Origin of the sequence: Streptomyces sp. enrichment culture (assembly GCF_964272855.1) — a bacterium.
Taxonomy (GTDB): Bacteria; Actinomycetota; Actinomycetes; order Streptomycetales; family Streptomycetaceae; genus Streptomyces.
Genome location: NZ_OZ186847.1, coordinates 3,260,041 through 3,316,664, shown reverse-complemented (window position 1 = coordinate 3,316,664; position 56,624 = coordinate 3,260,041). Strand labels below are relative to the sequence as shown.

Annotated in this window: 50 protein-coding genes (2 of these 50 only partly in view); 26 read left to right on the top strand and 24 right to left on the bottom strand. The window is 70.8% G+C overall.

Annotated features, from left to right (window positions below; all coding sequences use genetic code 11):
• Window positions 1–583, bottom strand: partial view of a hypothetical protein gene (locus tag ACSU6L_RS13975; RefSeq protein ID WP_437056843.1) — the 5' portion only. The gene continues 32 nt to the left of window position 1, outside the view; the window shows 583 of its 615 coding nt (coding positions 1–583); it begins with the start codon at window positions 581–583; its stop codon lies off the left edge, out of view.
• Between the two features lie 233 nt (window positions 584–816).
• On the opposite strand from ACSU6L_RS13975, the gene ACSU6L_RS13970 reads away from it, so the two are divergent.
• From ACSU6L_RS13970 to hutH, 3 genes are all read left to right on the top strand, one after another.
• Window positions 817–1,617 carry an enoyl-CoA hydratase/isomerase family protein gene (locus ACSU6L_RS13970; protein ID WP_437064883.1) on the top strand — a complete coding sequence of 267 codons (801 nt, stop codon included), beginning with the start codon at window positions 817–819 and terminating at the stop codon, window positions 1,615–1,617.
• A 125-nt stretch (window positions 1,618–1,742) separates the two neighbouring features.
• Complete coding sequence (locus ACSU6L_RS13965; protein WP_437056841.1) at window positions 1,743–2,885, top strand: diguanylate cyclase domain-containing protein; 1,143 nt, start codon at window positions 1,743–1,745, stop codon at window positions 2,883–2,885.
• Between the two features lie 96 nt (window positions 2,886–2,981).
• On the top strand, window positions 2,982–4,520 hold the full coding sequence (hutH, locus tag ACSU6L_RS13960) for a histidine ammonia-lyase (RefSeq protein WP_437064882.1): 1,539 nt from the start codon (window positions 2,982–2,984) through the stop codon (window positions 4,518–4,520).
• Between the two features lie 92 nt (window positions 4,521–4,612).
• On the opposite strand, the gene ACSU6L_RS13955 is transcribed toward hutH, so the two are convergent.
• On the bottom strand, window positions 4,613–5,404 hold the full coding sequence (locus ACSU6L_RS13955) for a hypothetical protein (protein ID WP_437056839.1): 792 nt from the start codon (window positions 5,402–5,404) through the stop codon (window positions 4,613–4,615).
• Between the two features lie 55 nt (window positions 5,405–5,459).
• Window positions 5,460–5,756, bottom strand: a complete 297-nt coding sequence (locus ACSU6L_RS13950; RefSeq protein ID WP_073940342.1) for a hypothetical protein — start codon at window positions 5,754–5,756, stop codon at window positions 5,460–5,462.
• A gap of 109 nt (window positions 5,757–5,865) precedes the next feature.
• Between ACSU6L_RS13950 and ACSU6L_RS13945 the strand changes: the two genes are divergently transcribed.
• The 5 genes from ACSU6L_RS13945 to ACSU6L_RS13925 all read left to right on the top strand — a co-directional run bounded on the left by ACSU6L_RS13945 (window position 5,866) and on the right by ACSU6L_RS13925 (window position 13,585).
• Window positions 5,866–6,246, top strand: coding sequence for a hypothetical protein (locus ACSU6L_RS13945; RefSeq protein WP_437056837.1), 381 nt, complete (start codon window positions 5,866–5,868; stop codon window positions 6,244–6,246).
• 208 nt (window positions 6,247–6,454) lie between these two features.
• Window positions 6,455–7,711 carry an Ig-like domain-containing protein gene (locus ACSU6L_RS13940; protein WP_437056835.1) on the top strand — a complete coding sequence of 419 codons (1,257 nt, stop codon included), beginning with the start codon at window positions 6,455–6,457 and terminating at the stop codon, window positions 7,709–7,711.
• Window positions 7,712–7,854: 143 nt separating this feature from the next.
• Complete coding sequence (locus tag ACSU6L_RS13935) at window positions 7,855–9,336, top strand: ABC transporter permease (protein ID WP_437056833.1); 1,482 nt, start codon at window positions 7,855–7,857, stop codon at window positions 9,334–9,336.
• A 44-nt stretch (window positions 9,337–9,380) separates the two neighbouring features.
• Window positions 9,381–10,061, top strand: coding sequence for an ABC transporter ATP-binding protein (locus ACSU6L_RS13930; RefSeq protein ID WP_437056831.1), 681 nt, complete (start codon window positions 9,381–9,383; stop codon window positions 10,059–10,061).
• A gap of 221 nt (window positions 10,062–10,282) precedes the next feature.
• Entirely contained in the window at window positions 10,283–13,585 is a 3,303-nt protein-coding gene (locus tag ACSU6L_RS13925) for a S8 family peptidase (protein WP_437056829.1), read from the top strand.
• Window positions 13,586–13,631: 46 nt separating this feature from the next.
• On the opposite strand, the gene ACSU6L_RS13920 is transcribed toward ACSU6L_RS13925, so the two are convergent.
• Entirely contained in the window at window positions 13,632–14,546 is a 915-nt protein-coding gene (locus tag ACSU6L_RS13920) for a helix-turn-helix domain-containing protein (protein WP_437056827.1), read from the bottom strand.
• Window positions 14,547–14,717: 171 nt separating this feature from the next.
• Between ACSU6L_RS13920 and ACSU6L_RS13915 the strand changes: the two genes are divergently transcribed.
• Window positions 14,718–15,758, top strand: coding sequence for an NAD(P)-dependent alcohol dehydrogenase (locus tag ACSU6L_RS13915; RefSeq protein ID WP_437056825.1), 1,041 nt, complete (start codon window positions 14,718–14,720; stop codon window positions 15,756–15,758).
• Window positions 15,759–15,827: 69 nt separating this feature from the next.
• Here ACSU6L_RS13915 and ACSU6L_RS13910 read toward each other — a convergent pair whose 3' ends face one another.
• A complete protein-coding gene (locus tag ACSU6L_RS13910; protein ID WP_437056823.1) occupies window positions 15,828–16,244 on the bottom strand; it encodes a DUF1707 SHOCT-like domain-containing protein in 417 nt (138 codons plus the stop codon).
• Between the two features lie 86 nt (window positions 16,245–16,330).
• On the opposite strand from ACSU6L_RS13910, the gene ACSU6L_RS13905 reads away from it, so the two are divergent.
• Window positions 16,331–16,915: a TetR/AcrR family transcriptional regulator gene (locus ACSU6L_RS13905; RefSeq protein WP_437056821.1), complete on the top strand. Its 585-nt coding sequence runs from the start codon at window positions 16,331–16,333 to the stop codon at window positions 16,913–16,915.
• Here ACSU6L_RS13905 and ACSU6L_RS13900 read toward each other — a convergent pair.
• The 5 genes from ACSU6L_RS13900 to ACSU6L_RS13880 form a co-directional block, all read right to left on the bottom strand.
• On the bottom strand, window positions 16,863–17,516 hold the full coding sequence (locus ACSU6L_RS13900; RefSeq protein ID WP_437056819.1) for a DUF3885 domain-containing protein: 654 nt from the start codon (window positions 17,514–17,516) through the stop codon (window positions 16,863–16,865). The genes ACSU6L_RS13905 and ACSU6L_RS13900 overlap by 53 nt on opposite strands.
• A complete protein-coding gene (gene msrA / locus ACSU6L_RS13895) occupies window positions 17,513–18,178 on the bottom strand; it encodes a peptide-methionine (S)-S-oxide reductase MsrA (RefSeq protein ID WP_437056817.1) in 666 nt (221 codons plus the stop codon). The genes ACSU6L_RS13900 and msrA overlap by 4 nt, the downstream gene beginning before the upstream one ends.
• 50 nt (window positions 18,179–18,228) lie before the next feature.
• The gene (locus ACSU6L_RS13890) at window positions 18,229–19,332 is read right to left on the bottom strand and encodes a hypothetical protein (RefSeq protein ID WP_437056815.1); all 1,104 of its coding nucleotides are present in this window, start codon (window positions 19,330–19,332) and stop codon (window positions 18,229–18,231) included.
• Between the two features lie 40 nt (window positions 19,333–19,372).
• On the bottom strand, window positions 19,373–20,971 hold the full coding sequence (locus ACSU6L_RS13885; RefSeq protein WP_437056814.1) for a M48 family metallopeptidase: 1,599 nt from the start codon (window positions 20,969–20,971) through the stop codon (window positions 19,373–19,375).
• 148 nt (window positions 20,972–21,119) lie between these two features.
• Window positions 21,120–22,238 carry a hypothetical protein gene (locus ACSU6L_RS13880; protein WP_365507133.1) on the bottom strand — a complete coding sequence of 373 codons (1,119 nt, stop codon included), beginning with the start codon at window positions 22,236–22,238 and terminating at the stop codon, window positions 21,120–21,122.
• 107 nt (window positions 22,239–22,345) lie between these two features.
• On the opposite strand from ACSU6L_RS13880, the gene ACSU6L_RS13875 reads away from it, so the two are divergent.
• Window positions 22,346–23,500: a cystathionine gamma-synthase gene (locus tag ACSU6L_RS13875; protein WP_437056811.1), complete on the top strand. Its 1,155-nt coding sequence runs from the start codon at window positions 22,346–22,348 to the stop codon at window positions 23,498–23,500.
• 10 nt (window positions 23,501–23,510) lie between these two features.
• Here the strand turns inward: ACSU6L_RS13875 and ACSU6L_RS13870 are convergent, their stop codons facing one another.
• The 3 genes from ACSU6L_RS13870 to ACSU6L_RS13860 all read right to left on the bottom strand — a co-directional run bounded on the left by ACSU6L_RS13870 (window position 23,511) and on the right by ACSU6L_RS13860 (window position 24,936).
• A complete protein-coding gene (locus ACSU6L_RS13870) occupies window positions 23,511–23,759 on the bottom strand; it encodes a hypothetical protein (protein WP_437056810.1) in 249 nt (82 codons plus the stop codon).
• A 10-nt stretch (window positions 23,760–23,769) separates the two neighbouring features.
• On the bottom strand, window positions 23,770–24,276 hold the full coding sequence (locus tag ACSU6L_RS13865) for a sigma factor-like helix-turn-helix DNA-binding protein (protein WP_437056808.1): 507 nt from the start codon (window positions 24,274–24,276) through the stop codon (window positions 23,770–23,772).
• 153 nt (window positions 24,277–24,429) lie between these two features.
• Window positions 24,430–24,936 (bottom strand): MarR family winged helix-turn-helix transcriptional regulator, encoded by a 507-nt coding sequence (locus ACSU6L_RS13860; protein WP_198948484.1) that lies wholly within the window; start codon window positions 24,934–24,936, stop codon window positions 24,430–24,432.
• A gap of 161 nt (window positions 24,937–25,097) precedes the next feature.
• Here ACSU6L_RS13860 and ilvA point away from each other — a divergent pair, with 161 nt between their 5' ends.
• Window positions 25,098–26,327, top strand: coding sequence for a threonine ammonia-lyase (gene ilvA / locus ACSU6L_RS13855; RefSeq protein ID WP_437056807.1), 1,230 nt, complete (start codon window positions 25,098–25,100; stop codon window positions 26,325–26,327).
• A gap of 95 nt (window positions 26,328–26,422) precedes the next feature.
• On the opposite strand, the gene greA is transcribed toward ilvA, so the two are convergent.
• Together greA and ACSU6L_RS13845 are read right to left on the bottom strand one after the other, a co-directional pair.
• Entirely contained in the window at window positions 26,423–26,920 is a 498-nt protein-coding gene (greA, locus tag ACSU6L_RS13850) for a transcription elongation factor GreA (RefSeq protein WP_437056805.1), read from the bottom strand.
• A gap of 170 nt (window positions 26,921–27,090) precedes the next feature.
• On the bottom strand, window positions 27,091–27,489 hold the full coding sequence (locus tag ACSU6L_RS13845; protein ID WP_437056803.1) for a DUF4307 domain-containing protein: 399 nt from the start codon (window positions 27,487–27,489) through the stop codon (window positions 27,091–27,093).
• Window positions 27,490–27,714: 225 nt separating this feature from the next.
• On the opposite strand from ACSU6L_RS13845, the gene mca reads away from it, so the two are divergent.
• Entirely contained in the window at window positions 27,715–28,575 is an 861-nt protein-coding gene (gene mca / locus ACSU6L_RS13840) for a mycothiol conjugate amidase Mca (protein ID WP_437064880.1), read from the top strand.
• The gene (locus ACSU6L_RS13835; protein ID WP_073940324.1) at window positions 28,568–28,816 is read left to right on the top strand and encodes a hypothetical protein; all 249 of its coding nucleotides are present in this window, start codon (window positions 28,568–28,570) and stop codon (window positions 28,814–28,816) included. Before mca ends, ACSU6L_RS13835 begins: the two co-directional genes overlap by 8 nt.
• A 36-nt stretch (window positions 28,817–28,852) precedes the next feature.
• Here ACSU6L_RS13835 and ACSU6L_RS13830 read toward each other — a convergent pair whose 3' ends face one another.
• Complete coding sequence (locus ACSU6L_RS13830; RefSeq protein ID WP_437056801.1) at window positions 28,853–32,053, bottom strand: tetratricopeptide repeat protein; 3,201 nt, start codon at window positions 32,051–32,053, stop codon at window positions 28,853–28,855.
• A 147-nt stretch (window positions 32,054–32,200) separates the two neighbouring features.
• Here ACSU6L_RS13830 and ACSU6L_RS13825 point away from each other — a divergent pair, with 147 nt between their 5' ends.
• The 5 genes from ACSU6L_RS13825 to ACSU6L_RS13805 all read left to right on the top strand — a co-directional run bounded on the left by ACSU6L_RS13825 (window position 32,201) and on the right by ACSU6L_RS13805 (window position 41,093).
• Window positions 32,201–34,240: a thioredoxin domain-containing protein gene (locus tag ACSU6L_RS13825; RefSeq protein WP_437056799.1), complete on the top strand. Its 2,040-nt coding sequence runs from the start codon at window positions 32,201–32,203 to the stop codon at window positions 34,238–34,240.
• Window positions 34,241–34,417: 177 nt separating this feature from the next.
• On the top strand, window positions 34,418–35,680 hold the full coding sequence (locus ACSU6L_RS13820) for a glycosyltransferase (RefSeq protein WP_073940321.1): 1,263 nt from the start codon (window positions 34,418–34,420) through the stop codon (window positions 35,678–35,680).
• Window positions 35,677–37,323 (top strand): ArnT family glycosyltransferase, encoded by a 1,647-nt coding sequence (locus ACSU6L_RS13815; protein WP_437056797.1) that lies wholly within the window; start codon window positions 35,677–35,679, stop codon window positions 37,321–37,323. The genes ACSU6L_RS13820 and ACSU6L_RS13815 overlap by 4 nt, the downstream gene beginning before the upstream one ends.
• Window positions 37,320–38,495 (top strand): glycosyltransferase, encoded by a 1,176-nt coding sequence (locus ACSU6L_RS13810; protein WP_073940319.1) that lies wholly within the window; start codon window positions 37,320–37,322, stop codon window positions 38,493–38,495. Before ACSU6L_RS13815 ends, ACSU6L_RS13810 begins: the two co-directional genes overlap by 4 nt.
• Before the next feature lie 195 nt (window positions 38,496–38,690).
• Window positions 38,691–41,093 (top strand): galactose oxidase-like domain-containing protein, encoded by a 2,403-nt coding sequence (locus ACSU6L_RS13805; RefSeq protein ID WP_437056794.1) that lies wholly within the window; start codon window positions 38,691–38,693, stop codon window positions 41,091–41,093.
• Window positions 41,094–41,105: 12 nt separating this feature from the next.
• Here the strand turns inward: ACSU6L_RS13805 and ACSU6L_RS13800 are convergent, their stop codons facing one another.
• From ACSU6L_RS13800 to trhA, 3 genes are read right to left on the bottom strand one after another with little or no spacing between them, the layout of a single operon-like run.
• The gene (locus tag ACSU6L_RS13800; protein WP_437056792.1) at window positions 41,106–41,837 is read right to left on the bottom strand and encodes a Mut7-C RNAse domain-containing protein; all 732 of its coding nucleotides are present in this window, start codon (window positions 41,835–41,837) and stop codon (window positions 41,106–41,108) included.
• A gap of 4 nt (window positions 41,838–41,841) precedes the next feature.
• Window positions 41,842–42,462 carry a TetR/AcrR family transcriptional regulator gene (locus tag ACSU6L_RS13795; RefSeq protein WP_437056790.1) on the bottom strand — a complete coding sequence of 207 codons (621 nt, stop codon included), beginning with the start codon at window positions 42,460–42,462 and terminating at the stop codon, window positions 41,842–41,844.
• Window positions 42,463–42,477: 15 nt separating this feature from the next.
• Window positions 42,478–43,203 carry a PAQR family membrane homeostasis protein TrhA gene (trhA, locus tag ACSU6L_RS13790; protein ID WP_437056788.1) on the bottom strand — a complete coding sequence of 242 codons (726 nt, stop codon included), beginning with the start codon at window positions 43,201–43,203 and terminating at the stop codon, window positions 42,478–42,480.
• Between the two features lie 305 nt (window positions 43,204–43,508).
• Between trhA and ACSU6L_RS13785 the strand changes: the two genes are divergently transcribed.
• From ACSU6L_RS13785 to rfbC, 3 genes are all read left to right on the top strand, one after another.
• Window positions 43,509–45,335 carry a phosphoenolpyruvate carboxykinase (GTP) gene (locus ACSU6L_RS13785; protein ID WP_437056786.1) on the top strand — a complete coding sequence of 609 codons (1,827 nt, stop codon included), beginning with the start codon at window positions 43,509–43,511 and terminating at the stop codon, window positions 45,333–45,335.
• 270 nt (window positions 45,336–45,605) lie between these two features.
• The gene (gene rfbA / locus ACSU6L_RS13780; protein WP_437056784.1) at window positions 45,606–46,535 is read left to right on the top strand and encodes a glucose-1-phosphate thymidylyltransferase RfbA; all 930 of its coding nucleotides are present in this window, start codon (window positions 45,606–45,608) and stop codon (window positions 46,533–46,535) included.
• 261 nt (window positions 46,536–46,796) lie between these two features.
• Complete coding sequence (gene rfbC / locus ACSU6L_RS13775; RefSeq protein WP_437056782.1) at window positions 46,797–47,396, top strand: dTDP-4-dehydrorhamnose 3,5-epimerase; 600 nt, start codon at window positions 46,797–46,799, stop codon at window positions 47,394–47,396.
• Between the two features lie 243 nt (window positions 47,397–47,639).
• On the opposite strand, the gene ACSU6L_RS13770 is transcribed toward rfbC, so the two are convergent.
• Window positions 47,640–48,635, bottom strand: coding sequence for a hypothetical protein (locus tag ACSU6L_RS13770; RefSeq protein WP_437056780.1), 996 nt, complete (start codon window positions 48,633–48,635; stop codon window positions 47,640–47,642).
• 151 nt (window positions 48,636–48,786) lie between these two features.
• On the opposite strand from ACSU6L_RS13770, the gene rfbB reads away from it, so the two are divergent.
• Together rfbB and rfbD are read left to right on the top strand one after the other, a co-directional pair.
• Complete coding sequence (rfbB, locus tag ACSU6L_RS13765) at window positions 48,787–49,761, top strand: dTDP-glucose 4,6-dehydratase (protein ID WP_437056778.1); 975 nt, start codon at window positions 48,787–48,789, stop codon at window positions 49,759–49,761.
• Window positions 49,758–50,675: a dTDP-4-dehydrorhamnose reductase gene (rfbD, locus tag ACSU6L_RS13760; RefSeq protein WP_437056776.1), complete on the top strand. Its 918-nt coding sequence runs from the start codon at window positions 49,758–49,760 to the stop codon at window positions 50,673–50,675. The genes rfbB and rfbD overlap by 4 nt, the downstream gene beginning before the upstream one ends.
• Window positions 50,676–50,810: 135 nt before the next feature.
• Here the strand turns inward: rfbD and ACSU6L_RS13755 are convergent, their stop codons facing one another.
• Window positions 50,811–52,085, bottom strand: a complete 1,275-nt coding sequence (locus ACSU6L_RS13755; protein WP_437056774.1) for a glycosyltransferase — start codon at window positions 52,083–52,085, stop codon at window positions 50,811–50,813.
• Window positions 52,082–52,666: a tetratricopeptide repeat protein gene (locus ACSU6L_RS13750; protein ID WP_437056772.1), complete on the bottom strand. Its 585-nt coding sequence runs from the start codon at window positions 52,664–52,666 to the stop codon at window positions 52,082–52,084. Before ACSU6L_RS13750 ends, ACSU6L_RS13755 begins: the two co-directional genes overlap by 4 nt.
• Before the next feature lie 765 nt (window positions 52,667–53,431).
• Between ACSU6L_RS13750 and ACSU6L_RS13745 the strand changes: the two genes are divergently transcribed.
• The gene (locus ACSU6L_RS13745; protein ID WP_437056770.1) at window positions 53,432–54,547 is read left to right on the top strand and encodes a tetratricopeptide repeat-containing glycosyltransferase; all 1,116 of its coding nucleotides are present in this window, start codon (window positions 53,432–53,434) and stop codon (window positions 54,545–54,547) included.
• A gap of 94 nt (window positions 54,548–54,641) precedes the next feature.
• Here ACSU6L_RS13745 and ACSU6L_RS13740 read toward each other — a convergent pair whose 3' ends face one another.
• On the bottom strand, window positions 54,642–55,055 hold the full coding sequence (locus tag ACSU6L_RS13740; RefSeq protein ID WP_437056768.1) for a hypothetical protein: 414 nt from the start codon (window positions 55,053–55,055) through the stop codon (window positions 54,642–54,644).
• Between the two features lie 90 nt (window positions 55,056–55,145).
• Window positions 55,146–56,357: a pyridoxal phosphate-dependent aminotransferase gene (locus ACSU6L_RS13735; protein WP_437056766.1), complete on the bottom strand. Its 1,212-nt coding sequence runs from the start codon at window positions 56,355–56,357 to the stop codon at window positions 55,146–55,148.
• A gap of 167 nt (window positions 56,358–56,524) precedes the next feature.
• Here ACSU6L_RS13735 and ACSU6L_RS13730 point away from each other — a divergent pair, with 167 nt between their 5' ends.
• On the top strand, window positions 56,525–56,624 hold the beginning of the coding sequence (locus ACSU6L_RS13730; RefSeq protein ID WP_437056764.1) for a hypothetical protein. The gene runs 494 nt beyond the window's last position; 100 of the gene's 594 nt are visible here — the first part of the coding sequence; the start codon lies at window positions 56,525–56,527; its stop codon lies beyond the right edge, outside the window.

The window sequence follows — 56,624 nt, the reverse complement described above, 5'->3', positions numbered from 1 at the left end:
GGTCGATGACCGGTACGCACAGCTCCGGATCGTCCGGGCGATGCGGCGCCGGGGCGCCGGTGGTCGGGGCGGGCTCGGGAGTCGGCTTCGGCTTCGACGGGGTGGTGCCGGGAGGTGCCTGGGGCGCGGCCGTGACCTCGGACGACGGGGCCGCGGGCGGATTCGGCGCGTGCGGGACGGCCGTGGTGCGGGGGACGCCGATGCCGGTGTTCGTGGGGGAGCCGGTCGCGGTCGGGACGGGCAGGCCCGCGGACGCCGCCCTCGGTGCCGTCCCCACGCCGCCGAGTGCGGACGGCGCGGACGGGCTGCGTTCCGGTGCGGCGGCGAAGGTCGCGGCCGTGTCGGCCGCCCGTTCCCGGCCGCCGTCGGCCGTGGCCCGGTCCGGGCTCGGGCCGGGCCGGGCGGCGCCGAGGCCGCCGACGGCACCGGGCTCCGGAGCAGGCCGTACGAGACTCAGCAGCCCGGCGGCCACCACGAGGCCGGCTGCGGCGAGCAGCAGCTTGCGGGAGCGAGGGCGGCGGTGCCGGCCACGGGCCGGGCGGCTCGTGGTGCCGGTCGTGTCGGTCTGCGTTCCGCTCGTCATGCGATCGATCCCTCCCCGATGCGTGCGCCCCCGGTGCGCCGTGGCGGTGCACGCTATGCGCTCCCGCGGGTGGGTGACCGGGAGTCGGGCGGGATGTCACTCGAACGGGGTGCCGGACGCGGACCCGGCGGCCGGGGGCCCGTTCGCTCTTTCCCCGGCGGGGCACGGCTGCGATGATCGGGGCACTGTTGTTAACCCGCGTTAACCGGAGGGGTGTCGTGAGCGAGGCCGTTGTGAGCGAGGAGCGGTTCGGGGAGTTCGTGCTGGTCCGGCGGCACGAGGACGGGCATGTCGCGGAGCTGGCGCTCGACCGGCCCAAGGCGATGAACGCGGTGTCCAGCGAGATGGCGCGCTCCCTCGCCGGCGCCTGTGCCGCGCTCGGCGCCGACCGGGACGTCCGCGTGGTCGTGCTGACGTCGACGCACGAACGGGCGTTCTGCGTCGGCGCGGACCTGAAGGAGCGGAACTCCTTCACCGACGCGGAACTGGTCCGGCAGCGCCCGGTCGCGCGCGCGGCGTACACCGGCGTGCTGGAACTGCCGATGCCGACGGTCGCGGCGGTCCACGGCTTCGCCCTCGGCGGTGGCTTCGAGCTGGCGCTGTCCTGCGACGTGATCGTGGCGGACCGTACGGCGGTGGTGGGGCTCCCGGAGGTGTCCGTGGGGGTGATCCCCGGCGGTGGCGGGACCCAGCTGCTGCCGCGCCGGGTGGGCGCGGCCCGCGCCGCCGAGCTGATCTTCACGGCGCGCCGGGTGGACGCGCCCGAGGCCCGGGAGCTGGGGCTGGTCGACGTCCTGGTGGACGAGGGCCAGGACCGCGCGGAGGCCCTGTCGCTGGCCTCCCGGATGGCCGCCAACTCCCCGGTGGGTCTGCGTGCCGCCAAGCGCGCCCTGCGTCTCGGCCACGGCCTGGACCTGCGGGCCGGCCTGGAGGTCGAGGACGCGGCCTGGCGCTCGGTGGCGTTCTCGCGCGACCGCGCGGAGGGTGTGGCGGCGTTCAACGAGAAGCGGGCGCCGCGCTGGCCGGGGGAGTGAGACCCCGTCCGGTGCCGGGGGGAGTGAGCGGGAACCCGTCCTGCCGGGCCCGGCGCGGCCGTGGTGATCACTCCAAGCGGTGCATCAACGTCCCACATCCCCCGAAAGCTCCCTAGCCTGGAGCAATGGGTGAGGACAACCGGCTCGCGGACGTCGTCGCGCTCGCGCAGGGCATGGCCGCGGCGCGCACTCCGCGCGAGTCGTGGCGGGCCGCGGCGGTGGGGGCGTGCCGGGCGCTGGGCGGGAGTTTCGCCGCGCTGTCGGTGTGGGAGCGGGAGCTGGGGCGGCTGCGGGTGCTGGTGAACGTCGGTGAGCGGGCGCCGGACGAGGTGGAGTTCCCGGAGGACGAGACCTATCCGGTGCACCAGTTCGCCGAGATCACCGAGTTCCTGCACGAGCAGTGGGCGGCCGGCGGCGAACCGGACGCCTGGGTGGAGACCGCCGACGGGCCGACCGAGGGGCGCGCCGGCTTCGTGCACCAGCGCGTCTCGGCCCTGCGCCGCCGCGGCCGGGGGTCCTGTGTGGTCGCGCCGATCGTGCTGCACGGCCGGGCCTGGGGCGAGCTGTACGTGGCCCGCCCGGCCGGTACGCCGGTGTTCGACCGGGGCGACGCCGACTTCGCGACCGTCCTGGCCGCCGTGGTGGCCGCGGGCATCGCGCAGACCGAGCGGCTGGAGGAGGCCCGCCGGCTGGCCTTCACTGACTCGCTGACCGGCCTCGCCAACCGCCGCGCGGTCGACATGCGGCTGGACGAGGCGGTGGAGCGGCATCGCGAGGAGGGCGTGGTCGTCAGCCTGGTGGTCTGCGACCTCAACGGGCTCAAGCGCGTCAACGACACCCTCGGCCACGCCGTCGGCGACCGGCTGCTGGAACGGTTCGGGTCGGTGCTGTCCCTGTGCGGCGCGATGCTGCCGGGGACCCTGGCCGCCCGGCTCGGCGGGGACGAGTTCTGTCTGCTCGCGGTCGGGCCGCCCGCCGAGGACGTGGTGAAGGTGGCCGGCGAACTGTGCCGCCGGGCGGCCGAGCTGGACCTGGGGGAGGGCGTCGCCTGCGGGGTCGCCTCCACCGAGGAGCCGATCGGCGCGGTCCGCTCCGCCCGGCGGCTGTTCCGGCTCGCCGACGCCGCCCAGTACCGCGCCAAGGCCGTCCGCGCGGCCAGACCGGTGGTCGCGGGCCGGGAGGGCCCGGACGATCCCGTCGTACGCCTGGCCGACGCGCCGTCCCCCGAGACGTCCCGCGAGCGCCGCCGCTTCCGGGGGCGGCCCTGAGGGTCCCGGTGCGACCGTGTGCGTGTGGGTAAGGGGTGAACCCCGCACCCACTGGTGACATTTTCGAATTCACTGCGTACGCTCCTGAATATGGATATGCACACTGTGGTGGTGGGGACGTCCGGCGTCACCGCGTCCGACGTCCTCGCCGTGGCCCGCCGCGGCGCCCGTGTCGAGCTCTCCGACGAGGCGGTGGCCGCCCTCACCGCGGCCCGGGAGATCGTGGACGCGCTGGCGGCCAAGCCGGACCCCGTCTACGGCGTCTCCACCGGCTTCGGCGCCCTCGCGACCCGGCACATCGGCCAGGAGCTGCGCACCCAGCTCCAGCGCAACATCGTCCGCTCGCACGCCGCCGGCATGGGCCCGCGCGTCGAGCGGGAGGTCGTACGGGCCCTGATGTTCCTGCGGCTGAAGACCGTCTGCTCCGGACACACCGGCGTGCGGCCCGAGGTCGCGCAGACCATGGCGGACGTCCTCAACGCCGGCATCACCCCGGTCGTGCACGAGTACGGCTCCCTCGGCTGCTCCGGCGACCTCGCCCCGCTCTCCCACTGCGCCCTGACGCTGATGGGCGAGGGCGACGCCGAAGGCCCGGACGGCACCGTCCGCCCCGCCGGGGAGCTGCTCGCCGAGCACGGCATCGCCCCCGTCGAGCTGCGCGAGAAGGAAGGCCTCGCCCTCCTCAACGGCACCGACGGCATGCTCGGCATGCTCATCATGGCCCTCGCCGACCTCGACACCCTCTACAAGTCCGCCGACGTCACCGCCGCCCTGAGCCTCGAGGCCCTGCTCGGCACCGACAAGGTCCTCGCCCCCGAACTGCACGCCATCCGGCCCCACCCCGGCCAGGGCGACAGCGCCGCCAACATGCTCGCCGTGCTGAACGGTTCCGGCCTGACCGGCCATCACCAGGACGACGCGCCCCGCGTCCAGGACGCCTACTCGGTGCGCTGCGCCCCGCAGGTCGCCGGCGCCGGCCGCGACACCATGGCGCACGCCCGCCTGGTCGCCGAGCGCGAACTGGCGTCGGCCGTCGACAACCCCGTCGTGCTGCCCGACGGCCGGGTGGAGTCCAACGGCAACTTCCACGGCGCCCCGGTCGCCTACGTCCTGGACTTCCTCGCCATCGCCGCCGCCGACCTCGCCTCCATCGCCGAGCGCCGCACCGACCGGCTGCTGGACAAGAACCGCAGCCACGGCCTGCCGCCGTTCCTCGCCGACGACGCGGGCGTGGACAGCGGCCTGATGATCGCTCAGTACACGCAGGCCGCCCTGGTCAGCGAACTGAAGCGGCTGGCCGTACCGGCGTCCGCGGACTCCATCCCGTCCTCCGCGATGCAGGAGGACCACGTCTCCATGGGCTGGTCGGCGGCCCGCAAGCTGCGCACGGCCGTGGACAACCTCACCCGGGTCGTCGCCGTCGAGCTGTACGCCGCCACCCGTGCCGTCCAGCTGCGCGAGGGCCTGACCCCGGCCCCGGCGACCCGCGCCGTCCTGGACGCGGTCCGCGCGGCCGGCGTCGAGGGCCCCGGTCCCGACCGCTTCCTCGCCCCCGACCTCGCGGCGGCCGACGCGTTCGTGCGCGACGGGCGGCTGGTCGCGGCGGTGGAGACGGTCACCGGACCGCTCCGCTAGGGGGCGAGACGCTCCCTAGGGACCGGCCGTACGGACGCCGAAGGGCCCCGCCCGCTCTGCGGACGGGGCCCTTCGGCAGTGCCTGGCGGTGCTTACTTGAGCTTGCCGGCCTGGAACTTCACCAGCTCCGCCGGAACGGCGTACTTGTCGCCGGTCATGAGCGCACCGAGGTTGAGCGTGTAGTACGTCGCGATGGTGCTGCCGTGCCGCACGACCTCGGCGTGGACGTCGCCCGTCGAGCCGTCCTCCATGTCGCCGGTCACCACGAACGCCACGGACTCGTCGCCGGTGCCCGAGGACTTCTCCTCGGTCACCTTGGTGACCTTCTGGTCCTCGCCCTGCGACGTGCCGGAGAAGCCGCCCGCGCAGTTCTCGACCGCGTCGGCGACCGACTTCATCGTCTGCTCGGCGCCGTCACCGTCGTAGGAGGACAGGCCGACGACCGTGTAGTCGACGTTCATCGCGTCGGCCATCATGTCCTCGGCGTCACCCTCGGCCAGGTCCTCCAGGGACTTGGACGCGGTGTCCGTCGGGCTCTTCTCCTCGACGGCGCCGGTGTTCGTCTCCGCCGCGGCGTCGCCCGGGGCCAGACCGCTCATGACGTAGGTCAGCGGCAGGCACTTCTCGTCCGTCTTGACGTCGTCCTTGGTCATCACCGCGGACTTGTCGAGCGGCTCGACCTTGTACCCGTCGACCTCGCCGTCGGCGATGATCAGCTTCTTCAGCTCCGCCGCGCTGAGCGCCTTGGCGGCAGGGGCCTTCTCGTCCGAACCGAGGCTCTTGTCCCCGCTCGACTCGCTCTCCGAGCAGCCCGTGACAAGGGCGAGCGACAGCACGCTCACAACAGCTGTGGCGCCCAGTCGCGCACCCGATGATCTCTTCATGAGCGGACTATGAAGGGCCAGTCAAGAACACGTCAAGCCAGATTATCTTCCGGGCTTACAGCCCAAGACGCTCCCTGCGCACCGAATACACCACGAACCCGGCGCCCAGCGTCAGACAGAACGTGCCGCCGACGACGTACGGGGTGCTGTCGAAGCTGCCGGTGTCGGCGAGCCGGGGCCCGCTCTCGGACGTGGTCAGCGAGGCCGCCCTGGCCTGCGTCGTCCGCGTGGCCGCGGGCTGCTCTCTGGCCGAGTCGTCCGAGGTCGCGTTCGCGGACGGGACGAACCACAGGGCGCCCAGCAGGGTGCCCGCGGCGGTGGCGGTCAGCAACGGACGGCGAGCGGATGACACGGAATATCGATCCCCTTGTGGCGCTGGCGAATTGGCCGTGTGGGGCGATGTTAGTGAAAGTCGCGGGTCACGGGAAAGTCACGGGAGCACCTGGCCGTACGCTCCGGGCATGAGCACTCCAGAGACATCACGTTTTGTCCGGCTTCGAGTAGAGCTCGTCCTCGAAGTGATGGACGAGGACGCGGTCACCAAGGCCGCGTTGCGCAAGGTCGCCGGCGAATCGGATATGCCGGCCGGTGAACGGGTACATGCCGAGAGCGCTGTGACGGAGGACACCGCGGAGGCCCTGGCCTACCTCGTCGACCCGTTCGACCTGGTCGGCGAGGTGCCGGGGATCGAGCTCCAGCAGGCCTCCTGGAGCAGCGAACAGGTCGACTACGACCCGGATTCGCCGGAGTGGGACCTCGACGAGGACGATGACGACGAGGACGAGGCATACGACGAGGACGACGAGGACGACGAGGACGAGGGCGCGGCGTCGGGCGGCTGAGCGCGCGGGGAAAAAAATGTGACCCCGGGGGGCAACCGCCACCCGGGGTTCGCTCGTCTCAAGGGGCGCACTGACCGACACCGGCGCCGGCCTGTCCGGCCGCGACGTGGTGTGCCCCACACATACGGCGAATGTGGAACGGGACGAACCGGTCGTAGCGTTGAACCCACTTAACGGGGACTCTCGGGGTTATGGGGAATCGGTAACGATGGAGAAGCGTGTGATGACGAACAGTAGGCGGCTCAGGGGCCTGAGGGCCGCGACCGCACTGCTCGGCAGTGTGCTGGTGCTCTCGGCCTGCTCCGGCGGCGAGGCGTCCGGCGAGGACAACGACAGCTCCCAGGCGACGGTCGACGAGGCGGCGGCGCAGAAGACCTCCGCGGCCCAGATCAAGATCACGCCCAAGGACGGCTCGTCCAACGCCTCCATCAACAACTCCGCGGCCGTCACCGTGAGCAAGGGCACCCTCACCGAGGTCAGGATGACCACCACGGACGGCACCGCGGTCGCCGGTGAGATATCCGCGGACAAGACCAGCTGGAAGCCCAGCGCCCAGCTGGAGCGCGCGACCGGCTACAAGATCGCGGTGACCGCGAAGGACGCCGACGGCCGTGAGGCCCACGAGAACGCCTCCTTCACCACCGTCTCCCCGGACAACAGCTTCATAGGCAGCTTCACTCCGGAGGACGGCTCCACGGTCGGCGTGGGCATGCCCGTCTCGATCAACTTCGACAAGGCGATCACCAACAAGGTGGACGTCCAGAAGGGCATCACCGTCACCTCCAGCAGCGGCCAGGAGGTCGTCGGCCACTGGTTCAACGCCAACCGCCTCGACTTCCGTCCCGAGGACTACTGGAAGGAAGGCTCCAAGGTCACCCTGAAGCTGGCGCTCGACGGCGTCGAGGGTGCCGAGGGTGTCTACGGCGTCCAGCAGAAGACGGTCTCCTTCACCATCGGCCGCAACCAGGTCTCCGTCGTCGACGCGCAGACCAAGCAGATGAAGGTCATGCAGGACGGCAAGGTCGTCAAGACCATCCCGATCTCCGCCGGCTCGCCCGACAACAAGACGTACGAGGGCCAGATGGTGATCTCCGAGAAGTTCAAGGAGACCCGGATGAACGGCGCGACGGTCGGCTTCACCGACGACGACGGCAAGGGCGAGTACGACATCAAGGACGTGCCGCACGCCATGCGTCTGTCGACGTCCGGCACCTTCATCCACGGCAACTACTGGGGCGCGAAGTCCATCTTCGGCAGCGTCAACACCAGCCACGGCTGCGTCGGCCTGTCCGACACCAAGGGCGCCAACGACCCGAACACCGCGGGTGCCTGGTTCTACGACAACTCGATCGTCGGTGACGTCGTCGTCGTGAAGAACACCGGTGACAAGACCATCGCCCCGGACAACGGCCTCAACGGCTGGAACATGGACTGGGCGCAGTGGAAGGCGGGCTCCGCGGTCTGACGCGGGCCTATCCGGCCGGATGACCGCCTGATGAATGCCGCTTCCCCTCGGGGGAGGCGGCATTCGCGTTTTCCGGGGCCTTCTCATCCTTCTCTTATCCGGGCCTTATCCCTTCATCACGCGTCGTCCCTAGCTTGCGGCCCATGTTCTTCACCTACCTGAGGCGCGAACTGCGCCGCCGCAGAAAGGCGGCCCTCGTCGTCGCCTCCGGACTCGCGCTGGGCATCGCGCTGGTCATCGTGGTCAACTCCGTGTCCTCCGGCATGGGCAAGGCCCAGGACAAGGTCCTCCAGTCGCTGTACGGGCTGGGCACCGACATGACCGTCACCAAGGCGGCCGAGCCCGCCGAGGAGGGGCAGGACGGCGAGCGCCCGCGGTTCCGGTTCGACGCCCAGGACGAGGACTCCGGCGAGGAGCAGAGCAGCGACCGGGTGATGGTCCAGGGCTTCCAGACCCTGTCGAGCGCCACCGTGAAGAAGGTCGCCGCGCAGGACGGCGTCTCGGACGCGGTGGGCGGACTCAGCCTCCAGGTCGTCAAGGTGAGCGGCGAGTTCACACGGGGTCAGTTCCAGCAGCAGCCGGACAGCGGCAGCGGCAGCGGCGGCCAGGGCGGCCCCGGGGGCGGCGGCAGCGCCGAGCCGGAGGGCCGGGTGCAGGGCGGCGGCGCCGACTTCGACGTCAACAGCTACACCGTCTACGGCACCGACGTCACCGAGCCCGCCCTCGGCCCGCTGACCTCCTCCGAGATCACCAGCGGCCGTACCTTCAAGGACTCCGAGACCGACGCGAAGGTCGCCGTCGCCGATGCCTCCTACGCCAAGGAGAAGAAGCTCGCCGTCGGCGACACCGTGACCGTCAAGGGCGTCGAGTTCGAGGTCGTGGGCATCGCCACACCGGAGAGCGGAGACGCGGCCGCCAACCTCTACATCCCGCTGAAGCGGGCCCAGACCCTCGCCGACTCCGCGGACAAGGTCACCACCATCTACGTCAAGGCGACCGACTCCCAGCGGATCGACGCCGTCAAGTCGGGCATCCAGAAGAACATCTCCGGCACGACGGTCACCACCTCCGCCGACCTCGCCGAGACCGTCTCCGGCTCCCTGTCCACCGCCTCCGACCTCGCCGGCAAGGTCGGCAAGTGGCTGTCGATCGCCGTGCTCGTGGCCGCGTTCCTGGTGGCCGGACTGCTCACCTCGTCCGCAGTGTCCCGGCGGGTGCGGGAGTTCGGCACGCTGAAGGCGCTGGGCTGGCGGTCCGGCCGGGTGACCCGGCAGGTGGTCGGCGAGGCCGTCGTCAACGGCCTGGTCGGCGGGGTGCTCGGCATCGCTGTCGGCGTCGCCGGGGCGTACGCGGTGACCGCGGTCAGCCCGACACTCCAGGCGGAGCTGGGCGGGGGGACCACCGGCGGCGGCATGGGCGGCCCGGGCGGCGGCCGGATGCCCGGCGGGCCCGGACAGCAGGCCGCGTCCCGCACGCTCGACGTCGCCCTCACCGCGCCGGTGAGCCTGACGACCATCGCGCTCGCCGTGGGCCTCGCGGTGACCGGGGGACTGATCGCCGGCGCGTTCGGCGGCTGGCGGGCGTCGCGGCTGCGGCCGGCGGACGCGCTGCGGCGCGTCGAGTAGCCGACGGCCACGCCCACCCCCTCACCCCTCCCAGGAGCAGACCCATGTACGAACTCAAGGCCGTCACCAAGCGCTACACCCGCGGCAAGGAAGCCGTCCACGCCCTCGCCGGGGTCGACCTGACCATCCCCGACGGCGACCGGCTGGTCATCCAGGGCCCCACCGGCGGCGGCAAGTCGACGCTCCTTCAGATGCTGGGCGGCCTCGACCGGCCCAGCTCCGGGGAGATCGTCCTCGACGGGACCGACCTGGCCCAGTTGTCCGAGGCCAGGCTCACCAAGGTGCGCAGCGAGAACATCGGCTTCGTCTTCCAGAGCTTCAACCTCATCCCCACGCTCACCGCGCAGGAGAACGTGGAGACCGCCCTCGTCCCGCTCGGCGTGAAGCCGAAGGAGCGGCGCGAGCGGGCCGCCGAGGCGCTGACGTCGGTGGGCCTCGGGGAGCGGCTCGGGCATCTGCCCGGTGAGATGTCCGGCGGCCAGCAGCAGCGGGTGGCGATCGCCCGGGCGCTGGTGAAACAGCCGAAGGTGCTGCTCGCCGACGAGCCCACCGGAAACCTCGACGAGTCGACCCGCGACGAGATCATGGACGTACTGGAACGCATGTGGAAGGAGCTGGGGCTCACTTTCATCATGGTCACCCACGACTCCGCACTCGCGAAGAAGGCCCCGCGGCTGGCGACGATCCGGAAGGGAACCATCACGGTCAAGGAGAACAACTCCTGAGGACCTGAGTACGAACCTCTGAGGCACCGTCAGCGCGGTTCGGCGCGCGGGTCGTTTCTATAGCGAACTCGTGACACAGCCCGCTCTTGAGGCCATTGATCACCCCCCGGCATACTCACAGTTCCGGGGGGTGCACGAGCGTGTGTGCGGGACCACCCCCGGCCGGGTGAACGGGGAATTCGCCCGGTACCTCAACTCCAGGGGGAGTTTTGCGCAGACAAGTGAAGAGAGCGGGCGTCACGGCGGTCGCCACCGCGGCCGCCGTGGCCCTCGCCGCGGGACTGACCACCCCGGCCTCGGCGAAGCCCGCACAATCCGTCCAGAGCAGCGCCGAACTGAAGTCCCAGCACCACGTCACCCTGATCACCGGCGACCGGGTCACCGTCGACGGCAAGGGGCGCGTCATCGGCCTCCAGGCTGCCAAGGGACGCGAGCACATACCCGTCCAGATCCGCAAGGTCGACGGGCACACCCTCGTCATACCCGCCGACGCGGCCCGCCTGGTCACCACCGGCAAGCTCGACCGGCGGCTGTTCGACGTCACCGAGCTGAACAAGTCCGCCACCCGCAAGGCCCAGAAGAAGGGCCTGAAGGTCATCGTCGGCTACCAGGGCGCCGCGGGCGGCGCCAAGTCCGACGTCCGGGACGCGGGCACGCTCCGGCAGAGCCTGAAGTCCCTGAACGCGGACGCCGTGCAGACCCCGTACGAGGACACCCACGAGCTGTGGGACGCGGTCACCAACGGCGACCGCACCGCCTCCGGCATCGCGCACGTCTGGCTCGACGGAGTCCGCCGGGTCAACCTCGACAAGTCCGTCGCGCAGATCGGCGCCCCCAAGGCCTGGGCGGCCGGCTACGACGGCAAGGGCGTCAAGATCGCCGTCCTCGACACCGGCGTCGACGCCACCCACGCCGACCTCAAGGACCAGGTCGTCGCCTCGAAGAACTTCACCAAGGCCGCCGACGCCACCGACAAGTACGGCCACGGCACCCACGTCGCGTCCATCGCGGCCGGCACCGGCGCCAAGTCCGGCGGCAAGCTCAAGGGCGTCGCGCCCGGCGCCGACATCCTCAACGGCAAGGTCCTCGACGACACCGGCTACGGCGACGACTCCGGCATCCTCGCCGGCATGGAGTGGGCGGCCGAGCAGGGCGCCGACGTCGTCAACCTCAGCCTCGGCGGCCCGGACGGCCCGGAGGTCGACCCGCTGGAGGCGGCGGTCGACAAGCTGTCCGCCGAGAAGGGCATCCTGTTCGCCATCGCGGCCGGCAACGCCGGTCCCGAGTCGGTCGGTTCGCCCGGCAGCGCGGACTCCGCGCTCACCGTCGGCGCCGTCGACGACAAGGACCAGCTGGCGGACTTCTCCAGCACCGGTCCGCGCGTCGGCGACGGCGCGATCAAGCCGGACGTCACCGCGCCCGGCGTGGACATCACCGCCGCCGCGGCCCCCGGCAGCGTCATCGACCAGGAGGTCGGCCAGAAGCCCGAGGGCTACCTGACCATCTCCGGCACGTCGATGGCCACCCCGCACGTCGCGGGCGCCGCCGCGATCCTCAAGCAGCAGCACCCGGACTGGACCGGCGCCGAGATCAAGGCCGCCCTGACCGGCTCCACCAAGGGCGGCGCGTACACGCCGTTCGAGCAGGGCTCGGGCCGTGTCCAGGTCGACAAGGCGCTGAAGCAGACCGTCGTCGCCGAGCCGGTGTCGGTGAGCTTCGGCATCCAGCAGTGGCCGCACACCGACGACAAGCCGGTCACCAAGCAGCTGACCTACCGCAACCTCGGGACGCAGGACGTCACCCTCGCCCTGTCCGCCAAGGCCACCAACCCCAAGGGCCAGCCCGCGCCCGCCGGCTTCTTCAAGCTCGGCGCGACCAAGGTGACGGTCCCGGCCGGCGGCAAGGCCTCCGTCGACCTCACCGTCGACACCAAGCTGGGCGGCACGCTCGACGGCGCCTACTCGGCGTACGTCACGGCGACGGGCGGCGGCCAGACGGTCCGCACCGCGGCGGCCGTGCAGCGCGAGGTGGAGTCGTACGACGTCACCCTGAAGGTCCTGGACCGCTCGGGCAACGCGACGAAGAACTACGACGTCAGCCTGGACGCCATGACCGGTCTGGGCAGGGGCAAGTGGTACACGCCGTACGACCCGGACGGCACCGTCACCACCCGCGTGCCCAAGGGCAGCTACGTGCTCAACTCCAGCGTGCTCGTCAGCGACGACCCCGAGAAGTACGAGGGCGCCGACTGGCTCGTCCAGCCCAAGCTGAACGTCACCAAGAACACGACGATCACGCTGGACGCCCGCAAGGCCAAGCCGGTGGACATCACGGTGCCCGACGCGGCCGCCAAGTCCGAGTTCGCGTCGCCCGACTTCACCGTCGAGTCCGGCGACAGCTCGTACTCGTACGGCTGGTGGATGGACTCGTACGCCAACTTCCGCACCGCCCACCTCGGCCCGCAGATCACCGACGGCACGCTCTCCCAGCAGTGGGCCGGACACTGGACCAAGGGCGCCGGTGAGCAGTACGACACCGTCGTCGGCTCCAAGGTGAAGCAGCTCGCCACCGGCTACACCAAGCACTACAAGGCCTCGGACCTCGCCAAGGTCAAGGTCGCCATGGGCGCCGCGACCCCCGGCAAGAAGGGCGCGCTCTCCGCGGTCGGCTGGCTGCCGGGCAGCTTCGGCGCCACGTCCATCGCCGTCCCGCAGCAGCTCCCCGGCACCCGCACGCTCCACCTGTCCACGCAGGGCGGCGTCAAGTGGGACCTGGAATTCGAGCAGCAGGGCGGCGTGGACGAAGAGGGCTGGCCGGTCTCCGAGGCCTTCTACAGCCTCGGCTCCGGGCAGGTCTTCAAGGGCGGCGAGAGCTACACCAGGACCGTCAACAAGGCCGTCTTCGGCCCGACCCTGAACAGCGAGTTCGGCGTCTACCGGGACGGCAACGAGATCTACGGCTACCTGCCGCTGTTCGCCGACTCCCGGAAGAACCCCGGCTCGTCGCTGTTCACCTCGGTGAACACCACCCTCTACCGCAACGGCACCAAGGTCGGCACGAACGACGACCCGCTGTTCGGCGAGAAGACGTTCAAGGTCCCGTCCGGTGACGCCGCGTACAAGCTGACCACCTCGGTCAAGCGGACCACCAAGGTCGCCGCCGCCTCCACCAGGATCGACGCGAGCTTCAGCTTCCGCTCCAAGAAGCCCGCCGACCTGACCAAGCTGCCGGTCTCCACGGCCCGCTTCAACGCCTCCGTCGGCCCGGACGGCAAGGTCACCGCCGGCAAGTCGGTCACCTTCCCGGTCACCGTCGAGGGCGCGGCCAAGGGCAACCTGAAGTCGCTGTACGTCTACGCGTCGTACGACTACGGCCAGACCTGGAGGAAGCTCACCGTCAAGGACGGCAAGATCACCGTCAAGAACCCGGCGAAGGGGAAGGCCATCTCCTTCCACGCCAAGATCACGGACAAGAAGGGCAACAAGTCCACGATCTCGATCTACAACGCGTACTACGGCAAGTGACCCACGCCTGACACACGCGTGATCCGGTGAGGCCTCGGCGCCGTCGTCAGACCGACGGCGCCGAGGTCTTCGCGTCCACGCCCCAGCTCGCCAGCAGCCGCAGCGCGTCGGCCGACGCGGACCCCGGCTCCGCGTGGTACGTGATCAGGGACTGCTCCACGTCGTCGACCAGGCGGAACGTCTCGAACGACAGCGTCAGCTCGCCCACCAGCGGATGCCGCAGCCGCTTCACGCCGTACGTCTTCTCCTTGACGTCGTGCCGCGCCCACAGCCGCCGGAAGTCCTCGCTCTTCACGGACAGCTCACCGACCAGCGCCGACAGCCGCGGATCGTCGGGGTGGCAGCCCGCGTCCATGCGCAGGAAACTCACCACGTCCGACGCCTTCTGCTCCCACTGCGGGAACAGCTCCCGGTACTCCGGCTTCAGGAACACCATCCGCGCCCAGTTCCGCTCCCGCTCCGGCAGCTCCCCCCAGTCGCCGAACAGGGCCGCCGCCATCCGGTTCCACGCCAGGACGTCCGAGCGCCGCCCCACGACGTACGCCGGGATGCCGTCCATCGTGTCCAGCAGCTGCCGCAGCGCCACCCGCACCGGCTGGCTGCGCGCCACCGGCTTCTTCTTGTGCTGCGTCGGCTTCGCCAGATGCGTCAGGTGCGCGTGCTCGGCCTGGTTCAGCCGCAGCGCGCGGGCGATCGCGTCCAGGACCTCCGCCGAGACGTTCCGGCCGTTGCCCTGTTCCAGCCGGGTGTAGTACGCCACCGAGACCCCGGCGAGCTGCGCCAGCTCCTCGCGCCGCAGCCCCGGCACCCTGCGATGCCGTCCGTAGTCGGGCAGGCCCACGTCCTCCGGCTTCAGCCGGGCCCGCCGGGTGCGCAGGAACTCGCTGAGCTCCGCCCGCCGGTCCAGACCGGTCCCGTGGTCCGCCGCCGGCTCCGGTACCGCGTCGAGCTTTCCATCCATACGTCCAGTATTCCTGGTCGTACGCACCTGAGCCTGACCCCGCCAGTGGTACGCACGGCGAACGTACGCAAAGGCGTGGTCTGGGTGGATGCCGCGCACTCGGCGAGGCTGGAGCACGTACCCGGACGGAAGGCAGCCGGGTACGCGACCCCCGCTAGGAGACCCCTCGGCATGACCACTGTCGCCGCATACGCCGCCCCCTCCGCCAAGGCTCCGCTGGAGCGCACCACCATCGAGCGGCGGGAGCTCGGCGAGTTCGACATCCTGATCGACATCAAGTTCGCCGGAATCTGTCACTCCGACATCCACCAGGCCCGCGAAGGCTGGGGCGAGGCCATCTTCCCGATGGTCCCCGGCCACGAGATCGCCGGCATCGTCACCGAGGTCGGCCCCGGCGTCACCCGCTACGCCGTCGGCGACCGCGTGGGCGTCGGCTGCATGGTCGATTCCTGCCGCGAGTGCGAGAACTGCGAGGCCGGCCAGGAGCAGTACTGCGTCAAGGGCAACGTGCCCACCTACAACGGCATCGGCAAGGACGGCCTGCCCACCTACGGCGGCTACTCCGAGAAGCTGGTCGTCGACGAGAACTACGCCGTCCGCATCCCCGACGGGCTGGCGCTCGACGAGGCCGCGCCGCTGCTGTGCGCCGGCATCACCCTCTACTCGCCGCTCAAGCGCTGGAACGCCGGCCCCGGCAAGAAGGTCGCCGTCGTCGGCCTCGGCGGCCTCGGCCACATGGGCGTGAAGATCGCCCACGCGCTCGGCGCGGAGGTGACCGTGCTGTCGCAGTCCCTGCGCAAGCAGGAGGACGGCCTGAAGCTCGGCGCCGACCACTACTACGCCACCAGCGACCCGAAGACCTTCGAGGAGCTCGCCGGCACCTTCGACCTGATCATCTCGACGGTCTCGGCCCCGCTGGACTTCGGCGCCTACCTGTCGCTGCTCAAGACGCAGGGCACCCTGGCGAACGTGGGCGCCCCGGAGGAGCCGGTCTCCCTCAACCTGTTCTCCGTGATCGGCGGCGGCAAGTCCCTCGCCGGCTCCATGATCGGCGGCATCGCCGAGACCCAGGAGATGCTGGACTTCTGCGCCGAGCACGGCATCGGCGCGGAGATCGAGCTGATCCGCGCGGAGCAGATCAACGAGGCGTACGAGCGGGTGCTCGCCAGCGACGTCCGCTACCGCTTCGTGATCGACACGGCGACCATCTGACCGTCCCGGCGCACACGACCCGGGGCCGGCGGCCCGCACCAGCTGTGGTGCGGGCCGCCGCCTGCGTTTCTAGGCTTCGTCCCCGCCGCGCGGCCAGATCGCGACCGCGACCAGCATGGCCGCCCACACGCCCAGCGGCGCGAGTGGCCAGTAGTACGTCAGCTCCCCCCGCTGCGCACAGCGCACGCCCCATATCCCGGACATGATCACCGCCCCGCCGAGCCAGTACCGCCACTCGGCCAGCCACTCCATGAGGTCCTTGCGGTCCTGTTCCGCGCGCGTGGGCGCCGGCGCGGGCAAGTCGGCGGTCAGTACGGCCAGTTCGCCGGCCGTACGCGCCCGAAGCGCGCCGGCCGCGCGGTGCGCGTGCTCCTCGGGGGCGAGCCGCCCCTCCGTCAGCGCCCTCGTGAGCACGCCGAGCACCTGGTCCCGGTCGCGGTCCGAGACCCGCACGGCGGGCGTGGCAGGATCGCGCTGGTCTTCCATCGCTGTCCCCTTTCCGTACGGCACGGCAGGCCGTCGGCAACGACTTTTAGAATACGACTGTATCTCAAAAGGGTGAGGAGCACGCGATGCCCAAAACCGTCGACCGGGAGGAGCAGCGCCGGCAGATCGGCACCGCCCTGCTCGAACTGGCCGCCGAGCGCGGCCTCGACGAGGTCAGCGTGCGCACCGTGGCCGCCGCCAGCGGCCGCTCCGCCGGCGCCGTGCAGAAGTACTTCAGCACCAAGGAGGAGATGCTCGCCTTCGCCGCCGAACTGGCCGGCGAGCGCGTCGAGCGGCGGATGGCCCAGGTCGACACCACGCTGCCGGCACGCCAGGCGCTGCGCGACCTGATCCTCACCACACTGCCCCTGGACGCCGAGCGCCGCGCCGACGCCACCGCCCAGCTGGCCTTCGCCGTCCACGCGGCCCACCACCCCCGCCTCGCCGCGATCCGGCGCCAGGTCGACCAGGACGTCCGGCAGGCCCTGGTGACCTGGCTGGAGTCGGCCGGGCACGGAGAGAACACGGGGGCCGTCGCCGATGCGGTGATCGCCCTGTCCGACGGCCTGGCGCTGCGGATGCTCTACACGTCGTCCGAGCGGGAGCGGGAGGACCTGCTCACAGCCCTGGACCGGGCGCTGGACGCCCTGATCGGCTCGCCGGGGGCCTGATGTCGAAGGCCGGCCGGGTGCGGGCGGGGAGCCACGCCGCGTGACGGTCGCGAAGCCGGTCCCGTTCGGCAGGCGTGGCGAGGACGACGTCCGCGCCGCCGTCGTAGGGGTGGTGGATGCGACGGAGCTCCGTGTCGGTGACGAACACCTCGACGACCGCCTCGTCGGCGACGGCGCGCAGCAGGCTGTCGACGCAGCCGGACCGCCAGGGCCGCCGGTCGGCGTAGAGACGCGTATAGGTGTGGAAGTCCGGATCGGGATCGTCCAGATCCGGTTCGGTCCACCAGAGGACACCCTCGGGGTGGAGCTCCCGGCGCGGTGTCGGATACCCGGCGGGACCGGTCGGGGTGTACGACCAGTCCATGGTCACGACGAACACGTCCGTGCCGGCGAACAGCCCGTCGAGGACCGTGTTGTACCGCTCCAGGACGACCGCGTACTCGTCCTCGGACTCCGGGTAGCGCTTCGATCCGGGCAGGCTGTGGAAGCGCACCCAGACATCCGCGTACGTGCTGCGGAACGTGTGTCCGACGGGCGGACCCGACGGCCGTCGAGCCCGCCACAGCGCTGCGAGCAGCGCCGGGTCCACCCCCGTCGTCACCCTTCGGCCCCGGCGACGCCGATCGGGCAGGAGACGCCCGTGCCGCCGATGCCGCAGTAGCCCGCCGGGTTCTTGTCGAGGTACTGCTGGTGATAGTCCTCGGCCGGATAGAACGTGCGGCCCTGCGCCGGCAGGATCTCCGTGGTGATCTCGCCGTAGCCGGAGTCGGTCAGCACCTGCTGGTAGGACTTCCGGGAGGCCTCGGCCGTGGCCGCCTGTTCGGGGGTGTGGGTGTAGATCGCCGAGCGGTACTGGGTGCCGACGTCGTTGCCCTGGCGGAAGCCCTGGGTCGGGTCGTGGGCCTCCCAGAACGTCTTCAGGAGGCGGTCGTAGGAGATCACCGCCGGGTCGAAGACGACCCGCACGACCTCCGTGTGGCCGGTCAGGCCCGAGCAGACCTCCTCGTAGGTGGGGTGCTCGGTGTAGCCGCCCTGGTAGCCGACCAGGGTGGTGTACACGCCCGCCGGGAGCTGCCAGAACTTGCGCTCGGCGCCCCAGAAGCAGCCCAGGCCGAAGTCGGCGGTCTCCAGGCCCTCGGGGTAGGGGCCGAGGAGCGGGGTGCCGAGGACCGTGTGACGCTCGGGGACGGTGAAGACCGGCTCCGGGCGGCCCCGCAGCGCCTGCTCGGGGGTGGGCAGGACGGGCGTACGTCCGAAGAGCATGGGTTCCTCCTGGTGCCGGGCGGTGCCTGCGTCAACGTACGGCCGCGTCCTCAGATTCCGCCGCGCGCCTTCAGCACCTGCGCCGCGCTGTAGTCCCGCTCCCCGGTGTAGGCCTTGATCATCGCCTCCCGGCCGCCCCGGTACGACCACGGCACGGCGTCGATGTACCCGTCGACCAGCCGGAACTGCTCCACCGCCGCCTCGTGGCGGTCCTGCCAGAACAGCAGGCTGGCGAGGAGGTGGCGGACGTGCGGGATCCGCCAGTCGCCGGGGTTCGCGGCGGCGGCCGCCGCCACGTCGACCAGGGCCGCGTCGACCGCGGCGACGACCTCGGGGCGCTTGTAGAACTCGTCCCGGTTGAGGTCGTCGTGCGCGATCTCGTACTCGTAGTACGCCTCCAGCGGCAGCACGCTCAGCAGCTGCCCCGGCCGGCCCTTCTCGGCCGCCGCCCGGGCGAACGCCTCCGCCAGTTCGTGCGAGCCGCGCCACTTGGCGCACCAGTACTGCAGCGCGGCGGAGTGCGCGGCCAGGTGGTGCGGGTCGCGCTCCTCGATCTCCGCCCAGATCTTCTCGAAGCGGTCGTGCGGATAGCCCAGGCCCATCGCCAGCGGCAGTTCCACGATGAACGGGCACGGGTCGTCGCCCGCCAGCGACTGCGCGTGCGCGCACGCCTCCTGCGCCTGCCGCAGCACGCGGTGGAAGCCCGCGAACTGCTCGTCGGTGGTGTACTTCGCCCGCGCTGCGCCGCGGATCTCCCACGCCAGGTCGATCAGGGACTCGGCGTGCACCAGGGCCGCGGCGGGGTCCTCGGGCCGCGCGGTACGCCACGCCAGCAGCCAGGCGTCGTCCTTGACGGCCTCCCGCGCCAGCACGCTGGAGCGCCGGTCCCGCTCCTGCCAGTCCTGTCCGGCCGCCGCCAGGAACTCGGCGCCCGCCTGCCAGTTCCCGGCCCGGACGGCCTCCCGCGCGGCGGTGACCTCGGGGTCGGGGGCGCGATCATGGTCGGTGTCGAGCTGGTCGCCGGGCAGGAAGCCCAGCTTGGCGGCGGCCTTCGGCAGGTCCCCGGTGCGTACGCCGCCCGGACCCTTCGTGTGCTTGCGGAACCAGACGACGAGCACGATCAGGAGGACGGCGAGCGGGATGACTATGTGCATGGGTGCGTTGTGTCCTTGGGGGAGGAGAGGGGTGGACCTGTCAGTGCGTCGGCGCGAGCAGCCTGCGCAGCTCGCCGGTCTCCGGTACGTCCGCCACCGCCGCGTCCAGCGCCTGCTTCAGCCACTCCTCGTGGCCGTCCGGCAGCCGCAGCCGGGCCGCGTCGCTCCAGGACAGCTCCCAGTGCGCCCGGCCCTGGCGGGCGAGTTCGACGAGGACGAGCCGGGCGAGGCGGGCACGCAGCTGGGGCCGGGCGAACTCGCGGGCGGCGCGGCCGGTGGCGGCCTCGGCCTCCGGCGACCTGGGCAGCAGATCGGCGAGCTGCCACAGCCCGCCCGCGTCGGCCGCGTCGAGGACGGCGGACGGGGAGCCGTCGCCGCCGTGTGTCTGGGCGACGGCCCGGCGCAGCGGTTCGGCGTCCTGCTCGGCCTGCCAGAGCATCGACCGGTGGACGAGCTGCGCCCAGTCGGCTGCGCGGGCCAGCCGCAGTGCCTCCGGGGTGAGGGCGACCCGCTCCAGCTCGGTGAAGGCGCGGTCCGGGTCGGCGAGCAGGGCGAGCGCGGGGCGGGCGCCGGTCAGGGCGCGGCCGTCGTCGGGGAGCTGCTCGATCAGGGCGACCCGCTCGGCGATCGGCGGGTGGGAGTCGTACGGCGACTGCTCCTGCGGGGGCGGGGAGGCGCGCAGCTCGTCGAGTTCGGTGGCGCGCTCGGCGAGCAGCCGGCGCAGGCCGCCGAAGACCTCGCCGGGCGGCGGCAGCAGTCCGGCAGCGGTGCCGAGGGTGGCGTAGGACTGCATGTAGAAGTCGTGGGCGGAGTCGAGGACGGGGATCTCGCGCAGCGCGGAGGCGGTGGCGTCGCGGCCGGCGATGCGGGCGGCGGCCAGGTCGGCGGCGAGTTCCTGGCGGCGGCCCACTTCCTGGGAGGCGCGCAGGTAGAAGCGGCCGTACCAGAGGAAGGGCTTGGCGGCGAGGCGGTAGCTCATGCCGGCGCCCCGGGTGTCGACCTCGCCGGCCTTCTTGCCGCGGGCGAGCCGCTTGGCGTTCTTCTTCTCCTGGCGGGCCTGCTCCTTGGCGGCCTTCGCCTGGGAGCGCTCGTGCAGGTTGGCGACGGTGCGCATGACCTGGAGGCGGCCGCGCAGGGTGATCGCGACGAGGCGGGTGTCGTGGTGGGTGTAGTGCCCGAACTCGTGGGCGATGACGGAGCGCAGCTGGGGTTCGCTCAGGCCGGTCATCAGCGGCAGGCCGATGTACATGCGGCGGCGGCCGGGCAGCAGGCCGAGGAGGCGGGTGTCCTCGGTGACGGCCGCGTTGACGTCGCCGGTGAGGACGATCTCGTCGGGTGCGCGGGTGCTGGTCTGCTCGGCGAGCTCGCGTACGGCGGCCCACAGGGCGGGCTCCTGCTCGGGGGTCACCGGCAGGCCGGGGACCGGCTCGTCCTTGGGGGTGCGCAGCGCGAACATGCCCTGCACGATGGGGATCGCGACGAGCGCGCTGACGAACCAGATCTTGGCGGTGATGCTGCCGACCCCGGCCTGGGCGAACGCCCAGTCGACGGCGACCAGCGCGCCGAGCATGACGAAGCCGAGGAGATAGAAGCCGGCGAGCAGGACGAGGGCGCGCAGCGCGCGCAGAGTTGCGCCCATAGTGGGACGAACCCCCCACGGAGTTCCTGGAAATGGACATGACGAAACTGTGTGGGGGGATGCGGAGTATGCCTGACCGCACGTCAGCGCGGCAACGTCATATTCCTGAGGCCGCTGAGGCCGCCGGGGCCGCCCGGGCGGCCGGGGATCAGTGCGGGAGGGTCGCCGGGCTGCCGCCGTTCGCCTCGTAGCCCGCGACCGCCAGCGCGCGGTAGACCGCGAACTCCGCCGCCGGGTCCGGCGAGAGCGTCCAGGGCAGGGCGCCGACATGGCCGTCGACGTGCACCAGCTCGTTCATGGCCTCCGCCCAGCGCTCCGCCCGCACCAGGAAGAAGATCAGCAGATGGCGCACGTGTGCCAGCATCGGGTCGTCGGCGCGGGCCGAGTGGACCGCGTGCAGCGCGCCGTGGATCGCCTTCGTCACGACCTCGCTCTGGTAGAAGCCGCTGACCAGGTTCACCTCGGGCAGGTGCTCGAACACCGAGAACAGCGGCATCGCCGCCAGCAGCGAGCCCTGCGGCGCGCGGGCCGCCGCGGCCTCCGCGAACGAGGTCGCCAGCTCCTTCGAGCCGTGCCACTTCTCGCACCAGAAGTGCAGCGCGGCCAGATGCGCGCCCATGTGGTTCGGCGTCCGGTCCAGGATCCTCAGCCACAGCTGCTCGAACTCCTCGCGGGAGTAGGCGAGACCGCGGGCCACCGAGAGCTCGACGATGTACGGGACCGGGTCGCCGGGGGCCAGCAGCGCCGCGTCCGCGCACGCCGCCTTCGCCTCCTCCATGATGATCCGGAACTCGTCCGTGCCCGGGGTCGCCGTCCGCCACGCCTGCTGCACCAGGAACTCGGCGTGCACCGCCGCGCCGCCCGCGTCCTTGGGCTGCTCGGCGCGCCACACCCGCAGCCACTGCCCGCCGGGCGTCTCGCCGGCGTTCCCGGGCCGCTGCTGGAGCTCCAGGGAGGCGGCACCCGCGAAGGCCTGCACGCGCTGCCAGCGCAGCTCGCCCTCCGCCTCGGTGCCGGCCAGCAGCTGGGCCGCCGCGCGGTAGTCCTGCGTGCGCTGCACCAGGTCCAGGACGTCCAGCAGGTCCTGGTCGGGGCCGGGCATCCGGACGTCCAGCTCCTCCTGGCGCACGAAACCGTAGTTCGCCGGGTCCGCGGCGTCCGGGTGGCCGGGCGGAACCTGCTCGATCATGCCGCGCCGGCGCCTCATGAAGGGGAGCAGCACCAGGCTCAGCATGAGCAGAGCCATCAGGACCCAGAGAATCTCCATGCCTCCAGCGTTCCAGACGCCTGTGACAATTGGCCAACCCGGTCGATGACCTGTGGAAAACTTCGCCGTCCGTCATCTTCCCCGTTCGCGCACTACGCTCGGTGCTCATGAGCGACAGGCACATCAGTCAGCACTTCGAGACGCTCGCGATCCACGCGGGCAACACCGCCGACCCCCTGACCGGCGCGGTCGTCCCGCCCATCTACCAGGTGTCGACCTACAAGCAGGACGGCGTCGGCGGGCTGCGCGGCGGCTACGAGTACAGCCGCAGCGCCAACCCGACCAGGACCGCCCTGGAGGAGAACCTCGCCGCCCTGGAGGGCGGCCGCCGCGGCCTCGCGTTCGCGTCCGGACTGGCGGCCGAGGACTGCCTGTTGCGCACGCTGCTCGACCCCGGCGACCACGTGGTCATCCCGAACGACGCGTACGGCGGCACGTTCCGCCTGTTCGCCAAGGTCGTCGCCCGCTGGGGCGTGGAGTGGTCGGTCGCCGACACCGGCGACCCGGCCGCGGTGCGGGCCGCGATCACCCCGAAGACCAAGGTCGTGTGGGTCGAGACGCCGTCCAACCCGCTGCTCGGCATCACCGACATCGCCGCCGTCGCCCAGGTCGCCCGGGACGCCGGCGCCAGGCTCGTCGTCGACAACACCTTCGCCACGCCGTACCTCCAGCAGCCGCTGGCGCTCGGCGCGGACGTCGTCGTGCACTCGCTGACCAAGTACATGGGCGGCCACTCGGACGTCGTCGGCGGCGCCCTGATCACCGCCGACGAGGCGCTGGGCGAGGAGCTGGCCTTCCACCAGAACGCGATGGGCGCGGTCGCCGGGCCCTTCGACTCCTGGCTGGTGCTGCGCGGCACCAAGACGCTGTCGGTGCGCATGGACCGGCACAGCGAGAACGCCACGAAGATCGCCGACATGCTCACCCGGCACGCGCGCGTGACCAGCGTGCTGTACCCGGGGCTGCCCGAGCACCCCGGTCACGAGGTCGCCGCCAAGCAGATGCGGGCGTTCGGCGGCATGGTCTCCTTCCGGGTCGAGGGCGGCGAGCAGGCGGCCGTCGAGGTCTGCAACCGCGCCAAGGTGTTCACGCTCGGCGAGTCCCTGGGCGGCGTCGAGTCGCTGATCGAGCACCCCGGGCGGATGACGCACGCCTCCGCGGCCGGCTCGGCGCTGGAGGTGCCGGGGGACCTGGTCCGCCTCTCCGTGGGCATCGAGAACGTCGAGGACCTGCTGGAAGACCTCCAGCAGGCGCTCGGCTAGCCGACGCGTCTCACCAGCCCGTGAGCGGTGGAGTCGTCGTCGACGGCGGCTCCACCCACGGGCGGGCCGTCAGCGCCCACACGGTGAACGCCACGCCCGCCGCGAGCAGCAGCAGCCAGCCCACCCGGCGGGCGAGCACCCGGCGGCGCAGCATGCGGCCGCCCCGCCGCACCACGTCCGCGTACAGCTCCGGCGGCACCGCGGGCGCCGCCCGCTCCATGATCCGCCGTACCGCGGCCTCCCGCTCGGGCCGGTTCACCTGGGCCTCCTCACGACGGCGCCGCCTTCGCGCGCCCCACCGCCGGCGCCGGGGTGCGGGGCGGGTGCAGCAGGGTCGCCGTGGCGCGGTCGCAGACGGTGCGCACGCGGTCCTCGGGCAGGCCCAGCAGAGCGGCGGTCTGCTCCTCGGCGACCCCTTCGTAGAGCCGCAGCACGATGATCAGCCGCTCCTGCGGGGAGAGCCCGGTCAGCGTGGCGTCGGGGCCCGGCCGGAACCGGACGAGCACACCCCCGTAGTGGTGCCACGCCCCACGCGTGAAGCGGGTGGCCAGGTACTGGCGGGCCCTGTCGTACGGGTCCTCGCCGCGCAGCCGGTCCCAGCACGCGTAGGTGTGCGCGAGCGCCAGCGTCAGCAGACGCCGGGCACGCGGATTGTCGTACGGCGTCTCCGCCGTGAGCAGGGTGGCGGTGTGCAGCAGCCGTCCGGCCGCGCCTGCGACGAACGCCTCGAACTCCCGGGCGCGGCGGTCGTCCTGGGACTCCTGCCGTCGTCGCACCGCGCCTCCCCCCTGAGGGCGACCTGAGGACACGGGTCCCGGCGCGCGGGAGGCGAACCCGGCGGACGGCCCCGGGCGCGAGGGGACCCGGTCTCATATGAGGCCAGGGGTGGTGTTTCGGTCAAGAGCCGTGCACGGCCCGGAACGCGGGCGTCAGGACGGCGTCGGACGCTCCGCCGCCGGTACCCCCTGCGGCGCCATCCGCGCGGAGAGCGCGACATTGAAGCGGGTGAGGAGCGTGCAGAACGCCTCGCGCTCCTCCGGTGCCCAGTCGTGTGTCAGCTCGGCCATCAACTGACGCCGCGAGGAGCGCACTTCCTCCAGCCGCGACAGCCCGCGCGGGGACAGCTGGAGCACCACCGCCCGCCCGTCCTCGGGATGCGAGGTCCGCTTGACGAGACCGGTGTCGACGAGCGGGGCGACCTGCCGGGTGACCGTCGAGGAGTCGATGCCCATGCTGGAGGCGAGCGCCTTGACGCCCATCGGGCCCTCCTTGTCGAGCCGGTTGAGCAGCAGGTACGCGGCACGGTCCATGGAGTTGCGCACCTGCCCGACACCGCCGAGCCTGGTCTGTTCGGCACGCCGGGCGAACACCGCCACCTCGTGCTGGAGGGTGTCGAGAAGGCCGGTGTCACCGACGGTCGTCATGTCCATCGACATTTCAGGTGTTGTGGGCATGGCCGGGGGCTCACTTCATGAGGGCTGCTGGGTTGGGGGACAGGGTACGCGGCCCGGAGGCGGGCCGTACCGGCGCTGCGGAATCCGGTCTCGGTGGTTGGTCACACCCGAGCTTCCCGCCCGTGAACTGCGATGCTTGAGTCATGAGCTACCGCACCGCTGACTCCTTTCGGACCGTCACCCTCGACGACGTGCGCGGCGCCCAGAAGATGCTCTCGGGGATCGCGCGGGTGACGGCCATGGAGGGCAGCCGGCACCTGAGCCGGCTGGTGGGGTCGGCGGTGCACCTCAAGTGCGAGAACCTCCAGCGGACGGGCTCGTTCAAGCTGCGCGGCGCGTACGTGCGGATCGCCGGGCTGCTGCCCGAGGAGCGGGCCGCCGGGGTGGTCGCGGCCAGCGCGGGCAACCACGCGCAGGGCGTGGCCCTGGCCTCCTCGCTGCTCGGGGTGCGCTCGACGGTGTTCATGCCGAAGGGCGCCCCGCTGCCGAAGATCAGTGCCACCCGCGAGTACGGCGCCGACGTGCGCCTGCACGGCCAGGTGGTCGACGAGACACTGGCAGCCGCGCAGGAGTACGCGGCCGGGACCGGCGCGGTGTTCATCCACCCCTTCGACCACCCCGACGTCATCGCCGGGCAGGGCACGGTCGGCCTGGAGATCCTCGAACAGTGCCCGGAGGTGCGCACGGTCGTCGTCGGGATCGGCGGCGGCGGGCTCGCGGCGGGCATCGCGATCGCGGTGAAGGCGCTGCGGCCGGACGTGCGGATCGTCGGGGTGCAGGCGGCGGGCGCGGCCGCCTACCCGCCGTCGCTGGCGGCCGGGCGCCCGGTGTCGATCGAGAACCCGGTGACGATGGCCGACGGCATCAGGGTCGGACGGCCCGGCGACGTGCCGTTCGGCATCGTCGGCGCGCTGGTCGACGAGGTCCGCACGGTCACCGAGGACGAGCTGTCCGCCGCGCTGCTGCTGTGCCTGGAGCGGGCCAAGCTGGTGGTGGAGCCGGCCGGCGCGAGCCCGGTCGCCGCGCTGCTCGGCGATCCCGGTGCCTTCGACGGGCCGGTGGTGGCGGTGCTGTCCGGCGGCAACGTGGACCCGGTGCTGATGCAGCGGGTGCTGCGGCACGGCATGGCGGCGCAGGGCCGCTATCTGGCGGTCCGGCTGCGCCTGACGGACCGGCCGGGCGCCCTCGCGACCCTGCTCGGGGTGCTGTCGGTGGTCGACGCCAACGTCCTCGACGTGAGCCACGTACGGACCGATCCGCGGCTCGGGCTCACCGAGGCGGAGGTGGAGCTGCACCTGGAGACGAAGGGGCCGGCCCACTGCGTCGAGGTCGGTGAGGCGCTGCGCGCGGCGGGGTACCGGGTCATCGACTGATCGTTTCCTCGGCGGCATGACGACGGTGGCATGACGACGCCCCCGGCGTCACGAGGACGCCGGGGGCGCGGCGGAGAGAGTGACGGCGGCCGGGGTCAGCCGACGTACGGCTCGGCCTTCAGGATCTTCACCGAGGCCTTCTTGCCGTTCGGAAGCTCGTACTCCGCGTCCTCGCCGACCTTCTTGCCGTTCACGCCGGTGCCCAGCGGGGACTGCGGGGAGTAGGTCTCGATGTCGTCGCTCGCGTACTCCCGGGAGGCGAGCAGGAAGGTCAGCGTGTCGTCCTCGTCGCCGTCGAAGGCGATCGTCACGACCATGCCGGGGGCGACGACACCCTCGGCCGCCGGAGCCTCACCGACCTTGGCGTTCTCCAGGAGCTGGGTCAGCTGGCGCACACGGAGCTCCTGCTTGCCCTGCTCCTCCTTGGCCGCGTGGTACCCGCCGTTCTCCCGCAGGTCGCCCTCCTCACGCGCCGCGGCGATCTTGGCCGCGATCTCGGTGCGCGCGGGACCAGACAGGTACTCAAGCTCTTCCTTGAGCTTGTCGTACGCCTCCTGGGTCAGCCAGGTGACGTTCTCGCTGGTCTGGGTCACAGGTGCTCCTCGTCGGTACTGGGAATACAAAGCATCGCCCTACCCAGAAGCATGTTCCTTCACGAGTGGGCGAAACCACGAGCCTAACAATTCAGGGACGGAAGGGGGAGGACATAAGTCACCAAAATCACGTCAACGCAGGTCAGCCGGTCGACATTCCGGGTGACGCGTCAGTCGGCGTGGCAGCCCAGCAGCTCGGCCGTGGTACCGGGCGCCGTGGTGCGGAGGGTGACGACCTCCGTCAGCCGGGTGGCGTCCCCGTCGAAGCGGAAGTCGGCCCGGCCCACCTCGGCGCCGTCCGCCGCCTGGGAACGCACCGTGCAGTAACCGGAGGCCCCGGCGTCCTTCTCGACGCTCAGCTCCACCTTCACGGAGTCGTCCCGGAGGTCGAAGCTGATCACCTCGGCGCTGATCTTGTTCTGGCCGACGTAGTGGTAGGCGAAGAAGGCGATCAGACCGACCAGCACCGCCCCGAGGACACCGCCGACCAGCTTCAGGGTGCGGTCCGAGCGCTCGTCCGAGGAACGGCCGTAACGGCCCTCGGGCGGTCGCGTACTCGCCGTACTCATGATCGTCCTCTCGACCGGGCGGAACAGATGTCCCGAAACGGGCCCCCGGTGCCGTATCCCGGAATTATTGGCCCTCCGATTCGGTCACTATAGAAGCCGCCCACCCGTCACCCGACCACCGCCCCACAACGACGTCCCTACGGGACGACACCCACCGATGGCTCCGGGCCACCGGGAGCCGACACGACGATCGAGGATTGAGTCTTGACTGACCAGCTGCGACTGATGGCTGTGCACGCCCACCCCGACGACGAGTCGAGCAAGGGCGCGGCGACCATGGCGAAGTACGTGTCCGAGGGGGTGGACGTGCTGGTCGTGACCTGCACGGGCGGGGAGCGCGGCTCCATCCTCAACCCGAAGCTCCAAGGCGACGCCTACATCGAGGAGAACATCCACGAGGTACGCAGGAAGGAGATGGACGAGGCCCGGGAGATCCTCGGCGTCAAGCAGGAATGGCTCGGCTTCGTGGACTCCGGCCTGCCCGAGGGTGACCCGCTGCCCCCGTTGCCCGAGGGCTGCTTCGCCCTCGAGGACGTCGACAAGGCGGCCGGCGAGCTGGTGCGGAAGATCCGCTCCTTCCGTCCCCAGGTGATCACCACCTACGACGAGAACGGCGGCTACCCCCACCCCGACCACATCATGACCCACAAGATCACGATGGTGGCCTTCGAGGGCGCGGCCGACACCGAGAAGTACCCGGAGGGCGAGTACGGTCCGGCGTACCAGCCGCTGAAGCTCTACTACAACCAGGGCTTCAACCGGCCCCGCACCAACGCCCTGCACCAGGCGATGCTCGACCGGGGCCTGGAGTCCCCCTACGGCGAGTGGCTCAAGCGCTGGGACGAGTCGGGCCACAAGGAGCGCACCCTGACCACCCACGTGCCGTGCGCCGACTTCTTCGAGATCCGCGACAAGGCACTGATCGCCCACCGCACCCAGATCGACCCCGACGGCGGCTGGTTCCACGTCCCGCTGGAGCTCCAGAAGGAGGTCTGGCCCACCGAGGAGTACGAGCTGGCGAAGTCCCTCGTCGACACCTCCCTCCCCGAGGACGACCTCTTCGCGGGCATCCGGGACAATGCCTGACATGACCCCAAGCACAAGCCTGGCCATGACGCACTTCGTGACCATCGCCAAGGAGCTCGACAAGGACAAGGTCACCCCCGGAGTCCTCGGCTTCATCGTCTTCGCGGTGATGGGCCTGGCCGTCTGGGCCCTGATGAAGTCGATGAACCGCCACATGGGCAAGGTCGACTTCGAGGAAGCCCCGGAACCCGGGACCGAGGCCGAGACCTCGGCCGCCGGCACCAAGGCCGACAAGGGCTGACCCGCGCGGGCTGGTGCGGGTGGTGCCGGCGCGGCGTCACTGCCGCGCCGGCACCTCCACACCCATCACCTCCCGGGCATGCCGGCTCGGCACCATGCCCAGCCGCCACGCCTGCCAGCCCGCCTCCAGGCTGACGCCGCGCTCCAGCAGCAGCCGGAACGCCGGCACGAAGCCGTCCAGCTTCTCGTCGCGTGCCGGATGCCGGGCGCGGGCCAGCTGGGCCAGCTCCTCCTCCGCCACCGCCGTACCGACCTCCACCCCGCCCGGGGCGGCGTACGGCAGCAGGGTGCAGCGCAGGAAGCGGGCCCAGTCCTCGCCGCGCCGGTCGCCGTACCCCGCGAACAGCCCGGCCGCTTCCTCGCACAGGCCCAGCGCCTGCGCCGTACGGCCGTTGCCCGCGTCCACCACGGCCAGCTCCAGGCACGTCCACGCCTCGCCGTGCGCCACGCCGATGCGCTGGAAGTCCGCGCGGGCGTCGACCAGCAGCTGGCGGGCGAAACCGGAGTTGCGCAGTGAGCCGGTCTGCGCGGCACGCTGATCACGGGTGACCCGCGCCGAGTGATGCCGCGCACAGGCCAGGCCGTACACGTCCCGCATCCGCGAGAACATCGTGCGGGACCGCTCCAGCTCGCGCACCGCCCGGTCCAGGTCGCCCGTCTCCTCCAGCGCCTGCCCCAGGTAGTACAGCGTCCACGCCTCCCCGCGCGCGTCCTCGTTCTCCCGGTGCCGCACCGCCGCCTGCCGCAGCTCCTCCACCGCCGGTGAGGCGTCCCCCGCCAGCAGCAGTGTCCGCGCCAGCTGGGTCAGCGCCCACGCCTCACCGCGGGCGTCCCGGGTACGGCCGTAGCGCTCCAGGGCCTGCCGCAGCTCCGTCCCGGCCCGCTGGGCGTCGCCCAGACGGATGTACAGCTGCCCCAGCTGGAAATGCGCCCACGCCTCACCGTGCAGCGATCCGCCCGCCCGGTGCAGCTCCAGCGAACGCGTCAGCAGATCCAGGGCCTCCGCGAGACGTGCCCGGTCCCGCTCCACCGCCGCCAGCGCGTGCATCGTCCACGCCCGGTCCGTCGCCAGCTCCGGCGCCGCCTGCATGTCCAGCGCCTCCCGCAGCTTCGCCGCCGCCTCGGTGAGACCGCCCTGGTGATGCAGGGTGATGCCGAGCGAGCACAGCGCCCGCGCCGCCCCCGCGTCATGGTTGGCCTCCCGGTACAGGTCGACCACCGACGCGAGCGTCGCCCGCGCCCGGTCCAGCTCGCCCAGCTGCCGGGCCGCGATACCCGTACGCCACTGCACCGAACGGATCAGCAGCCCCTGGTCCACGGCCTGCGCCAGCTCGCTGATCTCACCCAGCCGGTACAGGTCGCCGCGCAGCAGGCAGTAGTCGCACAGCGCGCCCAGCAGGTTCAGCACCGCCCGCTGATCCACGCCCTCGGCGTGCCTGAGCGCCGCCGTGATGAAGCTGGACTCGTCGTCCAGCCAGCGCAGCGCCTCGTCCAGCGAGGTGAAACCGTGCGGGCCGAACCGGTCCGAACGGGTCGACATGTTGCCGTCCACCAGCCGCAGCACCGAGTCGGCGAGATCCGCGTAGTTCCCGATCAGCCGCTCCTGGGCCGCCGTACGCTCCGCAGGGTTCTCCTCGTCGAGCAGACGGGCGTGCGCGAAGGCGCGGACGAGATCGTGCAGCCGGTAGCGGCTGCCGCGGACATGGTCGATCAGCCCCGCGCGGGACAAGGCCAGCAGCAGCCGCGTCGCCTCCGCCTCGTCCGTCGCCAGCAGCGATGCCGCCGCCGCGGCACCCAGCGAGGCCCGTCCCGCCAGCGCCAGCCGCCGCAGCAGCCTGCGCGCCGGCTCCGGCTGGTCCGTGTACCGCAGCCACAGTGCCCGCTCCACCGGCTCCACCGGACCGTACGCCGCCAGATCCGAGGCCAGCCGCCGCGGCGAACGCGTCCCCAGCGACGACCCCGCGATCCGCAGCGCCAGCGGCAGCCCGCCGCACAGCTCCCGGATCCGGTCCGCGGACTGCGCGTCGTACGGCCCCCCGTCCCCCTGCGCCGCCGCGCCCAGCAGCTCCTCCGCGCCGGCCGCGTCCAGCACCGGCACCGGCAGCTGATGCACCCACGCCGGGAAGTCGTCCGGCAGCCGAAGCGGCTCCCGCGCGGTCACCAGGACCAGACTGTCCGACCGCTCCGGAACCAGCGTGCGCACCTGCTCCGGATCGGAGGCGTCGTCGAGGACGACCGTGACCGGCACCCCCGTCAGATGCTGGTGGTACAGCTCGCTCAACCGCTTGACCTGCTGATCCGCCGACGACCGCTCCCGGAACAGCAACTGCTCACGCGGCGCGCCCAGCCGGTTCAGCAGGTGCAGCAGCGCCTCCCGCGTCGACAGCGGCGGCTCCTCGGGACTGCCCCCGCGCAGATCCACCACACACGCCCCGCGGAACTGGTCCCGCAGATCGTGCGCGGCCCGCACCGCCAGCGTCGTACGACCGGAACCGGGCGCCCCGTGCAGCACCACCACCGTCGGCCGCGTCCGCGTACTCGCCCGCGCCGCCTGCACCCACTGCCGGATCCGCGCCAGCTCCTGCCGCCGCCCCGCGAACGGACCCGCCGTCTCCGGCAGTTGCCCGAACGACTGCTCCAGCGCGGCCCGCCCCCGCGCGGCGGCGCTCTTGTCCGCGCCGAGGAGCTGCGGACCGCTCTTCCTCGGCCCGGTCGACGCGGCCAGCACCCGCTGCTGGTCCAGGAACGGCCGGATGCCGCGCACCTCCAGCGCGGTCAGCCACTGCAACCGCAGCTGCTCGGCCCCACCGGGCTGCCCGACCGCCCCCGCACGCCGATGCGCGGCCGGCAGATGCACCCCCGCCACCTTCACCACCGTCGCCGCGGCCCCCGCGAACCCCACGGTCACCCCGGCGCCGAGCGCGGTCCCGGCTCCGGTGCCGAGCGCCAGATCGGCGACGGCCGCGGCGACCGCCGCCACCACCGCGACCAGCAACGGCGTCCCGGCACCCTCCCGCGCGTACCGCTGCCCGAACGTCAGCCGCCCCGCCTCCGCCTCGTCCAGCGCCCGTGTGTAGGCCTCGTACTCCTCCCCGGCCGCGCCCGCCATCGCGTCCAGCGCCCCGCGCGCCCGCGCCATCAGCACCTTTCCGTCGACCCGGCCCCCCGACCGCCGCACCTCCTCCTCCACGGCCCGCCCAAGCAACCGCTCGGCCTCGGCCCGATGACTGTCCCGCATGTCACGTCCCCCTCCGGCGGCAACGGCGTTCTCGGTCAAGTGTGCTGCGCGGGGCGAGCGGAGGGGAGAGGGCGACGATCGCGGGAACCCGGCGGGCGGGCCACGTGCCGTGAGCCGTTTGCCGGGTACTGGGGCAGGATGGACTCCATGTCGAACCGACTCGCCCACGAGACCTCGCCCTACCTGCTCCAGCACGCGGACAACCCCGTCGACTGGTGGCCGTGGTCGGAGGAGGCGTTCGAGGAGGCGCGGCGCCGGGACGTGCCCGTACTGCTGAGCGTCGGCTATTCGAGCTGCCACTGGTGCCATGTGATGGCGCACGAGTCCTTCGAGGACGAGGCGACGGCGGCCTATCTCAACGAGAACTTCGTCAGCGTCAAGGTCGACCGCGAGGAACGCCCCGACGTGGACGCCGTCTACATGGAGGCCGTGCAGGCCGCCACCGGGCACGGTGGGTGGCCGATGACCGTGTTTCTGACGGCGGAGGCCGAGCCGTTCTACTTCGGTACGTACTTCCCGCCGGCGCCGCGGCACGGGATGCCGTCGTTCCGGCAGGTGCTGGAAGGGGTGCGGCAGGCGTGGGCGGAGCGGCGGGAGGAGGTCGCCGACGTCGCGGGGAAGATCGTGCGGGATCTCGCCGGGCGGGAGATCGACTACGGGGCCGGGAAGCAGGTGCCGGGGGAGCAGGAGCTGGCGCAGGCGCTGCTGGGGCTGACGCGGGAGTACGACCCGCAGCGCGGCGGGTTCGGCGGGGCGCCGAAGTTCCCGCCGTCCATGGTGATCGAGTTCCTGCTGAGGCACGCGGCGCGGACCGGGTCCGAGGGCGCGTCGCAGATGGCGCGGGACACGTGTGAGCGGATGGCCCGGGGCGGGATCTACGACCAGCTCGGGGGCGGGTTCGCGCGCTACTCCGTGGACCGGGACTGGGTCGTGCCGCACTTCGAGAAGATGCTCTACGACAACGCGCTGCTCTGTCGGGTCTACGCCCATCTGTGGCGGGCCACCGGGTCCGAGCTGGCGCGGCGGGTGGCGCTGGAGACCGCGGACTTCATGGTGCGTGAACTGCGCACCGAGGAGGGCGGGTTCGCCTCCGCGCTGGACGCCGACAGCGACGACGGGACCGGGCGGCACGTCGAGGGCGCCTACTACGTGTGGACGCCGGAGCAGCTCCGCGCCGTCCTCGGCGACGGTGACGCCGAGCTCGCCGCGCAGTACTTCGGCGTGACGGAGGAAGGGACCTTCGAGGAGGGGGCGTCGGTGCTGCAACTTCCGCAGCACGAGGGTGTCTTCGACGCGGAGAAGGTGGACTCGGTGCGACGGCGGCTGTTCGCCGCACGCGCCGAGCGGCCCGCTCCCGGCCGGGACGACAAGGTCGTCGCCGCCTGGAACGGCCTGGCGATCGCCGCGCTCGCCGAGACCGGCGCCTACTTCGACCGCCCCGACCTCGTCGACGCCGCCCTCGCCGCGGCCGATCTGCTGGTCCGGGTGCATCTCGACGACCGTGCGCAGCTGGCCCGTACCAGCAAGGACGGCCGGGCCGGTGCCAACGCGGGCGTCCTGGAGGACTACGCGGACGTCGCCGAGGGCTTCCTCGCCCTCGCGTCGGTCACCGGGGAGGGTGTCTGGCTGGACTTCGCGGGGCTGCTGCTCGATCACGTGCTCGTGCGGTTCACCGACGAGAAGACCGGCGCCCTGTACGACACGGCCGCCGACGCCGAGCGGCTGATCCGCCGGCCGCAGGACCCGACCGACAACGCCGCCCCGTCAGGGTGGACGGCTGCCGCGGGCGCGCTGCTGGGCTATGCCGCGCAGACCGGTTCCGAGCCGCATCGGACCGCCGCCGAGCGGGCGCTGGGGGTGGTGCGGGTGCTGGGGCCGCGGGTGCCGCGGTTCATCGGCTGGGGGCTCGCGGTGGCGGAGGCGCTGCTGGACGGGCCGCGCGAGGTGGCGGTCGTGGGGCCCGCCCTCGACGACGCCGGGACGCGGACCCTGCACCGTACGGCGCTGCTCGGCACCGCCCCCGGCGCGGTCGTGGCGTACGGCGTCGCGGGCGGCGCGGAGTTCCCGCTGCTCGCGGACCGACCGCTCATGGGCGGTGAACCGACCGCTTATGTCTGTCGTAATTTCACCTGTGACGCTCCTACGACCGACCCCGAGCGCCTGCGTATCGCGTTGTCGGGGCGATGAGTGCTGTCTGAATTGAGCAGGTGTTCGGGTAGATCCCGCTAGTCACCCGACCGCTCCGAAACACTCTATTTATCGGAACACCTCCCGCGCTTCACAGTTCCCCCCTAGTCTCTGCACATGCCGAGACGGCTCGACTGCCGTCCCGGCTGGGGGTTTTGGGGATCTGGGGGGATCTGTTTGCTGACGTCTGTCTTCATCGCTGCCGTTTCACTGGCCCTGTTCTGGATGGCGGCGTTCACCCTGTGGTGGCAGATGCACGCCTGGCGTACGCCCGAGGTGCTCGCATCGACCCGGTTCAGCAGACCGGACGGTGCCGAGCACCTGTCCTTCTCGCTGCTGCTTCCGGCGCGGCACGAACAGGCGGTGCTCGACCACACCATCCAGCGGCTGCTGGAATCCAGCCACGCCGACTTCGAGATCATCGTGATCGTCGGGCACGACGACCCGGAGACCACGGAGGTCGCCGAGCGGGCCGCCGCGCGGGACCCGCGGGTGCGCGTCGTCGTCGACACCCACGAGAAGAAGAACAAGCCGAAGGCCATGAACACGGCGCTGCCGCACTGCCGCGGCGACGTCGTCGGGGTCTTCGACGCCGAGGACCAGGTCCATCCGGAGCTGCTCGCCCACGTGGACCACGCCTTCCGCACCACCGGCGCGGACGTCGTCCAGGGCGGTGTCCAGCTGATCAACTTCCACTCCAGCTGGTACAGCCTGCGCAACTGCCTGGAGTACTTCTTCTGGTTCCGCTCGCGGCTGCACCTGCACGCGCAGAAGGGGTTCATCCCGCTCGGCGGCAACACCGTCTTCGTCCGCACGGACGTGCTGCGGGAGGCCGACGGCTGGGACCCCAACTGTCTCGCCGAGGACTGCGACCTGGGGGTCCGCCTCTCCAGCGTCGGCAAGAAGGTCGTCGTCGCCTACGACTCCGAGATGGTCACCCGCGAGGAGACCCCGGGCTCGCTGATGAGCCTGCTGAAGCAGCGCACCCGCTGGAACCAGGGCTTCCTCCAGGTGTACCGGAAGCGGGACTGGAAGCAGCTGCCCACCTTCGGGCAGCGGCTGCTCGCCCGCTACACCCTCATGACGCCGTACCTCCAGGCGGTCTCCGGCGTCGTCATCCCGCTCAACGTGGCCGTCGCGCTCTTCCTCGACGTGCCCGTCGGCATCGCCTTCGTCACCTTCCTGCCGGCCGTCACCGCCCTGGTGACCTTCGTCTTCGAGCTGGTCGGCCTGCACGACTTCGGCAAGCAGTACGGGCTGCGCGTCCGGTTCGTCCACTACGTGAAGCTCATCGTGGGCGGCCCCTTCTACCAGGTGCTCCTCGCCGGGGCCGCCGTACGCGCCGTCTGGCGTGAGCAGCGCGGCCGCAACGACTGGGAGCTGACCAGCCATGTCGGCGCTCATCTCGCGCACGTGAACCGAGAGGACGTTCCTGCGTGACCTCCACACTTCCCGCGGTGACCGGAGTCAAGGTCCCCGCGCAGCGGACAGCTGCGCCCACGACCCGTTCGACCGGTCGAACAAAGCCTCCGCAGAGACTGCGGTCCTCCCGTCCGGACCTGATCCTGTGCGGCGTCCTCCTGGTGGCGATCCTCGTCGTCCAGGGCTGGAACATCGCCGACTACCCCACCCTCAGCGACGACGAGGGCACCTACCTCGCCCAGGCCTGGGCCGTCCAGGAGGGCCGCGGCCTCGCCCACTACACCTACTGGTACGACCACCCGCCGCTCGGCTGGATCCAGATAGCCGTCCTCACCTGGATACCCGCGCTGATCAGCCCCGACTCGATGACCGTCGGCAGCATGCGCGCGATGATGCTGCTGATCTCCGCGGTCAGCGCGGTCCTCGTCTACGTCCTCGGCCGCCGCCTCGCCCTGCCCCGCTGGGCCGCCGGGCTCGGCATGGCCCTGTTCGGGCTCTCCCCGCTCTCGGTCGTCCTCCAGCGGGAGATCTTCCTCGACAACCTCGCCGTGATGTGGACGCTGCTCGCGTTCACCCTCGCCGCCTCCCCGAGCCGCCACCTCTGGCACCACTTCGGCGCGGGCATCGCCGCCGCGACGGCCGTGCTCACCAAGGAGACGATGCTCGTCGTCCTGCCCGCCCTGCTGCTCACCATGTGGCGGCACAGCCACCGCGACACCCGCAAGTTCGCCGTCACCGGCGCGATCACCGCCTGCGCCCTGATCGGCCTGTCCTACCCGCTGTTCGCGCTGCTCAAGGGCGAGTTGCTGCCGGGCGACGGCCATGTCTCCCTGTGGGACGGCATCACCTATCAGATGAGCCGCCCCGGCTCCGGCTTCATCCTCGACGCCGGCTCCGGCTCCCACGGTGTCCTGCAGTCCTGGCTCTACTACGACCGCGTGCTGCCCCTCGGCGGCCTCGCCGGCGCCCTGCTGCTCCTGCTGACCTGGCGCTGGTCGGTCACCGCCCGCGCCCTCGCCGGGCCCGCTCTCACGGTCGCGATCCTCGCCCTGGTCGCCCTGCGCCCCGACGGCTACCTGCCCGCTATGTACATCATCCAGGCGCTGCCGTTCCTCGCCCTCGTCCTCGCCGGAGGCGCCGCGAGCGTCGCGCACGCCGTGCTGCGCAAGCAGCGCCGCGAGGGGCGGCGGCCGCACGCGCGGTACGCGGTCGCCGCCGTCCTCGCGCTCGCCGCGAGCGTCTACGTCGTACCCCGCTGGTACGACGGCGCCCGCACCGCGATGACCGCCGACGCCAACGCCCCCTACCAGGCCGCCGCCGCCTGGATGGCCACCGAGGTGCCCGACCCGGGGGACACCCGGGTCCTCGTCGACGACGCGCTGTGGCTGGACCTCGTCCACCAGGGCTACCGGCCCGGGCTCGGCGCCATCTGGTTCTACAAGGCCGACCTCGACCCCGCCGTCACCAAGACCATGCCGCGCGGCTGGCGGGACCTGGACTACGTGGTCGCCTCGCCGACGGTGCGGCGCGACGCCGTGGACCTGCCGAACGTGCGGGCCGCGATCGAGCACTCGAAGCCGGTCGCCGTGTTCGGCGCCGGTGAGGACCGGATCGAGATCCGGCGGATCCAGCCCGCGGGCACCCCGGGAGGCGAGCGATGAGCCAGGAGTCCATCGTCCCCGAAGAGGCCGTCACGGCGGCCGAGGTCGCCGAGCCGGGCGCCGTCACCATCGTCGTACCGACCTTCAACGAGTCGGCGAACGTACGGCGGTTGCTGCACCAGATCACCGAGTCGGTGCCGGCCCGGCTGCCCTGCGAGGTCGTCTTCGTCGACGACTCCACCGACGACACCCCGCAGGTCATCCACGAGGCCGCGCGGGACTGCCCGTTCCCGGTGACCGTGCTGCACCGCGAGGAGCCGGTCGGCGGGCTCGGCGGCGCGGTCGTCGAGGGCATGAAGGCGGCCGGGTCGGACTGGATCGTCGTCATGGACGGCGACTGCCAGCACCCGCCGTCTTTGGTCCCCGAGCTGGTCACCACCGGGGAACGCGCGGGCGCCGGGCTCGTCGTCGCCTCCCGCTACCTCAAGGGCGGCAGCCGCGCCGGGCTCGCCGGCAGCTACCGTGTCGCCGTCTCCCGTGCAGCGACCTGGCTGACCAAGACCCTCTTCCCGCGCCGGCTGCACGGCATCAGCGACCCGATGAGCGGGTTCTTCGCCATCCGCCGCAGCGCGGTCACCGCGGAGGCCCTGAAGCCGCTCGGCTACAAGATCCTGCTGGAACTGGCGGTCCGCAGCCGTCCGCGAACGGTCACCGAGGTGCCGTTCGTGTTCCAGGAACGGTTCGCCGGGGAGTCCAAGTCCACCGTCAAGGAGGGGCAGCGCTTCCTGCGGCACCTCGCCGGGCTGCGCACCGCCGATCCGCTGGCCCGGATGGTGGTGTTCGGGCTGATCGGGCTGACCGGCTTCGTGCCGAATCTGGCGGCCCTGTGGGCGATGACCGAGGCGGGGCTGCACTACCTCCCCGCGGAGATCATCGCCAACCAGTTCGGTGTGGCCTGGAACTTCCTGCTCATCGAGAAGCTGCTGTTCCGCGACCGGCGGCGGCACCGGCACTGGGCGGACCGCACCGTACGGTTCGCGCTCCTCGCCAACGCCGACCTGGTGCTGCGCATCCCGCTGATCGCGTTGCTGGTCGCGCAGTTCGGCCTGGCCGTGCTGCCGGCCACGGCGCTCGCCCTGGTCATCACCTTCGTCCTGCGCTTCGTCGGCACCGAAGCGCTGGTCTACCTGCCGCGCCGCAAGCCGCGGACGAAATCCGAGCCGCACAGCTAGGGCCTGCCTTTCGGATCAGGCCGGCGTCGCGGGGTCTGGCACGCGCATCTGCCGCGTTGTCGTCACTCCCCGACGCTCCGCGTCGACTCCCTCCTCCGCCTTGCAGCTGCACGCACCAGACCCCGCTCGGCCCAACCGGAACGCACCGTCTGTCACAGCCAGCCTGATCCGAAAGAAAGGCCCTAGGAGCACCGCATGAGATCCCGTCGGAGAACGGCCGTCCTGGCCGCCATGGGCCTCGCCGCAGGCCTGCTGCTCACCACCCCCCAGCCCGCCTCCGCCGCCAACCTCATCAAGAACCCCGGGTTCGAGACGGCCGGCACCGGTGACATGCCGTACTGCTGGCACAAGTCCGGCTGGGGCGACAACGACTTCACCTTCACCACGACCGGCGACGCCCACTCCGGCGGAAAGGCGATGAAGGTCGAGCTGACCCGCCGCGTCGACGGCGACCGCAAGGCACTGATCACCGAGTCCGCGGACTGCGCGCCGGTGGTGACCGTCGGCAAGCAGTACGACCTGTCCCTCTGGTACAAGACGACCACGCCGGACGCGAGCGTCACCCTGTTCCGGCACGACACCACGGCGGGCTGGCAGTACTGGACCGACCTCAAGACGCTCGACATGGCGGGGACGTGGACCCAGGCGTCCGTCCGCACACCCGAGGTCCCCGCCGGGACCGACCGGATCAGCTGGGGCGTCTCCGTCTACGGCACCGGCTCCGCCACCACCGACGACTACACCATGGAGCAGGTCGCCGACCCGGTCCCGCCCCCGCGGTGCACCGGCTCGGCCGACGAGTGCGCCAACGGCAAGTGGCAGGTGCTGCCCGCGCAGAACCCGGTGCGTTCCATGCACTCGGTCGTCCTGCACAACGGCAAGGTCCTGCTGATCGCCGGCTCCGGCAACAACGAGGAGATGTTCGAGGCGGGCACCTTCACGTCCGCCGTCTACGACCCGGCCGACGGCAGCTACAAGGTCATCCCCACCCCGAAGGACATGTTCTGCGCCGGGCACGTCCAGCTGCAGGACGGGCGGGTGCTGGTGATGAGCGGCAACAAGGGCTATCCGTCGGCGGACGGCACCATCGGCTACCAGGGCTACAAGGACTCGTACGTCTTCGACCCCGAGACCGAGACGTACACCAGGACCAACGACATGAACGACGGCCACTGGTACCCGTCGGCGACCGTCCTCGGCAACGGTGACGTGATCTCGTTCGGCGGCCTCAAGGAGGACTCCACCGGGTCCGTGACGGCCGAGCTGTGGTCCGAGCAGCAGCAGAAGTGGCTGCCCACCTGGCAGGTCAACCAGACCTGGTCGTACTGGGGCCTGTACCCGTCGATGATCCTCATGCAGGACGGCCGGCTCTTCTACTCCGGCAGCCATGTCTTCGGCAACAACATCCCCGGCACCGGCGCCGCGATCTACGACTACGACGCCAACACCGTCACCCAGGTGCCCGGCCTGCAGAAGAAGGACGAGCGGGACCAGTCGGCGAGCGTGCTGCTGCCCCCGGCGCAGGACCAGAAGGTGCTGACCATCGGCGGCGGCAACATCGACTCCAACCCGGCCGCCAACCGGCTCACCGACGTCATCGACCTGAAGCAGCCCAACCCGCAGTACGTCGCCGGGCCGCCGCTCCCGCAGGGCACCGTCGACCTCGGCAACGGCAAGGTCCCGCAGACCGGTGACCAGGGCAAGATGTACGTCTCCGCGGTGCTGCTGCCCGACGGCAAGGTGCTGGAGACGGGCGGCGCCCTGCACAACCGCGCCAACCCGGTCTTCGAGTCCTCGATCTACGACCCGGAGACGAACACCTTCGACCCGGTGGCCGCCGACCCCGAGGCCCGCGGCTACCACTCCTCCGCGTTCCTGCTCCCGGACGGCCGGGTGATGACCACCGGCGACAACCCGGGCAACGGCAGCTGGAACCACAACGTGTCCGTCTACACCCCGCCCTACCTGCTCAAGGGCCCCCGCCCGACGATCACTTCGGTGATCGACACCGAGTGGAACTACGGCGACACCCAGCGGATCACCGTCGACCGGCCCATCGCCAAGGCGGAACTGATCCGCCCGGCCGCCGTCACCCACTCCTCCGACCCCAACCAGCGGTTCGTGGACCTGCCGCTGTCCGTCGACGGGAACAACGTCGACCTGAACGTGACGAGCAACCCCGACCTGGCCCCGCCCGGCTGGTACATGCTCTTCGCGGTGGACGCGGGCGGGGTGCCCTCGGTGGCGAAGTGGGTGCACCTCCAGGGGCCGTCCGCGCTGAAGGCCACCGACGCCTCGGCCCACGTCCACTCCTTCGCGGACTCCCTCAAGGGCAAGGTGCAGAAGCCCGGCAAGAAGCGCACCGCACAGCCGGTGAGCCCCACCGTCTCCGGGTGCGACCGGCACTACGGCTCCGCCAACGTCTGTGTGCCGACCGTCTTCCCGCCCCAGGTGAAGAAGACGACGGCCGCCCGCTGCACCTGGCTGAAGCAGAACGACTACGGCCGCCTCAAGGTCAACGGCAAGGACGACCCGCTCCGCCTCGACCCGGACCGCGACGGGGTGGCCTGCGGAAAGAAGGATCTCGTGAGGCGCTGAGCGCGCCCCTCGTCAACGGTGCTCCGAGCGGAGCGTGAGGGCGCGTGCCACGATGGCTTCCAGCTGTTCGTGGTGCGCGCCCTTCCAGTACGCGCGGCCGCAGGCGCGGCACTGGGCGAACACGTCGTACGTTCGCTGGGTGCCGGCCTCCAGCCGGTCCGCCACCTCCTCCTTGGTGGCCTCCTTCAGCAGGCCGTTGCAGGCGGTGCAGCGGGTCCACGGGCGCAGCTCGGGGGCGAAGCGGTCGAGGACGTCGTGCAGCTGGTCCTCCGGCCGGGTGCTGTAGACGTAGGCGCCGGCCCACAGTTCACGGCGGCGCAGCAGGCCCCGGTCCCGGCTCAGCATCACCCGCTGCTCGGCGGCCGAGCGGGCGGCGAGCGCCGGGTCGCCGATGTCCGTCGACTCGTACGCGGTGTCCACGCCGAGCAGCCGCAGCCGGCGGGCGAGGGTGCCGAGGTGCACGTCGAGGAGGAAGCGCAGCGGCGCGCCGGGCACCCGCTGCGGACGCGGCACGGCCCGCACGCTCACCCGCTCGCCGTCCTTGGGGATGTGCGCGGTCGGCACCTGGTGTCCGTCGACGACGAGCGCGCCGACCTCGGTGAGCGGCACTCCGAGGGACTCGATGACGTGTCCCAGCGTGGAGACGCCGTCGGTGGCCAGCGGGGTCACGCCGCGACGGCGGTGCTGCGGGACGAACAGCCCCAGTTCCGGGGCGATTTCGACGTGGATCTCGGGCGCGTTCACGAGTTCAGGATGTCAGGCCGCGCGCGAAGACGGTGAGGGCGCGGTCCACCAGGTCCGAGAGGTCGTCGCGGAAGCCGGTGCGGGCCCAGTACTGGGACACCTCCATCAGCCCGCCGACGAGGGACATGGTGAAGACCCGAACCTCCAGGCTCTCCGGGTCCCGGCCGGTGCGCTCGCCGATGGCCTCGCCGATCGCCCGGCCCGTCTCCGACATGTTCTCCAGCATGCGGGAGCGCACCGCGGGCACCTCGGCCATCAGCCGGCAGCGCAGCCGGGTGACCTCCTGCTCCTCGCCCATGCCGAGGCCGACGGCCCGCCGCATGGCGTGCCGCAGCGACTCCAGCCACGGCTCGTCGGCGGGACGGGACCGCAGGTCCTCCACCAGGACCGCGTCGTACTCGTCGGTGAGGACGATGTCCTCTTTGGCGGGGAAGTAGCGGAAGACGGTCGACGCCGACACCTCGGCGCGGTCGGCTATCTGCTCGACCGTGGTGGCCTCGTACCCCTGCTCCTCGATCAGCCCGTAGGTGGCCGTGCGGATGGCCTCCCGCGTCTTGATCTTCTTCCGTTCACGGAGCCCCAGCCGGGGGCGGTCGGAGGGGGCAGGGGTACGTACGGCCGTCATGCGGCTCATTGTCCGTCACGCGTGCTGGTAGGCCACCAGGGAGATCCCCACGTAGTGCACGACGAACGCCGCCAGCGTGAAGGAGTGGAACACCTCGTGGAAGCCGAAATAGCGCGGTGAGGGGTTGGGGCGCTTGATGCCGTAGACCACGCCGCCCAGGCTGTAGAGGATGCCGCCGACGATCACCAGGACCAGGACGGCGATGCCGCCGGTGCGCAGGAAGTCGGGCAGGAAGAAGACGGCCGCCCAGCCCATCGCCAGGTAGCAGGGGGTGTACAGCCAGCGCGGGGCGCCCACCCAGAACACCCGGAAGACTATGCCGGCCAGTGCCGCCGCCCAGATCCCCCACAGCAGCCACTGCCCCTTGGCGCCGGGCAGGAGCAGCAGGGTGAGCGGGGTGTAGGTGCCCGCGATGATCAGGAAGATGTTGGCGTGGTCCAGGCGGCGCAGCACGCCGTCCATCCGCGGGCTCCAGTTGCCCCGGTGGTACAGCGCGCTCACGCCGAACAGCAGACAGGCCGTCAGTGCGTAGATGCCGCAGGCGATGCGGCCGCGCGGCGAGCTGGCGAGGGCGGTCAGCACCAGGCCCGAGACCAGGGCCGCGGGGAACATGCCCAGGTGCAGCCAGCCCCGTAGCTTGGGCTTGACGGAGTCCGGGGACGGGTGCGGTAGCTGTCGCGCCATGGAGCCACGGTCGGCGACCGGCGTGTCCATGGGCGCGTCGGAGGCGGACGCAGTCATGCGGGGCATGGTACCTACGCCGCCGTAAGTGACGGATCAGAGTCTCATGACGGCGGGGCGTGACCGGGGGTGGCCAACGCCAAGAAAAGGTCAGCCGAACTCAACGTGGACGCAAAAAATCACGGCGAAAGCCCCAGGACGTGGCGTTCCTCACGGCGCTCAGGTGTGCGGCCCCCTGGACAAATGGGCGGTCAGCTCGGATGATCAAATGAGTGCGGTCGGCACCGGATGAGCGGCTACGAAGCATCCGGGTCGCGGCCCCCACGGGGCAGACAGGACAAAAAAACCCTCATTTAGGAGCAATCGTGGCGCGCGACAACGCGGCTCCCAGCACCGTCAGCCCGACCAACCACCAGGAACTGGTCTCGTGGGTCAACGAGATCGCTGAACTGACCCAGCCGGACAACGTGGTCTGGTGCGACGGATCCGAGGCCGAGTACGAGCGACTGTGCGAGGAGCTCGTCGAGAAGGGCACCTTCCGGAAGCTCGACCCGATCAAGCGCCCCAACTCCTACTACGCGGCCTCCGACCCCACCGACGTCGCCCGCGTCGAGGACCGGACCTTCATCTGCTCCGAGAAGGAGGAGGACGCCGGCCCCACCAACCACTGGAAGGACCCCGCCGAGATGCGGGAGATCTTCAGCGGCGAGAAGGGCCTCTTCCGCGGTTCCATGCGTGGCCGCACCATGTACGTCGTCCCCTTCTGCATGGGCCCGCTCGGCTCGCCGCTGTCCGCGCTCGGCGTGGAGATCACCGACTCCGCGTACGTCGCCGTCGCCATGCGCACCATGACCCGCATGGGGCAGGCGGTCCTCGACGAGCTGGGCGACGAGGGCTTCTTCGTCAAGGCCGTGCACACCCTCGGCGCCCCGCTGGAGCCCGGCCAGGAGGACGTCCCCTGGCCCTGCAACCAGACGAAGTACATCTCCCACTTCCCGGAGACCCGCGAGATCTGGTCCTACGGCTCCGGCTACGGCGGCAACGCCCTGCTCGGCAAGAAGTGCTACGCCCTGCGCATCGCCTCCGTCATGGCCCGCGACGAGGGCTGGCTCGCCGAGCACATGCTGATCCTCAAGCTCACCCCGCCGCAGGGCGAGTCCAAGTACGTCGCCGCCGCCTTCCCGTCCGCCTGCGGCAAGACCAACCTCGCCATGCTGGAGCCCACGATCTCCGGCTGGACGGTCGAGACCATCGGCGACGACATCGCCTGGATGCGCTTCGGCGAGGACGGCCGGCTCTACGCCATCAACCCGGAGGCCGGTTTCTTCGGCGTCGCGCCCGGCACCGGCGAGCACACCAACGCCAACGCCATGAAGACCCTGTGGGGCAACTCGGTCTTCACCAACGTCGCCCTCACCGACGACAACGACATCTGGTGGGAGGGCATGACGGAGGAGACCCCCGCCCACCTGACGGACTGGAAGGGCAACGACTGGACCCCGGAGTCGCAGACCCCGGCGGCCCACCCCAACGCCCGCTTCACCGTCCCGGCCTCGCAGTGCCCGATCATCGCGCCCGAGTGGGAGGACCCCAAGGGCGTGCCGATCTCCGCGATCCTCTTCGGCGGGCGCCGCGCCACCGCCGTACCGCTGGTGACGGAGTCCTTCGACTGGAACCACGGCGTCTTCCTCGGCGCCAACGTGGCCTCCGAGAAGACCGCCGCCGCGGAGGGCAAGGTCGGCGAGCTGCGCCGCGACCCGTTCGCGATGCTGCCGTTCTGCGGCTACAACATGGGCGACTACATGGCCCACTGGATCAAGGTCGGCCAGTCCGCGGACGCGGCCAAGCTGCCGAAGATCTACTACGTGAACTGGTTCCGCAAGAACGACGAGGGCAAGTTCGTCTGGCCCGGCTTCGGCGAGAACAGCCGCGTCCTGAAGTGGATCGTGGAGCGCCTGGAGGGCAAGGCGGAGGGCGTGGAGACGCCCATCGGCATCCTGCCGACCAAGGAAGCCCTCGACACGAACGGGCTCGAACTGTCCGCTTCCGACCTGGAGTTCCTGCTGACGGTGGACAAGGAGGTGTGGCGCGAGGAGGCCGCCCTGGTCCCCGAGCACCTGAACACCTTCGGCGACCACACGCCCAAGGAGCTGTGGGACGAGTACCACGCCCTGGTGGAGCGCCTGGGCTGAGGCCCGTACGAAAGACTCCGCGGCCGGTCTAACCGACAGTGCCCTGACCAGCAATATCGTCACGGCCGGCCGCGGTGACAGCACCACGAAGAGGGCCGGGGGCCCGCCCGCGCAACGGCGTACGGGGCGGGCCCCCGGCCTTGTTCCCTTTGTCGCGCTTTCCGGCCGATGCCGGCGGTCGCGCAGAAATGCACACCGGGCATACGGTCATACACGGTGCGAGTCGCGCCAAGTAGCCGAATTCACCGGCAATTCGCCTATGGTGATGCCATGCGCGGAATTCTGTTGGCCGGGGGAACCGGCTCGCGTCTGTGGCCGTTGACCCGCTCGGTGTCGAAGCAACTGCTGCCGGTCTTCGACAAGCCCATGGTCTATTACCCGCTTTCCACACTCGTGATGGCAGGCGTCCGGGAGATTCTGATCATCACCACTCCCGAAGACCAGCCCCAGTTCCGCCGCTTGCTCGGCGACGGCAGTCAACTGGGCCTGCAGCTGGAATACATGTCACAGGAACGCCCAGCCGGCATTGCCCATGCTTTCGTGCTGGGGGCCGACTTCATCGACGGCGGGCCGGTCGCGCTGATTCTGGGCGACAACATCTTCCACGGGAGCGGCCTCGGTACCCGGCTGGCCCGCCATGACGGCCCGAAGGGGGCCAGGGTGTTCGCCTATCAGGTCGCCAACCCCTCGGCCTACGGTGTGGTGGAGTTCGACGAGTTGGGCCGCGCGCTGTCCATCGAGGAGAAGCCGGCCCGGCCCAGGTCCCGGTACGCCGTGCCCGGACTGTACTTCTACGACGGCGACGTCGTGGAGATCGCCCGCAGCCTGCGGCCCAGTGCGAGGGGCGAGTTGGAGGTCACCGACGTCAACCGCACCTATCTGGAGGCCGGGACGCTGCACGTCACCCGACTCGACCGGGGAACCGCGTGGCTGGACACCGGAACCTTCACCTCCATGGTTCAGGCCTCGGAATTCGTCCGGGTCCTCGAGGAGCGCCAGGGCTTCAAGGTCGGTTGCCTCGAGGAAGCGGTCTGGCGGGCCGGTCTGATCGACGACGACCGGCTCCGGGGATTGGCACAGCCGTTGCTCAAGAGCGGGTACGGCCATTACCTGCTGGGGCTTCTCGAGGACTCCCGGCACGTCGTCACGCCGCAAAGAGCCGGCTCATCCCGACTCCCGCACGTCGCCGCTCCGCACTGACCCGGCCGAGAAACCGATGGAACGGTGCAGTCCGGGAAGGGGCCACGACGGTGCACTTCGCACGGCTGGGCCTCGGTCATGACAGCGTGTCGACTCACGAACCCCGAATACCCGGACACAGGCCCATCATCTCGGATCCAGCCTGCTCCGGTCCCATCGTGTCGAGAACCCGGAAGATTCCGTTCTCCACAGCCTTGCATGGGGTGTAGGAGGTGGCGCCCGTCACATGCTGAACCGTTGCCTCTTGAGAAGGAGAATCGCGTGCGACCACTCGGTATCGAAGGAGCTTGGGTGGACATGCCCAAGGTGTTCGCGGACAGCAGGGGCCGCTTTCACGAATGGTTCAAAGGAGACAGGTTCCACGAATCGATCGGCCAGGGGTTGCAGCTCGCGCAGGCCAACTGCTCTCGCTCCATTCGTGGCACTCTTCGCGGAATCCACTACGCGTCGGTCCCGCCGGGCCAGGCCAAGTACGTCACTTGCGTCAGAGGTGCCGTACTCGACGTGATCGTCGACATCCGTACCGGCTCACCGACCTTCGGGAAATGGGAGACGGTTCGACTCGACGACACGACGCACGGCTCTGTCTACCTGTCGGAAGGACTGGGCCACGGGTTCATGTCGCTGGAGGACGACTCCACCGTCGTCTACCTGTGCTCACAGGGGTTCGCGCCGCAGCGCGAGCACGGGATCAACCCGCTCGACCCGGCACTGGCCATCGCCTGGCCCGAGAATCTCACACCGGTCCTCTCCGAGAAAGACACCGCCGCGCCCACGTTGGCGGAGGCCGAGCGGCAAGGGCTGCTGCCTTCCTTCGAGGACTGCAGTGCCTACCGAAGAAGCCTGATGAGCAGCGTGTGAGCTTTCCGGCCTTTGCCCGAAGGGGAATCCGAAGAATCTCGCCACCTATATGGCGCCGTATCTGAGCCGCCCGGGTGACATTTCCTCCACGACACGGACTGTCGCCTAATTCTTCAATGCCGGTGAGTAAACCATTTCGGTGTCCGTGGCCGCAGGCATGAGGGCCATCAGCGGGCACCTTGCAGTGTGGTCACTCCAAGTTCATGAGGAAGGTTCTCAGTGAGCCGTAGAACGATCCGCAGTTCACGCGTGAAAGCCGTCGGGATGGTTTCGGTGGGTGCACTGGGCCTCGTGCTCAGTGTCGCCCCGAGCGCATTGGCCATCTCCGATGCGATCCATCGGTCCGGCGCCGGCAGCAGCGTGGCGCTGCCCGGCCCCAACGGCGCCATGAGTGCCGACCAAGACAGGGACAGGGGCGACAGGGGCGACCGGGGGCCGCAGGGCAAGCCGGGCAAGAGGGGTCCGCAGGGCCCGCAGGGTGAGACCGGTGCCCAGGGCCCGCAGGGCGAGACCGGTGACCGGGGCCCGCAGGGCTTCCAGGGTGACACCGGTGACACTGGTCCGCAGGGTGCGCAGGGTGACTCCGGGGGTCCGCAGGGCTTCCAGGGTGACACCGGTGACACGGGTCCGCAGGGCTTCCAGGGTGACCCGGGCGCGCAGGGTGCTCAGGGCGACGCGGGCGCGCAGGGTGCTCAGGGTGACACTGGTGCTCAGGGTGACGCCGGTGCTCAGGGTGCTCAGGGTGACGCGGGCGCGCAGGGTGCTCAGGGTGACGCCGGGCCGCAGGGCTTCCAGGGTGACGCGGGCGCGCAGGGTGCTCAGGGTGACCCGGGCGTGCAGGGTGCCCAGGGTGACTTGGGGCCGCAGGGCTTCCAGGGCGCACAGGGCGACGTGGGCGCCCAGGGTGCTCAGGGTGACGCTGGCGCGCAGGGTGCTCAGGGTGACGTGGGGCCGCAGGGCTTCCAGGGCGCTCAGGGAGACGCCGGTGCGCAGGGTGTGCAGGGTGCCGCGGTTGTCGAGACCTACACCGTGGTCGGCGCCCAGGGAGCGCAGTCGACCGCCCTGTGCGGCATCGGAGACGTCGCCACCGGCGGCGGCTACCAAGGGTTCCAGGACCCCGTCCTCGGGACTCTCAACGTCTCGCAGGACCAGCCGGTCCCCGGTGTTCAGGGCGCTCAGGCCGATGGGTACCAGGCCACGGCCACAGTCGGTGAGGTCATCGCCTTCGCCATCTGCCACGACGCGTAACACCCCCCCCGTCAGCGGAGGTGCGGCAGTCCCTGTCCGCATCACCAGGGAACCAGCGACGGTGTCCCGAGGCTTCGGCCTCGCGGGCACCGTCCGCATGTCTGTCCGCGTCCGCAGTAGCCAATAGACAATTCGGAGAACCATGCGCATCCTCGTGACCGGCGGCGCCGGATTCATCGGTTCTGAGTACGTCCGCCGACGCCTGACCTCGGACCCCACCGAGCGCATCACCGTCCTCGACGCACTCACCTACTCGGGGGTCGAGGAAAACCTGGCATCCGTGGCGGACCACCCCGGCTACCGCTTCGTCCGGGGCGACATCTGCGACCCCGACGTCGTCGACCAGGTGATGGCGGGCCAGGACGCGGTGGTCCACTTCGCCGCCGAGTCGCACGTGGACCGCTCGATTCACGGTGCCGGGCCGTTCGTCCGCACCAATGTGCTCGGCACGCAGGTGCTGCTCGACGCGGCCCGCCGGCACCGCGTCGGCCGCTTCGTCCATGTCTCCACCGACGAGGTGTACGGCTCGATCAGCGAGGGCTCGTGGACCGAGGAGTGGCCGACGGCACCGAACTCCCCGTACTCCGCGTCGAAGGCCGGCTCCGACCTGCTGGCGCTCGCCTACCACCGCACCCACGGCCTGGACGTCGTGGTCACCCGGTGCTCCAACAACTACGGGCCGTACCAGTTCCCGGAGAAGGTCATCCCGCTCTTCATCACCAACCTGATGGACGACAGGACCGTCCCCCTGTACGGAGACGGCGGCAACATCCGGGACTGGCTGCACGTCTCGGACCACTGCCGGGGCATCGACCTGGTCCTGCACGGTGGCAGAGCTGGGGAGATCTACCACATCGGCGGCGGAACCGAGCTGAGCAACCACAAGCTCACCGGTCTGCTGCTGGACGCGCTCGGAGCGGGCTGGGACCGGGTTGATCACGTGGCCGACCGCAAGGGCCACGACCTTCGCTACTCGCTCGACGACAGCAAGATCCGCGAGCAGCTCGGCTACGTGCCGCAGGTGTCCTTCACCGACGGTCTGGCCGCCACGGTCGCCTGGTACCGAGCACACCGCTCCTGGTGGCAGCCGCTCAAGGAGAGGGCCGAGCTGCGATGACCACGAGCTGGCTGGTGACCGGTGCGGGAGGCATGCTCGGCCAGGACGTGCTGGCCGAACTCGGCACCGATCCGCACGCCGTGGTGACGGGACTGAGGCGGGACCAGTTCGACATCACCGAGCCGGCAGCCGCACACGCCGCCGTCGCGGGTCACCACGTGGTCGTGAACTGCGCCGCCTGGACGGACGTCGACCGCGCCGAGCAGGCCGAGGCGGCGGCCACGGCCGTGAACGGTACGGGTGTCCGCCACCTGGCGCGCGCCTGCGCGGGCGGCGGTGCTCTACTGCTGCACGTGTCCACCGACTACGTGTTCCCGGGCGACGCCCGGCAGCCGTACCGCGAGGACTCTCCCACGGGGCCCGCCAACGCGTACGGGCGCAGCAAACTGGAGGGTGAGCGGGCCGTCGCCGAACTGCTGCCGCACAGCGGCTACATCGTGCGCACCGCCTGGCTCTACGGCGAGCACGGCCGCAACTTCGTCGCCACCATGCTCGAACTCGCGGCCCGGCGACGGACCCTGGACGTGGTGGCGGACCAGTACGGTCAGCCGACCTGGTCCCGGGCGCTCGCCCGGCACCTGGTGGTCCTCGGCCGTGCCGCCCTCGCGGGACGGGCGCCCGCGGGCATCTACCACGGCACGGCCGCCGGCCACACCACGTGGTACGGCCTGGCGCGTGAGACCTTCCGTCTCAGCGGTCTCGACCCGGAGCGGATCCGCCCCGTCGGCTCGGCGGAGTTCCCACGTCCGGCCGTCCGCCCGGCGTACGGAGTACTCGGCCACGGCAACTGGGCCCGTGCCGGACTCGCCCCCCTGCCACGATGGGACGAACAACTGACCACGGCCCTGGGCACGCCCGCCTTCGCGGCACCGGCGGCCGCGGCGCGGACGCGCGGCGGCCGCCCGCGGACCTGAACGGGATACGGGAGGGCGCCCGGCGGGCTGTGGCCCTGCCGGGCGCCTCTCATGTGCAGATCCAGCCCCGAGGTCGTTCGGACCACGGACGACGCGGGGTGGAAACGCTCTGGCGGAGGCCTTGGCCCACCAGCCTCAGACCAGCAGTTGCCCCCCGCACCGCTCGGCGCCCTCCTTCATCGCGATGAGGTTGGCGACCACGTACGAGATGTTGTTCTTGGAGTGCCACTCGGTCGGGAAGTAGGTGACCAGACGCGACTTCTGGAACCTGGCCTCGATCTCGGGCACGAACGTGCGGTACTGGTTGTCCGTGTAGTACCAGAACGAGTTCTCGTTGTAGAAGGCCACGTGGGTCGGGTCCTGATACGCACCCCGGCCGTCGGAGCTGGGCGTCAGGGTGAGGAGCATGCCGCCGGGTGCGAGCAGCCGGTACAGCTCGTTGATCAGCGGCACCTTCGCGGGCACGTGCTCGAGGAAGTCCACCGCCCGCATCAGGCCGACGGAGTTGTCGGGCAGGTCCAGCTTCCCCGGCAGGGTCGCGACGATGTCGACGCCCTCCGCAGGGTACTGGTCCACGCCCAGGTAGCCGGGCGGCTTCCGGTGGGCCGCGCCGAGGTCCAGCGCGAGCAGTCCCCGCCGTTGGGTCCAGGCGAGCGCGTTGGCTTCGATGTACTTGTCGTACAGGGCGATCGTCTCGCGCTGGATGTGGGCGTTGATCTTCGGGTCGCGCTGGGTGTTGGCCGGGTGCATCCGCTGCAGGTACAGACAGCGGTCGATGTGGTGGAAGTCGCCGGCATGGAACAGACGGCACATCAGGTCCTGGTCGTCCAGCACCGTGCGGGTGCCGTCGTACCCGCCGACCTTCTCGTAGGCCTCCTTCCGGAACGCCCGGACGTGGTTGGGCGCGTACCAGATGTAGGCGACGTTGTGCGGCGTCGGGGCCAGGGACTTGACCTGGAGGAGCTTGCGGCCGTCGACGCGTACTTCCTCGTACTGCCAGCCGTGCGCCTCGTTGAAGCGGCTGTTGTCCCGCTTGCCGTCCTCGGTGATCTGCGCGGTGTTGCTGTAGACGAGGACGGCGTCGGGATGCGCGTCGAAGGCCTTGCCGAGCTCCGCCAGGCACGCCTTCGCCAGCAGGTCGTCGTGGTCGAGTTCCACCAGGATCTCGCCGCGAGCCAGTTCACAGGCTCTGCGCTTGGCCGCTCCGACGCCGTGGACGTCGTCCGCGACCTCCACGCGGACACGCTCGTCGGGCCGCTCCGGGCGCCATCGGGCGCCGTTGTTGAGCAGGACGATCCACTCCCAGTCCGGGCACGTCTGGGCCTGCAGGCTCGCCAGGCACTCGTCGAGAAAACGTGGCCGGTGGCTGGGTGTGAAGACGGAGAACCTGGGTGTTGCAGTCGACGTCATTCGGTGTCACCTGCTTCGCTCGGTGTCGGTGAGGGGCTTACGTCGTCCCGGAACGGTTCCGGTACGTGAGAATGAAGTGAGGGTTTGCCTGCGACGGCACGACGGAATGCTTCCTCCGCCTCCTCGTCGCGGTCTCTTTCCGCGAGGATCAGCCCGATTTGCAGATGGGCAGCAGCTGCCTTCGGATTGGCGGCAACGGCACGCTTCAGGAGTCCGAGGGCCTGGTCGGGCGCGCTCGACTTCACCAGAAATGACTTGTTGTAGAGAGCCGACCAATACTTCGGGTCGATCTTCAGTACCTTGTCGTATGCCGCTCGGGCATCGGCCGTCCGGCCCTCCTGCTGCGCGATGACGCCCAGGTTGTACCAGGCGGTCTTGTTGTCGGGATCCAGCTCGAGCACGCGTCGGTAGGTACGGGCCGCTCCTTTGAAGTCCTTGTATTGATTCTGCATCATGGCGGCGTTCAGGAGTGCGTTCGCCTCCACGGAGGTCCGGACCTCCGACATGGCCTTGGATTCCTGGCGTTCGTCAGAAGGCGACTGAATGGCCCAGATGATCAGCCCGGTGGCAATCGACGCCACGCCGGCGAGCCCTGCCCACAACCTTCTACGTTTCACTTGGGTCACATCTCAGGGAGTCGGCGACGAATGGGATGGGTTCGGCTGTCTCAGGTGGCTGACGAGGGGGCCTTTTGGGCGGCGTCGGCACTTACCGGAGTCCAAACCACCGTCATTTTCACCAAAGGTGCGAGGATGTCCTTACGGCGCCGCCCGTTGTCAGGAATTGGGGCGGACAGACCACCCGAGTGGGCGCATTCGAGGGGGATTCCCGGGGAGGAACGGCTCGTCCCCCGTTGCCGTTTCGGCGAGTGTCACCCGGGGGTGGGCGCGGTGCTGCGGGCTGGGGTGGGTGACTGAACGGTTGCGCGGGGTAGTTGTGTCGACCGTGTCACGCGGGATTGACGCCGTCGTGGAGAATCCACTGTCGGGTGCTCAGGTCTTTCGACTCGTTGCCGGATGAGGCCCTGGCAGGTCAACTCGCCCTGCCTGACCGTACTTTTACCGGACTGGCCGCGTCGTCCAGGCGCTGGCCGTGGGGGAGCATGGTTCGGGACGAGAACAGGTGGAGTACCACGGGAAGTTGCTGCTGTCGGAGGGGTTCGTTCCGTCGAGGGCGATCCGGTACGGCTTGGGTCCAGGCCTCTGCGCGAGGTGTGTCGCGAATCTCGTAGTGTCATCGGGTGATTGGCCCGAGGGAGGCCACTGGGCCCGGCCTCTTTGCCTGACCGTGAACGACTGGATACCTTCACATATCGGTCATTCGTAGCCGTGTAGAGGGGTGATCCCGTGAAGCCGACGGTCTGCTTGAACATGATCGTCAAGGACGAAGCCCCGGTGATCCGGCGCTGCCTCGAATCCGTGCGGCCTTTGATCGATACCTGGGTCATCCTGGACACCGGCTCGACCGACGGCACCCAGGACGTCATTCGCGAGGTCTACGACGATCTGCCGGGCGAGCTCTACGAACGGCCCTGGAAGGGGTACGACGGAAGCCGCACCGAGGCGATCGAACTCGCGCGCTCCCGTGCCGACTACCTGTTCTTCATCGACGCCGACGACGTGATCGAGACCGAGCCCGGGTTCAGCATGCCGGAGCTGACTCTCGACGCCTACCGGGTCGCACTGCGCCACGGGCCCGTCGTCCACTGGCGTCCCGCGCTGGTCTCCACGCGGCTGCCATGGCGCTACGTCGGGGTGCTGCACGAGTACATCGAGTGCGGCTCGCGCTACTCCCTCGGCGTTCTCGAAGGTGCCAACATCCGCACGCTGGAGGGTGGGGGGCGACTGCGGAAGGAAGGGCAGAGGGAGAAGTACCTGCGCGACGCGGAGATCCTCCAGCAGGGCCTGGCCAAGGAGCCCGACAACCCCCGTTACGTCTTCTACCTCGCCCAGAGCTGGCGCGACGCCGGTGAGCTGGAGAAGGCCCTCGAAACCTATGACCACCGGGCGGACTTGGGCGGCTGGGCGGAGGAGGTCTTCTGTGCCCGCCTCAGAGCCGCGCGGATCGCGGCACAGCTTCGGCGGCCGGCGGCCGAAGTGTTGGACCGTTACCTCCGGGCGCACGAGGGCCGCCCCTCGCGCGCCGAGGCGCTCGGTGACCTCGCGCGCCTGTGCCGCACCGACGGCGGGCGCTGGCCGCTCGCCTATCTGTTCGCGCGCCAGGCGGCACGGATCCCGCGTCCGAGCGACATTCTGTTCGTCGAGCCCGCCTGGTACGAGTGGCGTGCGCTCGACGAACTGGCGGTGGCCGCCTACTGGGTCGGAGAGCTGGAGGAGGCCAGGAGCTGCTGTGAACGCCTGCTCGACGAGGGGAAGCTGCCTCCCGAGCATCGCGAGCGTGTGGCCGACAACCTCGAGTTCGCCAGACGCAAGCTCGGCTCCGGGGAGCTCGTGGGCGTCTGACCGCGTGGGCCGGCCCGTGTGGCGACGAAGTCGTGGCTCCCGGTCCGCGCGTCGCTGCGGGTGCACGCGGACCGGGGCCGTTCATGGGGTGGGGTCAGCCGGACGCGACTTCCCGCGGGCCGAGGGCTGCCGCGTGCACGTCCATCCGCTGAGCGGCGAGGATCGCGGCAGCCGTATCCGCACGGGACGCGGCGACGACCAGCGCCCGCCCGGCTAGGGCATGCGCCCGCTGATGCAATGCGGCGAGATGCGGCTCGTCCACCGTGCTCACGGTCGCACGCACCGGCGTCTGCCCGCCGCGCAGCCGGCTCACCTCCTCCGCGAGCCGCACGGCCGCCGCGTTCAGATCGGCGGACGGCGTGAGCGCACGCAGCTCGTCGGTCGCGGCGAGCAGCGCCGCGAGGTGCCCCGCGAGCTGGATGTCCAGCTCCTCCTCGCGGGACCGGTGGGGGAAGTCCGAGGCGCCGGGCACGGTGTGGACCGACTTGGTGCGGATCGGTTCGTACATGGGACGGCCTCCTCTGCTCTGGCAGGAGCCATCCTACATTAGATTCGTTCTAAAGTTGGCGCGGTTCCTGGAGCAGGGGCACCGCGGTCGCTACGGCTGGCTGTAGCCGTCCAGGAAGTTGCCGATCCGCCCCATCGCGTCGCGCAGATCGCCCGCCGACGGCAGGGTCACCACCCGGAAGTGGTCCGGCTCCGGCCAGTTGAAGCCGGTGCCGTGCACCACCATGATCTTCTCCTGCCGGAGCAGGTCCAGGACCATCCGGCGGTCGTCCTTGATCTTGAAGACCTTGGGGTCGAGGCGCGGGAACAGGTACAGCGCGCCCTTCGGGCGGACACAGCTCACGCCCGGGATCTGCGTCAGCAGGTCGTAGGCGACGTCCAGCTGCTCCTTCAGCCGCCCGCCCGGCAGCACCAGGTCGTTGATCGACTGGCGTCCGCTGAGCGCGGCCACCACCCCGTGCTGACCCGGCATGTTCGCGCACAGCCGCATGTTCGCCAGGATCGTCAGACCCTCGATGTAGGAGTCGGCGTGGGCGCGGGGGCCGGAGATCGACATCCAGCCGACCCGGTACCCGGCCACCCGGTACGCCTTCGACATGCCGTTGAAGGTGAGGGTGAGCAGATCGGGGGCGACCGCGGCGGTCGGGGTGTGCCGGGCGCCGTCGTAGAGGATCTTGTCGTAGATCTCGTCCGAGCAGACGAGGAGGTTGTGGCGGCGGGCGATGTCCGTCAGCCCGCGCAGCATCGCCTCGTCGTAGACCGCGCCGGTCGGGTTGTTCGGGTTGATGATCACGATCGCCTTGGTGCGGTCGGTCACCTTGCGCTCGACGTCGGCGAGGTCGGGCATCCAGTCCGACTGCTCGTCGCAGCGGTAGTGCACCGCCGTACCGCCGGACAGGGACACCGCGGCCGTCCACAGCGGGTAGTCCGGGGCCGGTACGAGGACCTCGTCGCCGTCGTCCAGCAGGCCCTGCATCGCCATGGTGATCAGCTCGGAGACGCCGTTGCCGATGAAGACGTGCTCGACGTCCGTCTCGATGCCGAGGGTCTGGTTGTGCATGACGACGGCCCGGCGGGCGGCCAGCAGGCCCTTCGCGTCGCCGTAGCCGTGCGCGGTGGAGACGTTGCGGAGGACGTCCTCCAGGATCTCCGGCGGGCACTCGAAGCCGAAGGCGGCCGGGTTGCCGGTGTTCAGCTTGAGGATGCGGTGGCCCGCCGCCTCAAGCCGCATCGCCTCCTCGAGCACCGGGCCCCGGATCTCGTAACAGACGTTGGCGAGCTTGGTCGACTGGATCACCTGCATGTCTGGGAGCCTACGGCCGGTCGTCGCTCCGTGGGTCGTGTTTTCCGCCACGTGAGACATGCGGTTTGGGTGGGTATGTGCCACCGCTGTCCCTGTGGCCACTGAGGTCCCTACAATGCACGGCCATGTCAGAGCCCCCCAGAACGGGTGAACACCAGGTTCCTCCGATGGTGTACCAGCCGCAGCCTCAGCCGGAGCACATCCCGGCCTACGACGAGTACGCCGACCCGGCGGCGGCGCACGGCTGGCAGAACGCATACGACGAGA

Coding starts and splice junctions, on each gene's coding strand:
- ACSU6L_RS13965 (WP_437056841.1), top strand. CDS start 1,743: ATGGGTGAGGACAACCGGCTCGCGGACGTCGTCGCGCTCGCGCAGGGC.
- hutH (WP_437064882.1), top strand. CDS start 2,982: ATGCACACTGTGGTGGTGGGGACGTCCGGCGTCACCGCGTCCGACGTC.
- ACSU6L_RS13955 (WP_437056839.1), bottom strand. CDS start 5,404: ATGAAGAGATCATCGGGTGCGCGACTGGGCGCCACAGCTGTTGTGAGC.
- ACSU6L_RS13945 (WP_437056837.1), top strand. CDS start 5,866: ATGAGCACTCCAGAGACATCACGTTTTGTCCGGCTTCGAGTAGAGCTC.
- ACSU6L_RS13940 (WP_437056835.1), top strand. CDS start 6,455: ATGGAGAAGCGTGTGATGACGAACAGTAGGCGGCTCAGGGGCCTGAGG.
- ACSU6L_RS13935 (WP_437056833.1), top strand. CDS start 7,855: ATGTTCTTCACCTACCTGAGGCGCGAACTGCGCCGCCGCAGAAAGGCG.
- ACSU6L_RS13930 (WP_437056831.1), top strand. CDS start 9,381: ATGTACGAACTCAAGGCCGTCACCAAGCGCTACACCCGCGGCAAGGAA.
- ACSU6L_RS13920 (WP_437056827.1), bottom strand. CDS start 14,546: ATGGATGGAAAGCTCGACGCGGTACCGGAGCCGGCGGCGGACCACGGG.
- ACSU6L_RS13915 (WP_437056825.1), top strand. CDS start 14,718: ATGACCACTGTCGCCGCATACGCCGCCCCCTCCGCCAAGGCTCCGCTG.
- ACSU6L_RS13910 (WP_437056823.1), bottom strand. CDS start 16,244: ATGGAAGACCAGCGCGATCCTGCCACGCCCGCCGTGCGGGTCTCGGAC.
- ACSU6L_RS13905 (WP_437056821.1), top strand. CDS start 16,331: ATGCCCAAAACCGTCGACCGGGAGGAGCAGCGCCGGCAGATCGGCACC.
- msrA (WP_437056817.1), bottom strand. CDS start 18,178: ATGCTCTTCGGACGTACGCCCGTCCTGCCCACCCCCGAGCAGGCGCTG.
- ACSU6L_RS13890 (WP_437056815.1), bottom strand. CDS start 19,332: ATGCACATAGTCATCCCGCTCGCCGTCCTCCTGATCGTGCTCGTCGTC.
- ACSU6L_RS13885 (WP_437056814.1), bottom strand. CDS start 20,971: ATGGGCGCAACTCTGCGCGCGCTGCGCGCCCTCGTCCTGCTCGCCGGC.
- ACSU6L_RS13880 (WP_365507133.1), bottom strand. CDS start 22,238: ATGGAGATTCTCTGGGTCCTGATGGCTCTGCTCATGCTGAGCCTGGTG.
- ACSU6L_RS13875 (WP_437056811.1), top strand. CDS start 22,346: ATGAGCGACAGGCACATCAGTCAGCACTTCGAGACGCTCGCGATCCAC.
- ACSU6L_RS13860 (WP_198948484.1), bottom strand. CDS start 24,936: ATGTCGATGGACATGACGACCGTCGGTGACACCGGCCTTCTCGACACC.
- ilvA (WP_437056807.1), top strand. CDS start 25,098: ATGAGCTACCGCACCGCTGACTCCTTTCGGACCGTCACCCTCGACGAC.
- ACSU6L_RS13845 (WP_437056803.1), bottom strand. CDS start 27,489: ATGAGTACGGCGAGTACGCGACCGCCCGAGGGCCGTTACGGCCGTTCC.
- mca (WP_437064880.1), top strand. CDS start 27,715: ATGGCTGTGCACGCCCACCCCGACGACGAGTCGAGCAAGGGCGCGGCG.
- ACSU6L_RS13835 (WP_073940324.1), top strand. CDS start 28,568: ATGCCTGACATGACCCCAAGCACAAGCCTGGCCATGACGCACTTCGTG.
- ACSU6L_RS13830 (WP_437056801.1), bottom strand. CDS start 32,053: ATGCGGGACAGTCATCGGGCCGAGGCCGAGCGGTTGCTTGGGCGGGCC.
- ACSU6L_RS13825 (WP_437056799.1), top strand. CDS start 32,201: ATGTCGAACCGACTCGCCCACGAGACCTCGCCCTACCTGCTCCAGCAC.
- ACSU6L_RS13810 (WP_073940319.1), top strand. CDS start 37,320: ATGAGCCAGGAGTCCATCGTCCCCGAAGAGGCCGTCACGGCGGCCGAG.
- ACSU6L_RS13805 (WP_437056794.1), top strand. CDS start 38,691: ATGAGATCCCGTCGGAGAACGGCCGTCCTGGCCGCCATGGGCCTCGCC.
- ACSU6L_RS13795 (WP_437056790.1), bottom strand. CDS start 42,462: ATGACGGCCGTACGTACCCCTGCCCCCTCCGACCGCCCCCGGCTGGGG.
- trhA (WP_437056788.1), bottom strand. CDS start 43,203: ATGACTGCGTCCGCCTCCGACGCGCCCATGGACACGCCGGTCGCCGAC.
- rfbA (WP_437056784.1), top strand. CDS start 45,606: ATGCGCGGAATTCTGTTGGCCGGGGGAACCGGCTCGCGTCTGTGGCCG.
- rfbB (WP_437056778.1), top strand. CDS start 48,787: ATGCGCATCCTCGTGACCGGCGGCGCCGGATTCATCGGTTCTGAGTAC.
- rfbD (WP_437056776.1), top strand. CDS start 49,758: ATGACCACGAGCTGGCTGGTGACCGGTGCGGGAGGCATGCTCGGCCAG.
- ACSU6L_RS13755 (WP_437056774.1), bottom strand. CDS start 52,085: ATGACGTCGACTGCAACACCCAGGTTCTCCGTCTTCACACCCAGCCAC.
- ACSU6L_RS13740 (WP_437056768.1), bottom strand. CDS start 55,055: ATGTACGAACCGATCCGCACCAAGTCGGTCCACACCGTGCCCGGCGCC.
- ACSU6L_RS13735 (WP_437056766.1), bottom strand. CDS start 56,357: ATGCAGGTGATCCAGTCGACCAAGCTCGCCAACGTCTGTTACGAGATC.